Here is a 56225-nt window from a genome sequence, read left to right on the forward strand (position 1 = left end):
TCTTCATGTAGGCGTTGGTCTGCGGTGTCTGCTTCTCGGGCTTGCGAGCCGTCAGGTTCACGCAGAAGAAGGCGGCGTTGGCCACTTCCAGCTGCTCCGCATGGGCATGGATAAAGCTGAACAAGCTGGGATGGAAGTTGCCATAACGGATGGAGGCGCCAATCAGCACCTTGCCATACTTGCTGAGATTACACATAGGCAGGGTATGCAAATCGTGCATCACCACCTCGCACCCTGGCATCTCCTCCAACATGACATCCACGATTTTCCGCGTCTGACCGTCACGGGAAGAATAAAGCACCAAAATCTTGTTCATACCTACCTCAACTACGCCAGAATGCAGGAGTAAACAGTACCAGAAGCGTGAAGATTTCCAATCGTCCAAACAGCATGGCCACGATCAGTATCCACTGGGCTGTGGCCGAGATCTTGCCGAAGTTGGCCGACACCTCCCCTAGTCCCGGCCCCACGTTGGTGAATGCGGCCGCCACGGCGGAGAAGGCGGTCACCTCATTCAGCCCCGTCATCAACAGCAACAGCATGAACATGAAGAACAGGATGATGTAGGTCGCAAAGTAGCCCCACACGGCTTCGACAATCCGCTCAGGCACGGCGCGACGCCCCAGTTTCAGGGTATAGATGGCGCGCGGGTGCACCAGCCGCTTCAACTCTCGCATCCCCTGCAGGAACAGGATCATGAAGCGCATCACCTTGATGCCGCCCCCGGTGCTGCCGGCGCAACAGCCGATGAAGGCGGAAAACATCAGCAGCATGGGCAGGAAGGAGGGCCACTCCGCATAGCTGGTGGTGCTGTAGCCTGTGGTGGTGCCCAGCGACACCGCCTGGAACAGGCCATGGTTGAGCGCCTCCTGCCAGGAGGCGTAGTGGCCGTGAAACAGCAGGGAGACGAAGCAGATCAGCACCAGCACGCACTGGATGCTTAGGAATACCTTGAGCTCGGAGTCCCGCAGATAGCTGCTCAGGCGCACCGGCTTGTGGGCGAACACCATGAAGTGCAGGGCGAAGTTGACGCTGGCCAGCAGCAGGAACAGCACGGTGATCAAATTGATGGTCGGGCTGTTGAAGAAGCCGATGCTGGCATCATGGGTCGAGAAGCCTCCCACCGACAGGGTGGAGAAGGAGTGGCAGATGGCGTCGAACAGCGTCATGCCCGCCATCCAGTAAGCCAGGGCGCAGAGGGAGGTGAGCAGCAGATAGATGAACCAGAGCGCCTTGGCCGTCTCGGCGATGCGCGGGGTCACCTTGTTGTCCTTGACCGGCCCCGGGATCTCGGCGCGATAGAGCTGCATGCCCCCGATCCCGAGCAGCGGCAGCACGGCGACTGCCAGCACGATAATCCCCATGCCCCCCAGCCACTGCAGCAACTGGCGGTAGAACAGAAATGCCTTGGGCAGCTCGTCCAGCCCGGTCAGCACGGTCGCCCCCGTGGTGGTCAGGCCGGAGAACGACTCGAAAAAGGCCTCGGAGACCGACATGCTCGGCACGTCGCTGAGGATGAAGGGGACGGCCCCCACACTGCCCAGCACCACCCAGAACAGCACGACGATGAGGAAGCCTTCCTTGGACCTGAGATCTTTCTTCTGATGGCGGTTGGGGAACCAGAGCGCGGTGCCGAGCAGCAGGGCGATGAAGAAGGAGTTGACGAACTCGGCCCCCCCGCCATCTCGGTACCCAAAAGCCACCATCGCAGGCAGCAACATGGTCGAGCTGAACAGCGCGACCAGCAGACCCACGATACGGATGATGCTCAGAATCTGCATTCCGGCTCCCTCTTCAGACTAAAAGAGCGATGGATTCTAGCCATCTAGAGGACGAAGGGATACCCGACCCTGAGTTCGGTCGGTCAATTCCTGTGCGATTCTGCTCCAAACAGCGGCTTCCCACGCCACCTGCAGGGTGACGCTGGCGCCGTAATCGGCCGCCAGCAACTGACCCTGGTGTGCCTGGATCAGCGTCTCCACCGCGCCCATGTCGGTATAGTCGCACTGGATGAGGGAGGGGGTCTGCTGACGCTTGATCCGGGTCTCGAGCCGCTTGAGAGCGGCCCCCACGCCACCGCCATAGGCCTTTACCAGGCCGCCGGTGCCGAGCAGCACGCCGCCGTAATAACGCACCACCACGGCGGCAACCTCGCCGAGACCCGCCCCCATCAGCTGGGCCAGCATGGGTTTCCCTGCCGTCCCCGACGGCTCGCCGTCATCGCTGAAGCCGTAGACCTGGCTGTCCTGCGGTGACCCCGCGACAAAGGCCCAGCAGTGATGCCGGGCCCCGGGATGTTGCCGTTTGATCTCGTCGATCCAGGCCTTGGCGGCGGCAACGGTCGGTGTGTGGGCAATACAGGTGATGAACCGACTCTTCTTGATCTCTTCGCTCACTTCCAGCGGGGCGGCCGGTATGGGGTAGTCTGCCGCCATCAGAGCCCTGCTTGTCGGGTCAGGTTCTCCACCCCGTTGGCATGCAGGACCACGTTGTCCTCGATGCGGATGCCCCCATAGGGGCGCAGGGCCTCGACCCTGTTCCAGTTGACCCGCTTGCCCTGTTCACCCTGGCGCAGCGGTTCCAGCAGGCTGTCGATGAAGTAGAGGCCCGGCTCTATGGTGAATACCTGACCCACCTCCATCATCCGGGTGCAACGCAGATAGGGGAACTGCTCGGGAGCGGGCAGATGGGTACCGCGCTCGTCCTGCATGAAGCCGCCGGCGTCGTGTACCTGCAGGCCAAGGAAGTGGCCCAGGCCATGGGGGAAGAACGCATTGGTGACCCCGGTGTGGATCATCTCGTCCACCGACATGTCCACCAGCTCGGTGGCTTGCAGCAGGCGCGCCAGCCTGTGATGCATCTGCAGGTGCAGTTCGCTGTAACGACGGCCCGGCTTGATCTCCTTGATAATCTCCTGCTGCTGGGCGTCCAGCGCCGCGATGAGATCGGCAAACTCGCCCCGGCGCCAGGCCCAGGTGCGGGTGATGTCGGAGGCATAGCCGTGCACGTCCACCCCGGCATCGATCAGGAAGGAGTGGCGCTCCGCATCCGGCACCCGCTGGGTGGAGAGGTGGGTGTAGTGCAGGATGGCCGCATTGCGGTTGATGGCGACGATATTGCCGTAGGGCGCATCATTGGCCCCCTGCCCGACCGCCTTCATGTAGGCCAGGTTGATCTCGAACTCGCTCGCCCCCGCCATGAAGGAGTCCTTGGCCGCGATGTGGCCGCGCACCCCGATGCGGTTCGCATCGCGCAGGCACTCCAGTTCATAGGGCGTCTTGTAGGCACGGTGATAATGCAGATAGTTGAGCACCGCCTCCGGATTGGGTTGCCCCAGCCCCAGCAGCTCGGCCACCTCCAGGTGGCCCCCCAGATAGGCCCACTCCTGCTTGTTGGCCGGCAGGTGATCCGCCACCTGCTCAGGCCGGGTCAGGAAACGGATGTCGAAGAAGTCGATCCAGAAGGCAGTGGGCAGATCCGCCACCTTGTGCCAGAAATCCACCGGCCGGTAGAACAGCAGCACCGGCTTGCTCACCCCGTCCACCAGCAACCAGCAGTGGGGATTGTCCAGCACCGGCAACCAGGCCTTGAACTGGGGGTTCACCTTGAAGGGGTAATCTTGATCGTCGAGGAAGATGCGGTGAGTCTGGCCGGCATGGATGGCCAGTCCGCTCAGCCCCTGCTGCTGCAGTATGTCGCGGGTGCGCCGCTGAAGGGTGTCGAGATGCTGGGCAAAAAGTTGGCTGTAACTGCTCATGGCGTCCTGCTCCGGGCGAATGTGACTTCAGCATAACATCAAGCGAATCAAGGCTCGAGCCGCCAGGCTTTCGCTTCGTGAGGTAACGCATAGGTTACAGGGTTTTTGTTATTAAACGAAAACAGACAATTAACAAACAAAGAACAATTCAATACACTGCCCACAGACAGTAGATAACAGCCGTCAGGAACGACTCATGCAAAACCTTTGTCTGTGGACACCGGATCAGGACAGGATGCAGCACTCCAACCTCCATAGGTTCATGGCCGAGGTCAATCACTTCCACGGCCTGCAACTGCGCAGCTACCCCGATCTCTATCAATGGTCGGTGGAGAAGACCACCCGCTTCTGGCCGCTGGTGTGGCAGCACTGCGGCGTCAAGGGGGAGCTCGGCAACATAGTGGCGGAGAACCGCCAGGAGATGCAGCGTGCCCGCTGGTTCCCGGACAGCCGGCTCAACTTCGCCGAAAACCTGCTGCGCCGCCAGGACGAGAGCCCGGCCATCATCTCCCGCATCGAAGGGAGCCCAAGCCGCGCCCTGAGCTGGCGCGAGCTGGCGGATCAGGTGGCCCGCCTGGCCCAGTGGCTGCGCGGCCAGGGCATAGGTCGGGGCGACGTGATCGCCGCCTATCTGCCCAATATCCCGGAAACCGTGGTGGCCATGCTGGCAACCACCAGCCTGGGCGCAATCTGGACCTCCACCAGCCCCGACTTCGGCGAAGCCAGCGTGGTGGAGCGCTTCGGCCAGACCCGGCCGCGAGTGCTGTTCGCGGTGGACGGCTACCGCTACGGTGGCAAGGCCATCGACATTCAGGAGAAGGTGGCCGGCGTGGTGAGCCAGATAGACAGCATAGAGCAGACGGTGATGATCCCCCTGCTGGGCAACGCCCTGCAACTGGGTCACGACTGGCAGCAGGTGCTGGCCAGTCAGCCCAGCGCCCAGCTCGCCTTCGAGCCCATGGCCTTCAACGATCCGCTCTACATCCTCTATTCGTCCGGCACCACCGGCAAGCCCAAGTGCATCGTGCACGGCATAGGCGGCACCCTGCTGCAACATCTGAAAGAGCACCAGCTGCACTGCGACATCAAGCCGGGGGAGCGGATCTTCTACTTCACCACCTGTGGCTGGATGATGTGGAACTGGCTGGTCAGCGCCCTCGCCTCCGGCGCGACTCTGGTGCTCTACGACGGCTCTCCCTTCTACCCGGACGGCAACGTGCTCTGGGATCTCGCCCGCGACGAAGAGGTCGCCCTGTTCGGCACCTCTGCCAAGTACCTCGACGCCCTGCACAAGCAGGGCTATGCCCCCATCAAGACCCACCAGCTGCCACAACTGCGACTGATCTGCAGCACCGGCTCAGTGCTGTCGCCGGAGGGGTTCGACTACGTCTATCAGCAGATCAAGCAAGACGTGCAGCTCAGTTCCATCTCCGGTGGCACCGACATCTGCTCCTGCTTCGTCATCGGCAACCCGCTCAGCCCCGTCTACCGCGGCGAGAGCCAGGGGCGCGGCCTCGGCCTCGCGGTACAGGTGTTCAACGAAGCGGGCCAGCCGGTACAGGGGGAGAAGGGCGAGCTGGTCTGTACCAAACCCTTCCCGGCACAGCCCATCGGCTTCTGGGGGGACGAGAGCGGCGACAAGTACCACGCCGCCTACTTCGAGCGGTTCGACAACGTCTGGTGCCACGGCGACTGGATCGAGCTGACCCCGACCGGCGGCGTCCTGTTCTACGGCCGCTCCGACGCCACCCTCAACCCGGGCGGCGTGCGCATCGGCACCAGCGAAATTTACCGCTATGTCGAGCAGCTCGACGAAGTGGAGGAGAGCATCGTCATCGGCCAGCAATGGCAGCAGGACGAGCGGGTAGTGCTGTTCGTCAAGCTCAAGCCAGGTCTCATGCTGGACGAAGCGCTGCGCGAGCGCATCCGCCAGCAGGTGCGCCAGCACTGCACCGCCCGTCACGTGCCCGCCCGCATCCTGCAGGTGGATGCCATCCCCCGTACCAAGTCCGGCAAGATTGTGGAGCTGGCGGTGCGGGAAGTGGTGCACAACAGGCCCGTCAACAACACTCATGCCCTCGCCGATCCCGAGGTGCTGAACCAGTATCGCGATCGTCCCGAACTGGCCAGTTGATAACAAACTCACATCCATCCGAGGCGCCGCAAGGCGCCTCTCTCTTGTCCATTCCGTGATGGAGAGCTTTTACTCGACAACTGTTAAACAAATGTTTTAAATAGGTGTTGAAAATGTCTCCTTTTGGATCAATAGTGAGCCTCGCCCCCTGCTGGGGATAAAGGAGCACCATTCCCCACAGAGTGGGAACAAGGAGACACTCTCATGATCTACCAAGGCGAAACCCTGACGGTCAGCTACCTCGAAGACGGCATTGCCGAACTGAGGTTCGATGCCCCGGGTTCAGTCAACAAGCTGGATCGCGCCACCCTGCTCTCCCTGAGCGAAGCGATCGCCGCATTACAGCAACAAGCCGATTTGAAGGGTCTGATCCTCACCTCCGGCAAAGACGCCTTCATCGTCGGCGCCGACATCACCGAATTCCTGGAACTGTTCGATCTGCCGCAGGAAGATCTGCTCGGCTGGCTGAAAAAGGCCAACGACATCTTCAGCGCCATCGAAGATCTGCCGGTGCCGACCCTCTCCGCCATCAAGGGCCACGCCCTGGGCGGCGGCTGCGAGACCATCCTCTCCACCGACTTCCGCCTGGCCGACACCAGCGCCAAGATCGGCCTGCCCGAGACCAAACTCGGCATCATGCCGGGCTTTGGCGGCACCGTCCGCCTGCCACGGGTGATCGGTGCCGACAACGCGCTGGAGTGGATCACCACCGGCAAGGATGTCCGTGCCGATGACGCCCTCAAGGTGGGTGCCATCGACGCCGTGGTCGCGCCAGAGGCGCTGCAGAGCGCTGCGCTGCAAATGATCAAAGACGCCATCGCGGGCAAGCTGGACTGGCAGGGCCGCCGCGCCGCCAAGAAGGCCCCGCTGCGCCTCTCCAAGCTGGAAGCCATGATGAGCTTCACCACCGCCGCCGGCATGGTTGCCGCCGTGGCGGGCAAACACTATCCGGCCCCCATGGCCGCCGTGAAGACGGTGGAAGCCGCCGCCGGCATGGGTCGTGACGACGCGCTGGCCGCCGAAGCCGCCACCTTCATCAAGCTGGCCAAGACCGACGTGGCCAAGGCGCTGGTCGGTATCTTCCTGAACGATCAGCACATCAAGGCGCTGGCCAAGAAGGCTGCCAAGCAGGCAAGCAAGGCCACTGGCCACGCCGCCGTAATGGGTGCCGGCATCATGGGGGGCGGCATCGCCTACCAGTCCGCCAGCAAGGGCATCCCGGCGGTGATGAAGGACATCAACGAGAAGGCGCTGGCACTTGGTATGAATGAGGCCACCAAGCTGCTCAACGGCCAGCTCGAGAAGGGTCGCATCGACGGCATCAAGATGGGCCAGGTGCTCTCCGCCATCACCCCGACCCTCAGCTATGACAACGTCAAGCATGTGGATGTGGTGGTCGAAGCCGTGGTCGAGAACCCGAAAGTGAAGGCCGCCGTACTGGGCGAAGTGGAAGGCGTGATCGGCGAAGACGCCGTGCTCGCCAGCAACACCTCCACCATTCCCATCTCCCTGCTGGCCAAGGGGCTGAAGCGCCCGCAGAGCTTCTGCGGCATGCACTTCTTCAACCCGGTGCACCGCATGCCACTGGTGGAGATCATCCGCGGCGAGCAGACCTCCGATGAAACCATCAACCGCGTGGTGGCCTATGCCGCCGCCATGGGCAAGTCCCCGGTCGTGGTCAACGACTGTCCGGGCTTCTTCGTCAACCGGGTGCTGTTCCCCTACTTCTTCGGCTTCAACAAGCTGGTCGCCGATGGTGCCGACTTCGCCGCCGTCGACAAGGTGATGGAGAAGGAGTTCGGCTGGCCCATGGGCCCCGCCTACCTGCTGGACGTGGTCGGCATCGACACCGGCCACCACGCCGGTGACGTGATGGCGCAGGGCTTCCCGGCGCGCATGAGCAAGGATGGTCGTACCGCCATCGACGTGATGTACGAAGTGAACCGCTTCGGTCAGAAGAACGGCAAGGGCTTCTACGCCTACGAGCAGGACAAGAAGGGCAAGCCGAAGAAGGTGGCCGACGCCGCCAGCTACGAGCTGCTGGCCCCCATCGCCAAGCCGAAACAGGATTTCGACAAGGACGCCATCATCGCTCGCATGATGATCCCGATGATCAACGAGGTGGTGCTCTGTCTGGAAGAGGGCATCGTCGCCACGCCAGCCGAAGCCGACATCGCACTGGTCTACGGTCTGGGCTTCCCTCCCTTCCGCGGCGGCGTGTTCCGCTATCTGGACACCATTGGTCTGGATCGCTACGTGGCCATGGCCGACCAGTATGCCGACTTGGGCCCGCTCTACCGCGTCAGCGACCGCTTGCGCGAGATGGCCGCCCAGGGCAAAACCTTCTACTGATTGCGGAAAGGAGATCCATTCATGAAAGACGTAGTCATTGTCGACTGTATCCGGACCCCGATGGGCCGGTCCAAGGGCGGCGCCTTCCGCAACGTGCGTGCAGAAGACTTGTCCGCGCACCTGATGACATCCATCCTGCTGCGCAACCCCAACCTCGACCCGAACGAGATCGAGGATATCTACTGGGGCTGCGTGCAGCAGACCCTGGAGCAGGGCTTCAACATCGCCCGCAACGCCGCACTGCTGGCCGGTATTCCGAAGCAGGTGGGGGCGGTCACCGTCAACCGTCTGTGCGGCTCCAGCATGCAGGCGCTGCACGACGCCTCCCGCGCCATCCAGGTGGGTGATGGGGATATCTTCATCATCGGCGGCGTCGAGCACATGGGTCACGTGCCCATGAGCCACGGCGTCGACTTCCACCCCGGCATGGCGAAGTCGGTGGCGAAAGCCTCCGGCATGATGGGGTTGACCGCCGAGATGCTCGGCAAGTTGCACGGCATCAGCCGCCAGCAGCAGGACGAGTTTGCCGCCCGCTCCCACCGCCGCGCCCACGCCGCCACCGTGGAAGGGCGTTTTGCCAGGGAGATCGTCGGGCTGGAAGGCCATGACGCCAGCGGCGCCCGCTTCTTCTACGACTACGACGAAGTGATCCGCCCGGAGACCACGGTCGAGACTCTGAGCCAGCTGCGCCCGGTGTTCGACCCGGTCAACGGCACCGTCACCGCCGGCAGCTCCTCGGCGCTGTCCGATGGCGCTGCCGCCATGCTGGTGATGAGTGCGGACAGAGCCAAGGCCCTCGGCCTCACCCCGCGCGCCCGCGTGCGCGCCATGGCCATCGCCGGCTGCGACGCCGCCATCATGGGTTACGGCCCGGTGCCGGCGACCCAGAAGGCGCTCAAACGGGCCGGTCTGACCGTCGGCGACATCGACCTGTTCGAGCTGAACGAGGCGTTTGCCGCCCAGTCCCTGCCCTGCGTGAAGGATCTCGGTCTGCAGGATCTGGTGGACGAGAAGGTGAACCTGAACGGTGGCGCCATTGCGCTGGGTCACCCCCTCGGCTGCTCCGGCGCCCGCATCTCCACTACCCTCATCAATCTGATGGAGGAGAAGGATGCGACCCTGGGGGTGGCCACCATGTGCATCGGCCTGGGTCAGGGCATTTCCACCGTCTTCGAACGAGTGTAAGTAACGCCCTGGCCGGCTCGCCGGTCAGGGGGAAACAACAGACACGGGCCCGCCCCTGCATCCCGGCGCAGCGGGCCCCATCACAGGTGTTGGGGCCGCCTTTGCGACCCCGTTATCGAGTCTGTGGAGTGCGCCACACGGGGTGCACTCCTGTCGTCGGAATCTGCGTGTTGGCCGGCCCGTTTGGGTCGGCCTTTTTTATTCTTTTCCCGCGATCGGGGTCAATCCGGGGGCTATATTGCCCATAACTTCACATTAGAGGGGGGCCTTGCTTGCTTTTTGCTCCCCCGACAGGTTCAATCTGCACAAAAAAATGGGTGGATGCACATACATATGTCAACGAGCAAACAACTGCTTATCGTCGACGACGATCAGGAGATCCGCGAGCTGCTCAACGAATACCTGACCCGGGCGGGCTTTCAGGTATTGACCGCGGCAGAGGGCAACGAGATGCGCCAGCAACTCGCCCAGCACAGCCCGGACCTCATCATTCTGGACATCATGATGCCCGGCGACGACGGCTTTACCCTCTGCCAGCAGATCCGTCGCGACTCCCAGGTACCCATCATCATGCTGACCGCCGCCTCCGACGAGGCGGATAGGGTGATCGGCCTGGAGCTTGGCGCCGACGACTACATCGCCAAGCCGTTCAGCCCGCGCGAGCTGCAGGCCCGCATCAAGGCGCTGCTGCGCCGCGCCGAATTCCGCCAGCCGGAGAAGGAGAAGGAGCCGAGCCGCCGGCTGCGCTTTGCCGAGTGGACCCTGGACACCCTGAGCCACCAGCTGACCCACGACGACGGCAGCCTGCTGGACCTCTCCGGCAGCGACGCCATGCTGCTCGGCATGTTCCTGCAGCAGCCCGGCGTGGTGCTGGACAGGGATACCATCTCGGACGCCACCCGCGGTCGCGAGAGCCTGCCCATGGAGCGCGGCATCGACGTGCAGATCAGCCGGTTGCGCCAGAAGCTGGGTGACAACGGCAAGAGCCCGCGCATCATCAAGACCATACGTGGCAGCGGCTATATGCTGATCGCCGAAGTCCACGAGATCCCGTAACAGGCAGGCTGTACGGCGAGAGGCACGAGTGGCCTTGAACGGCAAAAGAGAGGCCCATGACGGGTCAACGGCAAGGCGCAGAGGTAACCACCCCATGCTGATCGACAAGAGGCGCGAAAATCCGTGAGAACGAGATGGTTCTGGCGTGCCCTGGTGCCCCGCTCCCTGCTGTCACGGATGCTGCTGCTGTTGCTGCTCGCCATCCTGCTCTCCCAGACCATACTCACCGGCATCTGGATGCAGCAGATCCAGAAGCGGGAGCTGGAGGGCATGCTCAGCACCACCCGCAACCTGGCGCTGTCGGCCGCCTCCACCGTCAACTTCTTCAAGTCCCTGCCGCTGCAGTACCGCCACATCGCGCTGGATCAGCTGCGCAACATGGGGGGCAGCCGCTTCTTCGTGTCCCTGAACGAGGAGGAGATCCACATCAGCGCCATCCCCGACAGCGAGCGCAAGACGCTGGTGCTGAAGGAGGTGCAGGAGGTGCTGACCCGCAAGCTCTCCGACGCCATGGCCATCAAGGTGGACTTCTCCCGTCCCGAGGAGCTGCACGTCTTCAACAACGACACCCTGCTGGCGGACCTCCCCTCCTCCTGGGCCCGCTACACCCTGTCACTGGAGCCCATCAATCCGCCGGTGCTGGTGACCCAGATCGAGATAGAGCCGGGGGAGTGGCTCTACTTGGCGGCCCTGCTGCCCGCCCCCTATATGACGCTGGACGACACCGTGATGCCGAGCAACCAAGTGCGCTTCATCGCCCTGATGACGGTCTTCCTCTGCTTCTTCACCTTCATGCTGGTGCGCTGGCAGACCCGCCCCCTGCGCCGGCTGGCCAAGGCGGCGGTCAACCTCGGCAAGGACATCGACCAGCCGTCGCTCAAAGAGGAGGGAGCCTCCGAGATCGTGGCCGCGACCCGCGCCTTCAACATCATGCAGCAACGCATCCGCCGCTTCATCGACGATCGGGAGCGGCTGTTCAGCTCCATCTCCCACGATCTCAAAACCCCCATCACCCGGCTGCGGCTGCGAGTCGAGCTGCTGGACGACGAGGTGCAGATCGCCAAGTTCAACAAGGATCTCGACGAGCTGGAGCTGATGGTGAAAGGGGCGCTGCAGACGGTGAAGGAGACCGACATCCACGAGAACCTCGAGCAGATCGACATCAACGCCCTGCTGGAGCAGATGGCGGAGTCCATGAACCTGCACGAGGATCTGCTCACCATAGAGGGGCACTGCAAGTGGCCCTACCGCGGCAAGCTGCTGGCTCTCAAGCGTTGCATCGGCAACCTGGTGGACAACGGCATCAAGTACGGCCAGAGGGTGCGCGTCATCATCATGGATGACGAGGAGATGCTGATCCTCTTCATCATGGACGAGGGCCCCGGCCTGCCGGAAGATCAGTTCGAACGCATCTTCGAGCCCTACTATCGCCTCAGCAACGACCCCTCCGGGACCGGGCTGGGCCTTGGCATCGCCCGCAACATCGCCCACGCCCACGGCGGCGATCTGGTGCTGGAAAATCGCCCCCAGGGCGGCCTGCAGGCCACCCTCTCCCTACCAAGGCAGTAATGTATGAAGTGGTTGTCGTTTTCTGTCATCGCCCTGCTCTCCCTGCCCGTTCGCGCCTCCCAGGTGGAGGTGTTGCACTGGTGGACCTCCGGCGGCGAGGCCAAGGCGGTGGAAGTGCTCAAGTCGGAATGGGCCGAGCAGGGCAACCAGTGGAACGACTTCGCGGTGCAGGGCGGGGGCGGCAAGAGCGCCATGACGGTGCTCAAGAGCCGGGCCCTGGCGGCCAACCCGCCGGAGGCGGCCCACCTCAAGGGGTACGAGCTGCACGAGTGGGGCAGTCTGGGCTTCCTGCGCGATCTCACCCCCATGGCCGAACACCTCGGCTGGTACCCGCAACTGCCGCCCATGGTGCGGGAGACCCTGAGCCAGAACGGCGCCCTGATGGCGGTGCCCACCGGCATCCACAGGGTCAACTGGCTGTGGCTCAACCGCAAGGCGTTCGAGCGGCTGGGGCTCAGGCCTCCCACCGACTGGGCCCAGTTCGTGGCGGTGGCGGAACAGTTCAAGGAGAAAGGCATCACCCCGCTCGCCATCGGCAACGAACCCTGGCAGCTCGCGGTGCTGTTCGAGACGGTAGCCCTCGGCGAAGGGGGCAAGATCTTCTACCGCAAGGCCTTCCTCGAACAGGACAGCGCCACCCTGACCGGCCCCGACATGGTGCGGGTGCTGACCCGCTTCCAGCAGCTGCGCGCCTATGTGCCGGAGAAATACGCCGGCCTGAAGTGGCACCAGGCCACCAACCTGCTGGAGAGCGGCGGTGCCGCCATGCAGGTGATGGGGGACTGGGTCAAGGGGGAGCTGAGCGCCGGCAACTACCGGCCCGGTGAGGATATCGAGTGCCTGCCGAGCCCCGGCAGTGCCGGGCTGTTCAGCTACAACCTCGACTCCATCGCCATGTTCAAGCAGCGGGACCCCGCCCAGCTGCAGGCCCAGGGCGAGCTGGCCAGGCTGCTGATGACGCCGAGATTCCAGGAGGAGTTCAACCGGGTGAAGGGCTCCATCCCGGCGCTCATCAAGCCGGACATGAGCAAGTTTGACCGCTGCGCCATCCGCTCCTATCAGGATTTCCTCCACGCCGAGCAGCAGGACAACCTGCTGCCCAGCATGGCGGAGGGGATGGCGGTGCCGACCAACATGCGTCAGGGGATCATGGATGTGCTGAGCAGTTTCTTCAACGATGCCAGGGCCAACCCGGAGCAGACGGCGCTGCAGCTGGAGCGCGCCATGCGCTCGACCCGATCCGGCGCGGAGCAGAAATGACAAAGGCGGAACCTGTCCGCCTTTGAATGCCGAGAGCCTGGCTCTCAGGAGGGATCGTTCTCGTCCTCATCCTCGTCGTAATAGTCGCTGAGCTCGATCCAGAGCCCCAGCCCTATCATCACCATGGAGCCGAACCAGGTACCGGTATTACCGATCGGGCTGCCCAGCACTATCATGGCGAACGACAAGAACCCCATGCCCGCGTAGGCTTGCAATCTGCCGTAGGAGACCTGCATATTCACACCTCCTTGTTGAATATGGTTCAATTTTTATATTACTCATCGAGCGGAGCCTGGGTAGAGCCGGTTCACATTTTGGTAGCATATGCTGCATAACCGCACCGTGGTTTGATTATTTTTTCGCCGTGAGTATCATTGCTGGCTGAATTGGTTGAAGGTTGATTATTGATGAGTGCTTTATTCTGCGACGCAACTCATGAGTTGGACGCAATCGGGCTTCGTTGCCCGGAACCCGTGATGATGGTTCGCAAGAAAGTGCGGCTGATGGCCGAGGGAGAGACCCTGCTGGTCAGCGCCGACGATCCCTCCACCACCCGCGACATTCCCAGCTTCTGCCGCTTCATGGACCACACCCTGGTCGCCAGCGAGACAGAGCAGGCCCCTTATCGCTATCTGATCCGCAAGGGTCAATAAGCCCAGTACCGGAGCAATCCATGACGATTACCCGAATCGGCACCACGGCCCGCTGGTCTGATGTTGTCATCCACAACGGCACCCTCTATGTGGTGGAAGTGCCCGCCACCGACGAGGCCGACATTCACCAGCAGACCCGTGAGGTGCTGGAAAGCCTGCAGCGTCTGTTGGAAGCCAGCGGCTCCGGCGTCGACAAGATACTGATGGCCAACATCTATCTCAAAGACATCGCCGATATCGGAGCCTTCAACGCCCAGTGGGACGCCTGGATCCCTGCGGGTACAGCCCCGGTTAGAGCTTGCGTACAGGCCCGCCTCGCCCACGAAGGCTACAAGGTGGAAGTGCAGCTGACCGCCGCTGTCTGAGCCGCCCGCCCAGTCTGAGATAGCAAGAGGCCCCGCCATGACTGGCGGGGCCTCTTTATTTGGCGCGAACCGGGCCGCTTAGGCGGTCGGGGTCAGGGTGATGGTCACCCGGCGGTTCTGGGCCTTGCCCTCGGCGGTGCTGTTGGTGGCCACCGGCTGATCCGGGCCCACACCGCTGATGGCGATGCGGCTGCCCGCCACGCCCTGACCGATCAGCTGGGCGGCGACGGCATCGGCGCGATCGCGGGAGAGCTTCATGTTCAGCTCGCGGGAGCCGGTGCTGTCGGTGTGACCGACCACGTTCAGCCGGGTCTTGTCGAACTCGGCCACCACCATGGCCACGCCGGACAGGGTGTTGGCACCGGCCGCCTTTAGCTGGGCGCTGGAGCTGTCGAAGGTGACGTTGTTCGGCATGTTCAGGATCAGCTCGTCACCGTTGCGGGTCACACTGACCCCGGTGCCTTGCAGCTTCTCGCGCAGCTTGGCCTCCTGCACGTCCATGTAGTAACCGATACCGCCACCCAGGGCCGCACCGGCCGCCACGCCGGTCAGGATGCCCTTCTTACGATCCCCCTTGCTGGAGGAGAGTGCCCCCACGGCGGCGCCGGTCGCCGCACCGGCCAGCGCGCCCCAGGCCCCCTTGGAGGTCTGGGATTCACCGGTATAGGGGTTGGTGGTGCAGCCAGTGATGGCGACGGTCAGGGCAAGGGCAGGAACCAGTTTCTTGAAATGCATGAAAAATCTCCGAAAAAGAACGACGCTAGCCGATGGCCGCGCATTCTAACCCAGAGAGGCGCCAGAGTGTGACGCTGAGGATCGACAAAGCGCCACAAGGAAACCGGGTCTCCTTGTGGCGCAAAGATGGCGGAACCTGCACCCTGCAGGTCGGGCATCAATATTTGATGTCGCGGGCCTGGTCTCGCCCTTCCTGCTTGTTCTCGCGGTGTTCCTGGCGGCAGTCGGCGTTGCCGACCAGCCCCTCGCGGCACTCCTGCTTGGCGTCGCGGGATTCCTGACGGGTGTCCTGACGCACATCGCGGGCCTCGCGCCGCTGCCTGGCCTGCTCGGTGGCTTGCACGGGCAGTACCGTCGACAGGGCGGTGGCCGCCAGCAGCATGAATACAAATTTCTTCATGATGACTCCTGAAAGGGATGAAACGCAGCGGATCGGCGTCTCTCAATTATACACCGAGCCCGGTGGGGCCCGGCACATCAGTACTTGACGTCGCGCGCCTCGTCGCGGGCGTCCTGCTTGCTGTCGCGATGGTCCTGGCGGCAGTCGGCATTGCCGACCAGCCCCTCGCGGCACTCCTGCTTGGCATCGCGGGACTCCTGACGGCTGTCCTGGCGGATGTCACGGGCATCCTGGCGCTGCTCGCCCTGATTGGTGGCCTGGGCCGGTACGGCGGCAAGCAGGGTGCAGGCGGTCAGCAGGGCGGCGCCCAGGCGAGAGATGGCAATGGTCATGGGAACTCCAATAAGGGTTGACGGCGGGGGAATGCTCCCGGCCTCAATACTTGATATCACGAGCCGCTTCACGGGCATCTTGCTTGTGGTGGCGATGCTCCTGACGGCAATCGGCATTGCCAAGGAACTCTTCCTGGCGGCAGTCGCGCTTCTGTTCGCGGGACTCCTGGCGGACTTCCTGGCGCAGATCCCGCGCGTCGCGGCGTTGCTGGGCTTGTTCGGTGGCCTGGGCCGGCAGGGCCACCAACAGGGTGCAACCGGCCAGCAGGGCTGACAGCAACGCGCTACGGCCAAAGCGAGGAGTTGAGGTCTTCATGTCGAGGCTCCTGTATGGATGGACGGACGTCGGGGCGGTCACGGGGATCAGTACTTGACGTCGCGGGCCTTCTCGCGCACGTCCTGCTTCACCTCACGCTTGTCCTGGCGGCACTCGTAGTTGTCCTTCTGGTCGTTCTCGCGGCAATCCTGCTTGGCGTCGCGGATCTCGGGACGCACCTCCTGGCGCACGTCGCGGGAGTCCTGGCGATCGGTCGCCTGGGCGGGCAGGGTCGCCAGCAGGGAGCAACTGGCCAGCAGCAGGCTGGCGAGGGTACGGGGGCGGAATGAATTCAGTGACATAGGGAAATCCTCGTGATGGATATCCCGATTCTGGGCAGCCACGACTGTATGCCGGCTGTACCGGCAGCGAAAATGGGCTCCCCACGGTGGCGGCTTCTGGCATGGCAGGGACCAGCCAGCCATGCTCGTTCATCTTGGCAACCACCGGCATCCCGAGGCACCGACCAGGGTGACACAGGTGGCCTTGCAAGCCCCGGCAGAGACATCCTCGAGGTGCGCGAGGCGCTGAGCCAGGTCCTTCAACCCTGCTGATTCGGGCCCAAAGAAGAAGGGAGGCCCAGGCCTCCCTTCTTCGCTCACTCCCCCATTCACTCCGGCATCGCTTGCTGGCATTCGGCGTGACAGGGGCAGGTCACCAGGTGATCGTTCACCATGCCCACCGCCTGCATAAAGGCGTAGCAGATGGTGCTGCCGACGAAGGTAAAGCCGCGTTTTTTCAAGGCTTTTGACATGGCATCCGACTCCGGCGAGGTCGCCGGAATGTCGCCATTCCCCTGGCGCCGGTTGACCATGGGGGCGCCGCCCACGAAGCCCCACAGATAATCGACAAAGTCGATGCCTTCGGCCTCCAGCGCCAGATAGGCGCGGGCATTTTTGATGATCGACTGCACCTTGAGCCGGTTGCGGATGATGCCGCTGTCCTGCATCAGCCGCTCCACATCCCGGTCGTCGAACTGGGCGATGCGCACCGGATCGAAGTCCGCATAGGCGCGATGGTAGCTCTCGGTGCGCTTGAGGATGGTGATCCACGACAGCCCCGCCTGCTGGCCATCGAGGCAGAGCTTGGCAAACAGCTCGCGCGGGTCATACACCGGCCTGCCCCACTGCTTGTCATGGTATTCGATGTATTCCGGGTCCTTGGTCACCCAGGCGCAGCGCAGTTCCATTTCCTCTCCCCTGTCATTTCATCGGCCATCCACAGGCCGCTTCCGCTGGCGACATCATAGGGCAAGCGGCAGCATAGCCCCACTAATCCCCTGTAATTTCGCCTATTATCCGACCATGCCAGACGGTATACTCCCTCGGTTCACATTCAGCAAATCTTGCTCTGATTTCATTTCGCGCGAAAAACACTATGCAAAAATTCGATGTCAAAACCTTTCAGGGCCTGATCCTGCAGTTGCAGGACTATTGGTCCCGCCAGGGCTGTACCATCATTCAGCCGCTGGATATGGAAGTGGGTGCCGGTACCTCCCACCCCATGACCTGCCTGCGCGCCCTGGGCCCGGAGCCCATCGCCTGCGCCTACGTGCAACCGTCCCGCCGTCCGACTGACGGCCGCTACGGTGAGAACCCGAACCGCCTGCAGCACTACTACCAGTTCCAGGTGATCATCAAGCCGTCCCCCGACAACATCCAGGAACTCTACCTCGGCTCCCTGAAAGAGCTGGGCATGGATCCCGAGATCCACGACATCCGCTTCGTGGAAGACAACTGGGAAAACCCGACCCTGGGCGCCTGGGGTCTGGGCTGGGAAGTGTGGCTGAACGGCATGGAAGTGACCCAGTTCACCTACTTCCAGCAGGTGGGCGGCCTCGAGTGCAAGCCGGTCACCGGCGAGATCACCTATGGTCTCGAGCGTCTGGCCATGTACATCCAGGGCGTGGACAGCGTCTACGACCTGGTCTGGTCTGACGGCCCCCTGGGCAAGACCACCTACGGTGACGTCTTCCACCAGAACGAGGTGGAGCAGTCCACCTACAACTTCGAGCACGCCGACGTGGAGTTCCTGTTCCACTGCTTCGAGCAGTACGAGAAGGAAGCCCAGTCCCTGCTGGCACTGGAGAAGCCGCTGCCGCTGCCCGCCTACGAGCGCATCCTCAAGGCCGCGCACTCCTTCAACCTGCTGGATGCCCGCAAGGCCATCTCGGTCACCGAGCGTCAGCGCTACATCCTGCGCATTCGCACCCTGACCAAGGCCGTGGCCGAGGCCTACTACGCCTCCCGCGAGGCGCTGGGCTTCCCGATGTGCCAGCGTGGCAATAACGAGCAGCAAGGTTAAGGAACGGACATGGCACAACATACATTTCTGGTAGAGATCGGCACCGCCGAGCTGCCCCCCAAGGCCCTGCGCTCCCTGGCCGAAGCCTTTGCCGACAACCTCAAGAGCGAACTGACCAAGGCCGACCTGGCCTTCGGCGACGTCGAGTGGTTCGCCTCACCGCGCCGTCTGGCGCTGAAGGTGAGCGCACTGGCCGCCGAGCAGCCGAGCAAGAGCGTCGAGAAACGCGGCCCGGCCGTGGCCCAGGCGTTCGATGCCGACGGCAAGCCGACCAAGGCCGCCGAAGGCTGGGCCCGTGGCAACGGCATCACAGTCGAGCAGGCCGAGCGTCTGATCACCGACAAGGGCGAGTGGCTGGTTCACAATGCCCGCGTCGAAGGCCGTCCGGCCCGCGAACTGCTGGGTGAGCTTGTCGCTTCATCTCTGGCCAAGCTGCCCATCCCCAAGATGATGCGCTGGGGCGACAAGACCATCCAGTTCGTGCGTCCTGTCTTCACCGTGACCCTGCTGCTGGATGGGGATCTGGTCCCCGCCCACATTCTGGGTATCGACTCCGCCCGCACCCTGCGCGGCCACCGCTTCATGGGCGAGAGCGAGATCACCATCGACAACGCCAGCCAGTACCCGCAGATCCTGCAGGAGCGCGGCAAGGTCATCGCCGACTTTATGGCGCGCAAGGCCAAGATCAAGGCTGACGTCGAGGCCGCCGCGGCCGCCTTCGGTGGCGTGGCCGATCTGGACGACGCCCTGCTGGAAGAGGTCACCGCCCTGGTCGAATGGCCCGTGGTGCTGACCGCCAACTTCGAAGAGAAGTTCCTGGCCGTTCCGGCCGAGGCCCTGGTGCACACCATGAAGGGTGACCAGAAGTACTTCCCGGTCTACGACAAAAGCGGCAAGCTGCTGCCGAAGTTCATCTTCGTCACCAACATCGAGTCCAAGGACCCGAGCCAGATCATCAGCGGCAACGAGAAGGTGGTGCGTCCCCGTCTGTCTGACGCCGAGTTCTTCTTCAAGACCGACCTCAAGCAGAAGCTGGCCGACCACCTGCCGCGCCTCGAGACCGTGCTGTTCCAGCAGCAGCTGGGGACCGTGCGTGCCAAGGCCGCCCGCATCGAGGCCATGGCCGGCTTCATCGCCGCCAAGGTCGGTGCCGACGTGGGCCAGGCCCAGCGTGCCGGTCTGCTCTCCAAGTGCGATCTGATGACCAACATGGTCGGCGAGTTCACCGACACCCAGGGTGTCATGGGGATGCACTACGCCCGTCACGACGGCGAAGCCGAAGCGGTGGCCCTGGCCCTGAACGAGCAGTACATGCCGCGCTTCGCCGGCGATGCGCTGCCGTCCGGCCTGGTCTCCTGCGCCGTGGCCCTGGCCGACAAGTTCGACACCCTGGCCGGCATCTTCGGCATCGGTATGCTGCCCAAGGGTGACAAGGATCCGTTCGCCCTGCGCCGCGCCGCCATCGGTGCCCTGCGCATCATGACCGAGAAGCAGCTGGATCTGGATCTGGTGGAGCTGGTCGAAGAGGCCGTCAGCGTCTACGGTGACAAGCTCACCAACAAGACAGTCGTCACCGACGTGGTCGACTTTATGCTGGGCCGCTTCCGCGCCGCCTATCAGGACGAAGGCATAGGTGCCGACGTGGTGCTGGCCGTGCTGGCCCGCCGCCCGACCCGTCCGCTGGACTTCGATCGCCGCGTCAAGGCCGTCAGCCACTTCCGCACCCTGGATGCCGCCCTGGCCCTGGCTGCCGCCAACAAGCGCGTCAGCAACATCCTGGCCAAGGTCGAAGGCGATCTGCCGACTGCCGTCAAAACCGAACTGTTGCAGGACGCTGCCGAGCAGGCGCTGGCCACCCAGGTTACCGCCCTGCAGGCCGAACTGGCCCCGCTGTTCGCTGCCGGTGACTATCAGGCCGCCCTCACCCGTCTGGCCGCCCTGCGCGAGCCGGTCGATACCTTCTTCAACGAGGTGATGGTGATGGCCGACGACGAGGCCCTCAAGGCCAACCGTCTGGCGCTGCTCAACAACCTGCGCAACCTGTTCCTGCAAGTGGCGGATATCTCCCTGCTGCAGTGATTCTGGTTGAGTAAGTGATATTAAAAACGGCGCCGTTAAGGCGCCGTTTTTTATAAAATATCATCCATATGCCACATTCTTACCTTTCATTCTTTAATTCTCTCACATAACTTGACTGTTCCGCCGTTGAATTTATATAAAGCGCATGGCTTACCTATATCAAATACACCTATTTCATTTTGTGAGTCTATGGCTTTAGACACGAAGTTAAGCATTTTAATTTCAACACTCTCCCTTTTTTCTAGCGCGTCGTTAAATTCTATTTGTGCATCAGCAGCATAGAGGGTTCTCATTCCAATGACAGCGATATCTCCCTTTGACACTTTGGTCTTTTTTACCAATGCCCCACGAATTTCATCCTCTATTATTTCGAACTGAAACAAGCCTAATTCATTTGTAGATGGACATCGTGCGCCAAATATAAATTCAGATTTGAATGCAGTGAAATTATCCTTCATCCCATCATGTGTCTTCGCATGATCCAATACAGCCTGTATTGAATGCTCAACTACATCAGAAAGAAAACTCAGAGTAATTAGTGGAATTACATGCTCATCAAGAAACATATTTTCTTCACAATATACATTGTTATGTAAGAGCCGTTCTTTCTCACAAGACATAGCCAGTAAGTATTCTCTATTTTCATGAATAGGATACAACTCCGACAAATGATTTCTTATTGAATTAATAATGTGTTGAGCGACTAAAGTACTACCTGCAAAAGCAATTAAACATGTCCCCTCATATTGAAAACCATAATAATTATGAAACCATCCATCATTGAATAATGGCCGCATAACTCGAATTGGCATTTCTATAACTTTTTTAAACCCTCTAACTAGAATTCTTCCACCGCTAGTAATACTAGAGTCTGACACAACGAAAATTCCATTATCGCCCACATGTAAAGCCTGTGAATTATAACCAGCAACAATAAGTGTCATATTCCCCTCAATGTTAACAATTGAAAATCACTGCAAATTTCATTTCTTAAGTGAACGCTGGGATACCTGCATTTTGGGCACCATGGAGCCCTTAACTTACTCGTAATTTCGATTCGGTGGCAAGAATCCGTAGGTTCTATTAGCCGCAGGCGTAATCGAACGTTCGCGTAAATAGATTCTCTCGCCATAATGGCCAGCCGAGTTTCCCCTCCGACTGGCCAACCCTGACTCACGGCAACAACCAGCACAACAGCCTCACGTTCGTCCAATTACGCCGCGCCAGTTTACCCCGCATGGGGTGATGGTATCTGGTGCAGACCACTGCCTGATGAAGGCTGCCGCTTATGGTTGCATTCGATGGGCCAGCAGGTAGTCGATCAGGGCGCGTACCCGGCCGGTCTGGGCGCTTTCCCGCCGGTAGTAGAGGTGCAGGCCGGGGTGGGTCACCCACCAGGACTCCAGCACAGGCATCAGGGTGCCGGCAGCGAGATGGGGGGTTGCCACCGGCTCGATCATCTTGCCGATGCCCAGCCCCTGCCTGGCGGCATCGATCATGGCGTCGGTGTCGTTGACGATAAGCGCCGTGCCCATCTCCGGGGCTGGCGTGTTGTCGTCGAGGGCCAGCCGCAGCGCTGACAGGCGGTTGGAGGTGGTGAAGCGGTAGCGGATCAGCCGATGTTCGCTGAGCTGCGCCGGCGTCATCGGCTCGCCGTGCCGGGCCAGGTAGTCGGGGGAGGCGAACAGCGCCTCGCGCAGGGGGCCGCTCAGCGGCCGCGCCACCATGCCCTCGTCGACTCTGTCGCCTGAGCGAATGCCGAGATCTATCCCCTCCCGCAGGATGTCAACCGTGGCGTCCGAGAGGTGCAGTTCCAGCTCGATCTCGGGGTATTGGCGGCAGAAACCGGCATAGAGCGGCTGCAGGAAGCTCTGGAACACGAAGCGGGGTAGGGTCACGCGCACCTTGCCGGCGGGGGCGCGGCCATGCTGCCCGACCCGCTCCAGGGCGCCATCGAGCGTCGCCATGGCGTGGCCGGTCTGATCGTGCAGCTGCTGCCCCGCCTCGGTCAGCTCCATGCTGCGGGTGGTGCGCCGAAACAGCGCCAGTCCCAGGGTCTGCTCCAGCTGCTTGAGGGCCAGGCTCACGGTCGGGGCCGACATCTCGAGCCGGCGGGCGGCGCCGCGGATCGACCCCTCCTGCACGATACAGTGGAAAATCATCAGGCAGTGGAAGGTGGATCCTTTCATGGTGGCAGCCGCCATTGTTAGTTGATGACTAACAATCATTTTGCCCAATCCCGTCTAAAAATAAACAGTTCTCCCCCTTATAGTGGCGCCAATCCATCCATCACGGCTTTCACAGGAGAACGCATCATGAGCAAGGTGCTGGTCATTTCCGGTCATCCCGACCTGTCCCACTCTTACACCAACCGGGTGATCCTCGGCGAGCTCGAGGAGGCCGTCGACCACGTCCGGGTGCGGCGCCTCGACCAGCGCTACCCCGATGGCCGCATCGACGTGGCGGCCGAGCAGCAGGCCCTGCTGGACGCGGACATCCTGGTGTTGCAGTTCCCCTTCTACTGGTACTCGGTGCCGGCGCTGCTGAAGAAGTGGATCGACGAGGTGATGACCTTCAACTTCGCCTACGGGCCTGAGGGGGACAAGCTCAAGGGCAAGCCGCTGCTGCTCTCCCTGACCGTGGGCGGGCCGCAGGAGTCCTACCGCACGCTCGGGTACAACCACTTCGCCATCCCCGAGCTGCTCAAGCCCCTGGAGCAGCTGGCCTACCTGACCGGCATGGTCTTCGAGCCGCCGATCTGGAGCCACGGCATGGTCTATATCCCGGGGATCTACAACACCCAGGAGCTGGTCGAGGCGCGCGCCCGCGACCACGCTGGCCGGCTGATTGCCACTCTCCGGACATTGCAGCAGGCGCGTTGAGGGAGAGCAGCCTCACGTCAGCAGCTTTCACGCCCCCCGGGATGGGCATGGGCGGCAGGCACTGATATGTTGGTGCCATCCATTGATCACCGACCGAGACAGCCATGCAACGCAAGACCCTGGCCCTGCTGCTGGCCAGCCATCTGCTGGTGGGGGCTGCCGGCTTCGCCGCCGGCATCTATCTGCTGCCCATCCTGATCGCGCCGCCCGCCCCCAGCGGTGAACAGGTCGCGGCCCGTCAGGCGCAGGCGACCTATCAGGGCACCTTCAAACGGGAGCGGCAGGACAGCGATCGGCTGCACTGGGGGGAAGGCAAGGTGAGCATAGGGCCGGACGCCATCAGCCTGATGGGCAGGCTGGCGCCGGGCCCCGACTACCAGCTCTATCTGTCGCCCACCTTCGTCGAGACCGAGGCGGACTTTGCCCGCCTGAAGGATCGGATGGTGCATGTCGGGCCGGTGAAGACCTTCGACAACTTTATCGTGCCGCTCCCCGCTGGCATCGACCCCGCCCGCTACGACACCGTGATCGTCTGGTGTGAAACCTTCGGACAGTTCATTACCTCGGCCCGCTATCGGGAATGAGAGCCCGCCACCCAGGCGCGTCTCGCAGACATACCGCCAGCGAGCCCCATGCAAAAGGCGCCCGACGGGCGCCTTTTGATGATCGGCCGCGACGCCGCCGACCAGCTGCACACAACGTCTTACTCCACTGGTGCCATCAGATGCTGATAGGGGGTGCCAGACCACATGATGTAGGGGGCAGAGGTATCTGGATCTGCACCCTTCGGATACATGTCGTAGAAGGCATCATCCGCCCCGACGATCATCACGTGGGGTCCGGTCTGCAACCAGTTGTTGCTGGTGGTGGGCTGGGTCGCGTAGGGGTCGGTGTTGCTGGCATCGGTGCCGCCCTTGAGCATGTACATGAAGCCGATCTTGCCCTTGGGCGGCATCTCGTGGTTGATCCAGGCATGGGCCCAGGCCATCGCCGCCGCGTCCATGCACATGGGATCCGGCCCCGGCGTGGCCGGGTTGTCTGGCATGCAGGTGAAACCATTGCCGCCCTCGCGCAGGGTGCGCATCTTGCCGTCCGCCCCCATGGCGACGACGGTGGCGCCGGCCCCGACCTTGACGGGGGCCGCCGCCATGGCGCTGGCGATCATCGCCTCGTCTGTCATGGCTGGCATGCCGGCCTTCTCTTCGGCCTGGACCGGCGTGGCCAGGGTGATGGCCGCGAGCACGCCCAGGGCCAATAGGTGTTTGCACATAACATCTCTCTCCCGGTTGGGTGAATACGATGCAAAACAGGATCACGCACGGCCTGACTACCATGGCGGCCGTGCTGCCGGGCAGCAGCTGTCTGGTGGATGGACGGGGTGATCGAAAGCTGGCAGCCCGCAGGCAGTGACTCGCAGGTGCCATCTGTCTGACTATAGCCCCTCCGGGTCCCTTCGCCGGTGGGACCAAAAGGGCCGGCTATCGGGTGGAGTTTCGCCGCGGCGCCAAGCTGCCGGAGCAGATGCTGACCAGGGTGGTCGCGCCGGGCAGGCTGTTCGACATCGCCACCGTGGAGCAGGGGATGGGCAAGCTGCTCAAGGGGCGCAGCGACCCCTATGTGGAGCAGACCCTGGTGGCCAGGCAGACCCTGGTGGCCAGGCAGGCGCTGGCGGCCCCTGATGCTGGCCACCCCTGAAAGCTTGCCCTGACGCTCATGCCCCCTCCCGGATAACCATGGGTCGCCTGTCCCTGTGCCCTCTTGCCCCTTTCGTCTCGACGCCATAGAAAACGGCGCCCGAAGGCGCCGTTGCTCGCAGCATCGCGGGCCTATCACCCCTTGTAGGCGGGCAGCAGCTCAACCATGTTGAGCAGGTGGAAGGCGGCGGTCAGCACGCCAAAACCGATCACCAGAGCGATCATCAGCACCCCGCCGGGGGCGCGGAAGCCTTCGCCCTTGTCGCCCTGAGTCGCCCGCACCTTCCAGGCCAGCAGCGGCGGTATGATGCAGGTCCAGAGGGTTGCGACGGCACCGGCGTAGCCGATGGCCACCAGGAAGCCGAACGGGAACAGCAGGGAGAGCACCAGGGGCGGCACAAAGGTCACCGCCCAGGACTTGGCGCGACCGCCCCGGCTGTTGTCGAACTTGAACAGATCCGCCAGGTAGTCGAACACCCCCAGCCCCACCCCGATGAAGGAGGAGAGGATGGCCGCCATGGAGAAGGCGTTGAGGGCGCTCGCCACCGCCCTGGATTCGATCACCGAGCCCAGCGCCTTGAGCAGGGCATCCACGTTGCCCCCCTCTGCGATCACCGGGCCGAACTCGCTGCGCGGCAGGTTGCCAAAGACGCTCACCAGCCAGACGAGGTAAAACGCGAGCGCGATCAGGGTGCCCCCCAGGATGGCGCGGCTGGCACGCTTCTCCTCGCCGTAATAGGCGCGCATGGACGACACCGAGTGGTGATAGCCGAAGGAGGTGAGCGCCACCGGCAGCATCACCAGGGCATAGGGGGCGTAGTGGGTCTCGCTGCCGACCCGATCCAGCAGCAGATCCAGGCGGACGTTCATGGACAGGCCCGAGATGCCGAAGGCGAAGCTCAGCCCCATCAGGATCACCAGCAGCACAGAGATGCGGTCCACCGCCCGGGTGGAGTGCCACACCAGCAGGGAGAAGACCAGGGTAAAGAGGATGGAGGAGAGCTGGCTGCCCATCCCCGTCATGCCGTCTATGATGAGGCCGGCCGAGGTGATGTAGGCGTAGAGCAGAATGCCGCCGACGAAGTAGACGCTGAGGTTGTTGAGGGCGTTCACCTTCTCCCCCAGCAGATCCCGGGTCACGGTATCGAAGGAGACGCGCAGGGGGTAGCCACGATAGGATTCGAGCAGCATCCAGCCGGAGACCGTCATCACCACCATGGTCAGCGCCACCGCCAGCATGGACCAGAGGCTCCAGGCCCCCGCGCCCGCACTCGGCAGGCCCAGCATGCCAGCCCCCACACAGACGCCGGCAATGATGCATGCCCCGCCCACCAACGATGGTTTATGTTCCATTTACTTCCCCAAAGACGATTGTTGATCTGGTCGCGACCGCGGACCGTTGCATCTGCTACGCCGGTTGTCATCGTAAGATCGCGATCATCTGTGCTATCGGTGCCCAGCCGTTTGCTGCTGCGTCAGCGAGGCAAGACGTGGCTGAGGCCAGCAACCGATCCCAACATGGCAGCAGCGCCGCCATGTTGGGGGTGTGACTTTACCCTGCTCACCCCCGGGTATCAAATGTTGGCGCCATTCCCCTGGAGTCACTCCCCCGTGCGCCCCCGCCTGCCGCGGGCGCGGGCGCGGGACTATACTCAAGCCGGTTTTCACGGCAAGGAGCCATCCCATGGACAGGAAGTTCGTCATCAGCGCCCTCTGCTATGCCCTGCTCGGCATGGTGCTGGGCATCCATATGGCCGCCAGCAAGGATCACGGCCAGTTCGTGACCCATGCCCACATCATGCTGGTCGGCTTCGTGGTCTCGTTCATCTATGCCCTGTGCCACCGGCTGTGGCTCGACAACCCGAGCGGGCGGCTGGTGTCCGTGCAGTTCTACCTGCACCAGCTGGGGGCGCTGGTGATGTCGGCGGGACTCTACCTGCTCTATGGCCGGCTGCTGCCACCGGAGCGGGTCGACCCCCTCCTCGCCGCCTCCTCCCTGGCGGTGCTGATCGCCATGGGGATCATGCTGGCCCTGCTGATGCGCCACCGATCCCGGCCGCAGCCATAAACAACAAAACGGCGCCCAAGGGCGCCGCTTCACCGTGATGGGGCCAGGCCCCGCTTTATGCCGTGCTGGCCGCATGCCGCCCTTGCGGATCACCCCGTATAGACGGGCAGCATGCCCGCCATGGCCATGAGATGGAAGATGGCGGTGAGCACCCCGAAGACGATGACCGCCAAGATCATGGGCTGGCCGCCGGGCGCCTTGAAGCCCGCCTCTTGTGGGGCCAGCTCCCGGGACTTCTTCGCCAGCAGGGCGGGGATGATGCAGGCCCAGACGGTCGCCGCCGCCCCGGCGTAGCCGATGGCCACCACGAAGCCGAACGGGAACAGCAGGGAGAGCACCAGGGGCGGCAGGAAGGTCACGGCCCAGGACTTGGCGCGGCCCTGGCGACTGTTGTCGAACTTGAACAGATCCGCCAGATAGTCGAACACCCCCAGCCCCACCCCGATGAAGGAGGAGAGGATGGCCGCCATGGAGAAGAGGTTGATGGCCTGGGATACCTGTCTGGACTCGATCACCGAGGCCAGCGCCCCGAGCAGCACGTCCACGTCGCCCCCCTTGGCGATGACGGGGCCGAAGGCGCTGCGGGGCAGATTGCCGAAGATGCTGAGCAGCCACAGCAGGTAGAGCGCCAGCGCGATCAGGGTGCCGCCCAGGATCGCCTGCTTCGCCTTCTGCTCCTCGCCGTAGTAGGCGCGCATCGAGGCCACCGAATGGTGGTAGCCGAAGGAGGTGAGCGCCACCGGCAGCATGGCCAGGGCATAGGGGGCCTGCCCCAACTCCTCGGCGACTGTGCTGAACAGCATGGCGGTGTCGATCTTGCTGGCCAGGCCGGAAACCCCGAACACGAAGCTCAGCACCATAAAGATGATCAGTACCACAGAGATGCGATCCACCGCCCGGGTCGAATGCCAGACGAACCAGGAGAACACCAGCACGAACAGGACGGAGGCAAGCTGGCTGCCGATGCCCAGCAGGCCGCTCAGGATCAGGCCCGAGGAGGTGATATAGGCGTACAACAGGATGCCGCCCACGAAATAGACGGTCAGGTTGTTGAAGACATTGATGTTGTGACCGAGCAGATCCTTGGTCACCGAGTTGAAGGAAGCAGTCAGCGCATAGGGTTTGAAGGCTTCCAGCAGCATCCAGCCGGAGACCGTCATGATGACCATGGTGAGAATAATGGCCAGCGATGACCAGGTGGTCCAGGCCCCGGCGCCTGCACTCGGCAACCCCAGCATGCCGGCGCCGACACAGACGCTGGCAATGATGCAGGCCCCTCCGATGACGGACGGTTTCGATGTCATGTGTTGTCACTCCCGAAAATTCACAAGGCTGTGAAAAAAAGGGCACAGAATAATCTGTGCCCCTGACTCGTTATGCTTCTACTAATTTTTCAGTTTTGGTGCAGGCCGCTTGATTGTTATTGTCGACCTCCTTCAGACGGGCGGTGAAGTGGCGCAGCACCGCCGGCTCGTAAATAAAGTCGAGCCCCTTCACGTTCCTGGCATTCTTCTTCACCTCGCCGAAGGCCTCGATGACAAAGTCCATGTGGGTCTGGGTATAGGTGGCACGCGGTATGGTGAGGCGCAGCAGCTCCGCCGGGCAGGGGTGCTGCTTGCCGGTGGCGGGGTCGCGCCCCAGCAGCAGGGAGCCTATCTCCACCGCCCGGATGCCGGCCACCTTGTAGAGCTCGCACGCCAGGGCGTGGGCCGGGAACTGATCCGCCGGAATGTGCGGCAGCAGCTTGCCCGCATCCACGAAGGCCGCGTGGCCCCCCGCCTGCTGGCACACCACGCCGATGGCTTCCAGCCCATCCACCAGGTACTGCACCTGGCCGATGCGATAGGCCAGCCAGTCCTGGCGCATGCCGTCACGCAGGCCCACCGCGAGGCGCTCCATGGCGCCCCCCTCCAGGCCACCGTAGGTCGGGAAGCCCTCCTGCACCACGCACAGGGTGCGGCACTCGGTGTAGACGTCCAGCATGCTGTCATCCTTGAAGCAGAGCAGCCCCCCCATCTGCACCATGGCGTCCTTCTTGGCGGACATGGCGAGGCCGTCTGCGTACTTGTAGGACTCCTTGGTGATCTCCTCGATGGTCCAGTTCGCGTAGCCGGGCTCCCGCTGCTGGATGAAGTAGGCGTTCTCGGCGAAGCGGGCGGAGTCCATGATGACGGGGATGTCGTACTTTCTGGCGATCTCGTACACCGCCTTCAGGTTGGCGATGGAGACCGGCTGGCCGCCGGCGGAGTTGCAGGTGATGGTGCTGACGATGTAGGGCACGTTGGCGGGGCCCGCCTCCAGGATGGCTTCCTCCAGCTTGACCAGATCGAAGTTGCCCTTGAAGTCGGCGGTGACAGAGGTGTCGAACGCATCCCTGGTGTAGACGTTCTTCGCCACGCAGCAGTTGATCTGGGTATGACCCTGGGTGGTGTCGAAGAAGTAGTTGGAGAGCGCCACCATCTTCTTGCGATCCAGCCCCTTCTCCTGCTCCCGCTTCTTGATGAGCACCGGGATGTAGATCTGCTCGGCGCCGCGCCCCTGGTGGGTGGGGATGGTGAGGGAGTAACCGAAGATCTCCTGCACCGCTTGCTGCAGCGTATAGTAGCTGCGGCTGCCGCTGTAGGCCTCGTCACCGCGCAGCATGGCGGCCTGCATGTCCTGGGTGATGGCGCCGGTGCCGCTGTCGGTCAGCAGATCGATGAAGACGTCCTCGCTGTCCAGCAGGAAGGGGTTCATGCCCGCCCGGACGATGGCCTCCTCCCGGTAGGCGCGGGTGGTGCGCTTGACCGGCTCGATGACACGAATGCGGAAGGGTTCGGGCAGATGCTTGAAGTTTTCCATAATATAAACACCCCAGAGTTAAATATTCAGAATGTGTCTCATCCCCCGCCGAAAATAGAATATCCGGCAGGCAGAAAATATTGAGAATGGGTGCACGACATCGCCTCGCAAAATAAACAAGCGAAGACAGGTGCAGACTATTTCAGATTAGGTATTCAGACGGATGCATTGCATTTCTGGAAATGCAGCGGCACCACAGGGATATTACAGCGGGAAGAAGAACGCGATTTTATGGTCCAGGGTAAACCACTTGGGATAGCTGACCTTGATATTCATGTTGTTGCTCATCTGGTTGGAATTAACAACGCCAATTAACAGGGTCCATTATGGTGAGCCCTTGCATATGATCAATTGCAACATGAGCAATTTGGGATGGCGATAACAATTTGCCGGGGGAAATTTATACAGGTCGCCGTCGCAACGGGGCGGGCACTGTCCCGCCCCGATGCACGCGGCGACTGGTGGCTCAATGGTTCAACCAGGGCAGCCGTTGCAGCAGATCATAGCGCTCCGCCAGCGGCGTCTGGCTGACCCAGAGATCCAGCAAGCCGTAGGAGAGCAGCGGCAGCACCAGCAGCAACAGGCAGAGCAGCCCCAGCAACTGGCGAGGGGCGAGCCTGCGCCCCTGCGCGCCCAAGTGCAGCGCATCGGCCCGCCTGGGGCAGGCGGCCACACAGCTCAGACAGCTGGTGCACTCGAGACTGCGCACCGCGATCAGCTGGTGTACCTGGATGCGCGACGGGCAGGCCCGGCTGCACTTGTCGCAGTCGTGGCCCGCGCTGCGCAGGCAACGGGCCGGGTCACGGCGAATGCGCAGCACCGTCAATAGACCCAGCAGGGCCAGCCAGGCGCCATAGGGGCAGAGGTAGCGACAGAACCCCTGCCGGAAGGTGGCGGTGAGCAGCAGCACCCAGCCAAGGCAGAGGCCCGAGATCGGGGTCAGGTTGAAGAAGAAGGCCCCCATCTTCATGTCCGCCGCCTGATGGTAGGGGCTGGCGAGGTAGCCGGGCAGGGCGGCGCCTGGCACCGCGATCAGCACGATAAACAGCAGGAAAGCGAGCACCAGAAACTTCTGGCCGCGCAACACCACATCGAGCCAGCTCGGCGGCGTCCACTCCCCCGCTATCCATCGGCTGCGCAGGCCGTGCAGCCACTCGCCCACCAGCCCGAGCGGGCAGAACCAGGCGCAGAACGCCCGCCCCAGCAGCAGGGCCGACAGCGAGAGCACCAGCACAGTCACGGTGGCCGCCGGATGGTGCGGATCCACCAGCCCCTGTCCGAGCCAGGCCCGCAGCCCGAGCCCGCCGGCGATGGGCAGGAAGCCGTCCACCACGTCAGGGCGCACCAGCCAGGGGCTCATCCCTTGCCCCAGCTGCCAGACATGCAGGCCGTACTGCAGCGTCACCAGCCCCCAGCAGAGCAGCAGCAGCTGGCGTGTGCGCGCCCGCAGCCACTGGCTGTCGAGCGCCTCGAGGGCGGGCAGCGGCCGCCGCTGGTGCCAGAGGGCAAGCGCGCCGGCCACCAGCCCCACGCCGAGCCAGAGCAGGCTGTCCGCCGCCAGCAACCAGAGCATGAGCAGCAGGCCGAGGGCAAGACGCCACTGCCAGCCCGATCGCGCCTGCCACGCCAGCAGCACCAGATAGGCCAGGCCGGCGGCCATGGTCACGGCTTCGATCACGCTCATGTTTCCCTCGCTGCCTCATCCACCACTGGCGGCAAGGATAACGGACATCTGAATTGACTGTTTTGATCTGCATGGGTAGAGGGGGACATTTGCGCCCAATGCCCCTCCCCATGGTTGCACCTTATGCCTTGCGGCTGTTGAACAGCGGCTGGTCGGATTCGGCCTGCTCGGCCCAGAAGTGGATGTTGAAGCGGGCATCCTCCGACAACTCGATCCTGTGCCAGTACTGGGGCGGGCTGGTGGCAAACTCCCCGGCCCGGATCACCAGGCTAATCTCGGGTTCCTCGGCCTGCTCATCGGCAAAGCCGTGATAGGTGACGGTGCCCTCCATCACGCACAGCTGGCCGAACACCCCGGCCGCGGTGTTGTGGTGGGTGAGCAGGGCCTGGGGCACGTTCTGGCTGGTGAAGAAGGGGGTGGAGCGGCGCACTACCCAGTGAGACGGAATCAGTTGCATGGCCATATCAGTTCTCCTCGAGTGGCCGGGTCACCCCGGCCGGTGCAATGAAAGGGGTTAACGGGGCAACTGACGCAGCAGCGGGAAGGCGGCGCTCATCTGGTCGCCCCCCACCACGAAGCCGCACAGCTCGCCGGCTTGGTCGCGCGCCTCGGCCACCATGCCGTGGCTGTTCCAGCGGCACTGCCAGGCGAGATCTTCACCCCGGGTACGACCCGCCAGTTGCAGCGGGTAGCGCGGCGTCTTCACCTTCACCAGCATGGGCGGCAGGGTCAGCGGGGTCGGTGTGCCGAGCAGGGTGCGCGCCAGCGCATTGGCCCCCAGCACTATGGGTTGCAGGAAGGGGAGCAGCTGGCCCCGCCACTGCACGCAGTCCCCCAGCGCGAAGATATGGGGGTCGCTGGTCTGCAGCCGATCATCGACCAGGATACCGCGCTCCACGGCCAGCCCGGCCTCGCGGGCCAGGGCCAGATTCGGCCGCAGGCCGATCGCGGCGATCACCAGATCCTGCTCGCTGACGCGCCCGTCACTCAGGGTGACGCGCCAGCCATCGCCCGGCTGGGCATCTATCCTGGCGAGACCCGTCCCGCACTGCAGGTTGACCCCCTGGCTGCGCAGCGCCTGTTGCAGCGGCTGGGTCAGGGGGGCGGGCAGCAGGGCGCTGAGCGGGCTATCGGCCAGATCCAGCAGGGTGACCTCGCGGCCATCGCTCGCCATGTCCATCGCCAGCTCGCAGCCGATGAGGCCGGCTCCCAGCACCAGGATGCGGCGGGCCTGCTGAATTGCCCCCTCGGCGGCGGCATACTCCTGCTGGCTGTTGAGGGTGACCAGATGCTCGCTGCCCGGCAGCTCGGGTCGCGCCGCGCTGGCACCGGTCGCCAGCACCAACTGGCCGTAGGGGAATTCCCCCTGGGCGGTCAGCACCAACCGCCGGGCAGGGTCGATGCCGAGCACCGGGCAGTGGGGCAGCAGCGCGATGCGCTGCTGCTCGGCAAAGTCGCTGCCGCTAAGGCGGGTCATGGCCGCGGCAGGGCAGCCCCTACTCACCACGTGGCTCAAGTCGGGCTTGTTGTACTCGTCACCGCTGTCGGCGGTGATGAGGCGGATGGGCTGCTCGGCGTCCAGCTTGCGCAGGCTCTTGACCAGCTGCTGGGCGGCGAAGCCGCTGCCGATCACCACTATCTCCCGGCTGACGCCGGCGTCACTCAGGGTTGCTGCGTTCATACACAGGCCTCCACGGCGCAGGGTTCGAACACCTCCTTGCCGATGCCGCAACCCGGGCAGAGGAAGCTCTCCGGCACCCGGGCCCAGGGGGTGTCCGGCGCCACCCCCTGATCCGGCTCCCCCTGGGCCGGGTCATAGACCCACTGGCAGACGGTGCAGAGCATGGCCTGGTCGTCGTCCCATTCGGCGGCAGCCGCTGCGGCTTTCGGCTCAGCAGCTGGCATCGCGGGGACGGGTGCCACCGCCGCCTGGGTGGTGGTGATCGGGCGGGGCGCGTCCAGCGGATGCAGCGCCCACTGACGGGCGATCCGGCGGCCGTGCTCGCGGCATTCCGCCAGCGCCGAGCCATCCGGCCGCCACTTGGCCTTGAGGGAGAGGCTGATGTCGAAGCCTGCATCCATCAGCCGGGTCTGGATCCGGTCCACCGCGCCGCCGGTCCAACCGTAGCTGCCGAAGGCCGAGGCACGCTTGTTGCGGAACCGCAGGCCGGTGATCTCCTCGAGCATGCCCGCCACCTTGGGCATCATGACGTTGTTCATGGTGGAGGAGCCCACCAGTATCCCCTTGGAGCGGAACACCTGGGTCAGGATCTCGTTCTTGTCGTGGCGGGCCACGTTGTAGATCTTCACCGCCACGCCGGGGTCCACCTCGTGGATGCCCTGGGCGATGGCGTCGGCCATCATGCGGGTGTTGTTGGACATGGAGTCGTAGAACAGGGTGATACGGTCTTCCTGATAGTGGTCGGCCCACTCCAGGTATTTCAGGATGATCTGGGTGGGATCCTCGCGCCAGACGATGCCGTGGGAGGTGGCCACCATGCTCACCGGCAGGTTGAAACCGAGCACTTCCTTGATCTTGGCGGTCACCAGCGGGCTGAAGGGGGTGAGGATGTTGGCGTAATAGCGCTGGCACTGCTCCATCAGCTCGGTCTGATCCACCTCGTCGTTGAACAGGTGCTCGTCGCAGTAGTGCTGGCCGAAGGCGTCGTTGGAGAACAGCACCGCGTCCTCGGTCATATAGGTCATCATGCTGTCGGGCCAGTGCAGCATGGGGGTCTCGATGAATACCAGCTGCTTGCCGTTGCCGATGTCCAGGCTGTCCCCTGTCTTGACCGGGTGGAAGTTCCACTCAGGGTGGTGATGGTGGCCGGTGATGGAGTCGATGGCGTTGTGGGTGCAGTAGATGGGGGTGCCGGGGATGTGGGCCATCAGCTCGGTCAGGGCACCGGCGTGATCCTCCTCGGCGTGGTTGATCACCACAAAATCGATGGAAGCGAGATCGATCTCGGCCGCCAGGTTCTGCACGAACTCCCGGCTGAACTTGTGATCCACGGTGTCGATCAGCACGTTTTTCCCTTCGCGGATCAGGTAGCTGTTGTAGCTGGTGCCCTTGTGGGTCTTGTACTCGGTGCCGTGGAAGTCGCGCACCTCCCAGTCCCGTTGGCCGACCCAGTGAATGTTGTTTTTGACGTGAATGCTCATCAGGCAGTTCCTCGAATGCAATAGTGGATGTTCGACTGAACCAGCTATTGCAGCGGACATGCCAATATGTAACCTGTTGTTTTTAATGGATACACATATCTATCATTGTCATTTAGACAATCTCCACATATAGTCAAAATCACAAACACACTGTCATTTGGACAATCATCGTGATCTCGACCGACAGCCTGGCGCGCATCGCCCTCGACCTGCAACTCGGCATCTCCCATCAGGACAGGTTCCACCGCCTGATCCAGAGCGTGCGCAGCCTGCTGAACTCGGATGCCTCGGCGCTGTTGCGCTACGAGGGGGGCCAGTTCATCCCGCTGGCCATCGACGGCCTGATGCAGGATGTGCTGGGGCGCCGCTTCGCCCTCAGGGATCACCCGCGCCTCGAGGCCATCGCCCGCGCCGGCGACGTGGTGCGCTTCCCCGCCGACAGCAGCCTGCCCGACCCCTATGACGGCCTGCTGCCGGATCACGACGACTTCAAGGTGCACGCCTGCGTCGGCCTGCCGCTGTTCTCGGAGCAGACGCTGATCGGCGCGCTGACCATAGACGGCATGAACCCGGCCCAGTTCGACGGCATCAGCGACGAGGAGCTGCGGCTGGTGGGCGCCCTGGCCGCCGCCGCCCTCGACAATGCCCTGCTGCTGGAACGCCTCGCCCGCCAGAGCAGCGAGCCCCTGATCCCCGGCACCAGACCCGGCCCTGAGCAGCCGGAGATGATAGGTCACTCCCCCGCCATGGCCCGGCTGCGCCACGAGATCGAAGTGGTGGCGAATTCGGAGCTGAACGTGCTGATCCTGGGGGAGACAGGGGTGGGCAAGGAGCTGATCGCCAAGGCGGTGCATGGCGGCTCACCCCGCGCCCATGCCCCCCTGGTCTACCTCAACTGCGCCGCCCTGCCGGAATCGGTGGCCGAAAGCGAGCTGTTCGGCCACGTGAAGGGGGCCTTTACCGGCGCCATCCACAACCGGGCGGGCAAGTTCGAGCTGGCGGACAAGGGCACATTGTTTCTCGACGAGATAGGGGAGCTGTCGCTGGCGCTGCAGGCCAAGCTGCTGCGGGTGCTGCAATACGGCGATCTGCAGCGGATCGGTGACGACACCCCGCTCAAGGTGAACGTGCGCATCCTGGCGGCTACCAACCGGGATCTGAAGCAGGCGGTGGTCGAGGGGCAGTTTCGGGCCGATCTCTACCACCGTCTGAGCGTCTTCCCGATCCAGGCCCCGGCGCTGCGCGAGCGCCCCGGCGACATCCCCCTGCTGGCCGGTTACTTTTGCGAGCGCTGCCGGCTCGGCCTGGGGCTGGAGCGGCTGCGTATCCAGCCCCAAGCGCTGCAACTGCTCGAGCGCCACGACTGGCCCGGCAACGTGCGCGAGCTGGAGCACGCCATCCACCGCGCCGCCGTGCTGGCGCGGGCCGAACAGGGCAGCCCCTCGCCGACCCTGGAACCCCACCACTTCAACCTGGGGACTACGGGCTCATCCCTGCCCGCCGACGTGGTCAGCCCACCCCCGGCCGTCACGGATCTGGGCCTGCGCGCCGCCACCGATCTGTTCCAGCGCCAGCTCATCGAGCAGACCCTGGCCGCCCATGACGGCAACTGGGCCGCCACCGCCCGGGCGCTGGATCTGGACGGCGGCAACCTGCACCGGCTCGCCAGGCGGCTCGGCCTCAAGGCCTGACGACTCCCCAGATATGAGCAGTCCAAAAACAAAAACCCCCTCGCGAGGGAGGGGGTTTTTCATGGCGTTGGCTCGCGGGCGACGCGGGGATCAGCGCAGGGACTTGACCGAGCGGCGCACGATAAGCTCCGGCTGCACCGTCATGGACTCCACTTCCAGCTCCTTGTTGCGGATCCGGCTCACCAGCTGCTGCACCGCCAGCAGGCCGAGCTCGGCCTTGGGGTGGCGGATGGTGGTGAGCGGCGGGCTGGAGAAGCGCGCCATCTCCACGTCGTCATAGCCGATCATGGAGATGTCGTCCGGCACCTTGACCCCGGCTTCCCAGGCGGCACAGATGGCGCCGATGGCCATGGGGTCGTCGAAGGCGAACACCGCGGTCGGACGCGGGGTGAGGGCCAGGATGCGCTGCATGGCATCGAAGCCGCTCTGGCTCTCGTAGTCTCCCTCGAAGATCTGCTCGTCCTTCAGGGTCAGGCCCTGCTCGGCCAGGGCATCGCGCACCCCGTCCAGCCGCTGCTGGGTAGTCGGTTTGGCGAGGTGCCCCGTGATGCAGACGATGTCGGTGTGGCCCTGCTCCAGCAGATGGCGCACGGCCAGCCGCGCACCGATGCGGGCGTTGTCGTTGATCACGTTGGCGAAGTCGCACTCGTTGCCCCAGTCCAGCACCACCTGCGGCACGTTCTTGTGGATGCGCAGCATGTCCCTGAACTGGGTATCGATGTCGGTTCCCAGCACCAGCAGGCCGTCGACCCGCTTCTCCATCAGCATGCGCAGATAGTGCTGCTGGCGGGGAGGCTGGTTCTCCGTATTGCAGAGGATCAGGCTGTAGCCCTGCTCGAAGCAGTAGGCTTCCACCCCCTGCACCACTTCCGCGAAGAAGGGGTTGGCGCTGGTCGTCACCAGCATGCCGATGGTCTTGGTTGCATTTATCTTGAGGCTGCGTGCCACCGAATTGGGCGCGTAGTTGAGTTCTGCCACCGCCTCAAGCACTTTCTGGGTCGCGTCTTCGCTGACCCGACGGGTGTGATTGAGTACATGTGAGACGGTGGAGATGGATACGCCTGCCCGTGAGGCGACATCCTTGATTGTGGCCATCTCTGTCTCCTGAAGATCAAAGGCGGAACAGTAGCAGATTTCCCGAATAAAGGCTTGGTTTTAACGAGAGCTGCCAGTGAATTGTCAATCTTGGCTAATCTAGGCGGTCATTTCTTTTTGCGCAAACGAATTTTGGTCAAAATGAGAGCGAACGCAGAATGAAATATCGTCAGTTTTTTACTCTGTTTTTCCACCACACCACCCGGTGTTGTGAATATGTTAACCAACCAAAACAGAATTTAATCCCGATACGGAAAAAATGGCAGGTTGTTTGCTCCAAAAAACGACCCTCCACCCCCACTCGGTTAGTATCTTTAACATCTTGTTATTGCACGGCGAGGAATGATAGAACCTTATCTATCGCCGGGCTGGCGGGACACAGGCTCGGAATGACGTGCATAAAATGAAACAATTCACTGATTAAGGGACGAATCAATGCATAACTTCAACAAAATAGCGGTCAGGGCAGCGGTTTCTTTGGCCCTGTTTGGCTCGGTATCCATGGCCAATGCGGCCGACACCATCAAGATCGGCATCGCCGGCCCCCTGACCGGCCCGGTCGCCCAGTACGGTGACATGCAGTTCACCGGCGGCAAGATGGCGGTCGAGCAGATCAACAAGGCGGGCGGCATCAAGGGCAAGCAGATCGAAGCCGTCATCTATGACGACGCCTGCGATCCCAAGCAGGCCGTGGCCATCGCCAACAAGGTGATCAACGACGGCGTCAAGTTCGTGGTCGGCCACCTCTGCTCCGACAACACCCTGCCCGCCTCCGACATCTATGAAGATGAAGGGGTGCTGATGGTGACGCCGGCCTCCACCAACCCCAAGATCACCGAGCGCGGCTACCAGCTGACCCTGCGCACCATCGGCCTGGACAGCGACCAGGGCCCGACCGCCGCCAAGTACATCATCGAGCAGGTCAAGCCCCAGCGCGTGGCCGTCATCCACGACAAGAAGCAGTACGGTGAAGGCATCGCCTCCAGCGTGAAGGCCGCCCTGGACAAGGCCGGCGTCAAGGTCGTGGCCTATGAGGGCATCACCGCCGGGGACAAGGACTTCTCCGCCCTGATCGCCAAGCTGCAGAAAGAGAACGTGGACTTCGTCTATTACGGCGGCTACCACCCGGAGCTGGGTCTGATCCTGCGCCAGGCTGGCGAGAAGGGTCTGAAGGCCAAGTTCATGGGTCCGGAAGGCGTGGGTAACAAGGACATCTCCGCCATCGGCGGCCCGGCTTCCGAAGGCCTGCTGGTCACCCTGCCGAACAAGTACGACCTGGTGCCGGCGAACGCCTCCATAGTGGAAGCGTTCAAGGCCAAGGGTCAGGACTCCTCCGGTCCGTTCGTGTGGACCACCTACGCGGCCATGCAGGCTCTGGCGGCCGGTATCGCCAAGGCGGGTGAGGATGACCCGGCGGCCGTCGCCGCCGCCATCAAGGCCGCACCGATCGACACCGTCATGGGTCCCCTGACCTGGGCACCGAACGGTGACCTCAAAGGCTTCGAGTTCGGTGTCTTCCAGTGGCACGCCGACGGAACCTCCACTCAAGTCAAATAATCTGCCAGTCGGGGTGACATGAGTCACCCCTCCTTTCTTTGCGGGCAAGTACAGGGAACGCGGTATGTCCGAACACCTTCTTTACCTGGTTCAGCAGTTGCTGAACGGATTGACCATAGGCAGCACCTATGCGTTGATCGCCATCGGCTACACCATGGTCTACGGCATCATCGGCATGATCAACTTCGCCCACGGCGAGGTCTACATGATCGGCTCCTACGTCGCCTTCATGGTGATGGCCGGGCTCATGATGATGGGCATCGACAGCACTGTGCTGCTGCTGGGGGGCGCCTTCCTGGTCAGCATCATCATCACCGGCAGCTATGGCTGGACCATAGAGCGGGTCGCCTATCGCCCGCTGCGGGGCGGCAACCGCCTGATCCCCCTCATCTCCGCCATCGGCATGTCGATCTTCCTGCAGAACATGATGCGGATGGCACAGGGCTCGCGCGACATCGCCATGCCCACCCTGATCTCCGGGGGCTGGTCCCTCGGCGGCGAGGACGGCTTCCAGGCCAGCCTCTCCTACATGCAGCTCATCATCTTCGTGGTGACCTTCGTCACCATGCTGGCGCTGACCCAGTTCATCGGCCGCTCCCGCATGGGCCGCGCCTGCCGCGCCTGCTCCGAAGACATCAAGATGGCGAACCTGCTGGGCATAGACACCCATGTGGTCATCTCCATCACCTTCGTGCTGGGGGCCGCCCTGGCCGCCGTCGCCGGCGTGTTGCTCGGCATGTACTACGGCGTCATCAACCCCTATCTCGGCTTTATGGCCGGTCTCAAGGCATTTACGGCAGCGGTACTGGGCGGCATCGGCAGCATCCCGGGTGCCGTGCTGGGCGGCCTGCTGCTCGGCGTGGTGGAGGCGCTCACCGCCGGCTACCTCAGCACCGAGTACAAGGATGTCATGGCCTTCGCCCTGCTCATCTTCGTGCTGCTGTTTATGCCCACCGGCATCCTGGGTCGCCCGGAGGTCGAGAAGGTATGAAAAAGCAATTCATCCATGCCTGCATCGCCAGCCTGATGCTGCTGGTGCTCTCCTTCTGGCTGCTCGGCTTCGAGCTGGAGACCGACGGCTCCCGCCTGCTGGTGGTGAGTCGCCTCGATGTGTCCCTCGCCTGGCTGCTGGGGGGCGCCACCCTCGTCTTCTGGTTCCAGATGCTGCGCGGCCAGATCGCGCGCCTGTTCCAGGCCTCCATCAGCGGCTTCTCCGTCGGCTTCACCAAGCTGGTGCTGCCAAGCCCGGAGGAGGCGCCCAAGCTCTATAACCTGACTGCCGTGCTGGTGCTGCTGTTCGCGGTGAGCTGGCCCTTCATGGCCTCCCGCGGCGCCATCGATCTGGCCACCCTGACGCTTATCTACATCATGCTGGGGCTGGGCCTGAACGTGGTGGTGGGCCTCGCCGGCCTGCTGGATCTCGGCTACGTCGGCTTCTATGCGGTCGGCGCCTACAGCTACGCCCTGCTCAACAGCTACTTCGGCCTGAGCTTCTGGGAATGTCTGCCCATCGCCGGCCTGATGGCGGCCACCTTCGGCTTCCTGCTCGGCTTCCCGGTGCTGCGGCTGCGGGGGGACTACCTGGCCATCGTCACCCTGGGCTTTGGCGAGATCATCCGCATCCTGCTCAACAACATGACCACCCTGACCGGCGGCCCGAACGGGATCTCCGGCATTCCCAAGCCGACCCTGGGGGGCCTGGAGTTCAACCGCACCGTCAAGGACGGCGGCTTCGAGACCTTCCACGAGTTCTTCGGCATCGCCTACAACGCGAACCACAAGGTGATCTTCCTCTACCTGATGGCGCTGGTGCTGGTGATCGCCACCCTGTTCGTCATCAACCGATTGCTGCGCATGCCGCTGGGCCGCGCCTGGGAGGCGCTGCGAGAGGACGAGATCGCCTGCAAATCCCTGGGGCTCAACCCCACCATCATCAAGCTGACCGCCTTCACCATAGGTGCCTGCTTCGCGGGCTTCGCCGGCAGCTTCTTCGCCTCGCGCCAGGGCTTCATCAGCCCGGAGTCCTTCGTCTTCATCGAGTCGGCCATCGTACTCGCCATCGTGGTGCTGGGGGGCATGGGTTCCCAGATCGGGGTGGTGCTGGCGGCCATCGTCATGACGGTGCTGCCGGAGCTCGCCCGCGAGTTCAACGAATATCGCATGCTGATGTTCGGTCTCTTGATGGTATTCATGATGATCTGGCGGCCGCAGGGACTGCTGCCCATGAGTCGACCCCATATGGAGCTGCGTAAATGAGCAACAATCACACATTGTTGGATGTCTCAGATCTGTCGATGCGCTTCGGCGGCCTGCTCGCGGTCAACGGCGTCAAGCTGGACGTGAACAAGGGGGAGGTGATCTCCATCATAGGCCCCAACGGCGCCGGCAAGACCACCATCTTCAACTGCCTGACCGGCTTCTATCGCCCGAGCGGCGGTGTCATCCGCTACAAGGGCGAGGAGATCCAGGGCCTGCCCGGCCACCTCATCGCCCGCAAGGGCATAGTGCGGACCTTCCAGCACGTGCGCCTGTTCAAGGAGATGACGGCGGTGGAGAACCTGCTGGTGGCCCAGCACAGGCACCTCAACACCGGCTTCCTCGCCGGCCTGTTCAAGACCCCGGCCTTCCGCCGCGCCGAGAAAGAGGGGCTGGAACAGTCCGCGTTCTGGCTGGAGAAGGTGGGGCTCAAGGATCTCGCGAACCGCGCCGCGGGGAACCTGGCCTACGGCCAGCAGCGCCGGCTCGAGATCGCCCGCTGCATGGCGACCCGGCCAGAGCTGCTGATGCTGGACGAGCCGGCCGCCGGCCTCAACCCCCACGAGACGGACGAGCTCAACGAGCTCATCTCCAACCTGAGGGACGAGTTCGGGGTGTCAGTGTTGTTGATAGAGCACGATATGAAGCTGGTGATGGAGATCTCCAGCCGCATCTTCGTGGTCAACCAGGGCACGCCCCTGGCCAACGGCAAGCCGGACGACATTCGTAGCAACCCGGCGGTGATCAAGGCCTATCTGGGCGAATCATAGGAGTCATGATGTTAGAACTTCGCAACGTATCGACCCATTACGGCAAGATTCAGGCGCTGCACGACGTCAGCGTCGAAGTAAAAGAGGGCGAGATCGTCACCCTGATCGGCGCCAATGGCGCCGGCAAGACCACATTGCTGATGACGCTCTGTGGCGAACCCAAGCCCAGCAGCGGCAGCATCTGGTTCGAGGGAGAGCAGATCAACACCCTCAGCACCGCCCGCATCATGCGCAAGGACATCGCCGTGGTGCCGGAGGGGCGCCGCATCTTCGCCCGCCTGACGGTGGAGGAGAACCTGCTGATGGGGGCCTTCTTCGTCGACAAGGCGGAGCAGCGCGGCCTGCTGGACCAGATTTTCACCCTGTTCCCCCGGCTGCACGAGCGGCTGGAGCAGCGGGCCGGCACCATGTCCGGCGGCGAGCAGCAGATGCTGGCCATCGGCCGCGCCCTGATGAGCAAGCCGCGTCTGCTGCTGCTGGATGAACCGTCGCTCGGGCTGGCCCCCATCGTCATCCAGCAGATCTTCGACACCATAGAGCAGCTGCGCCAGAAGGGGATGACCATCTTCCTGGTGGAGCAGAACGCCAACCAGGCGCTCAAGCTGGCGGATCGCGGCTATGTGCTGGAGAACGGCCGGGTGGTGCTGCAGGATACGGGGGCGGCCCTGCTGGCCAACCCCGCCGTCCGCCAGGCCTACCTCGGCGGCTAAGCGTGTATTGCCACCCCGTCTCCCCCGACCGCGGCCACCCGGCGCGGCCGGGGGACACTCCCCGTCAGAGGCTCACCCCTTGAGCCGGATGAGGGAGACGCCGGATCGCCACCACTTCTGGCACGACCCTGCGCAGCCCTTTATCGAGGCGCGGGCGGTGCAGGATGGCCGCCGCGTCTGCTACGACAAGCACAGCCATCCCCACTTCTCCATCGGCGCCATCACCGGCGGCCACAGCCACTACCTCAACCAGCGCAGCCTTCAGGAGGTCGGTCGCGGCAGCCTGGTGCTGATGAACCCGGAGGAGGTGCACGCCTGCAACCCCATCGACGACCAGCCCTGGTCCTATCTGATGTTCTACATCGACAACCTCTGGTTGCAGCGCCAACAGGAAGAGGCCGGACTCGGCAACGCGTTTCGCCCCTTCGACATGACCGCCAGCCGGGATCCCCTGCTCTATCGGGGACTGTGCCGGCTTCACCGGCAACTGGTGGATGAGCCCGATCCCCTGGCCCGGGAGGTGGCCTGCCACCTCTTCAGCCGCCAGCTGCTGGCCAGGCTCACCCCGGCACGCTGGGACGATCGCCCGCCCCAACACCTGCAACGGGCCGCCGAGCTGATGCAGGACGAGAGCGCCAGCCCCCTCAGCCTGGCCGAACTGAGCGCGGTGGCCGGACTCACCCCCTCCCACTTCGTGCGCGCCTTCAGCCGCCACTACGGCATGACCCCCCACGCGTATCTGCTGGACAGGCGCATCCGCCACGCCCGCACCCTGCTCAGGCAGGGGCAGCCCCTGGCGGAGGTGGCCCTTGCCAGCGGTTTTGCCGATCAGGCGCACTTCCAGCGCCAGTTCAAGCGCCGGGTCGCCGCCACGCCGGGCCAGTACAGGGCGCAGCTCGCCCCTCAGGACGAACGCACCAGATAGGCGGCGCTGAGCAGCAGCAAGAGCGCCATGGCCCGGTTGAACCAGCGCAACCGGCGGGGCGCGATCAGCCACCCCTGCAATCGGCTGCCCGCATAGGCCCAGCAGGCGATGGAGACGAGGCAGATCACCAGATAGAGGGCGGTGAACAGCACTATCTGCCCCACCCCGCCCGCGACCCCGTAGGCCCCCATCCCCATGCTTGCCGCCAGCCAGGCCTTGGGGTTGAGCCACTGCATCAGGGCACCGTACCAGAAGGCGGGCGGCCCGCCGTCCACCCCCTCCACCCGACCGGAGTCCACCAGCAACTGCCAGGCCAGGTAGCAGAGAAAGAGCACACCGCCCCAGTGCAGGACACCGGCCACCAGGGGCCAGCGGGACAGGGCGCCGCCGAGGCCCAGCCCCATCAGCAGCAGCAACAGGATGAAGCCCAGGGTCGCCCCCACCACGTGGCGCAGGCTGGCGGGGAAGCCGTAACGGGCGCCGGTGCCGAGGGCGACCAGGTTGACCGGACCGGGGGAGATGGACATGGCCAGGGCAAACCCGGCCATGGAGAACAACAGACTGATTTCCATGGATGATGCTCGTAAAAGGAGTGGAGTCTCCACCCTAGTCATTCGCCCCCGTCCGATATTGAAGGAAATTGCGATCCCCCGGAAATCCCCACACATTGCGGGCTTAGCGCCAGCCCCCGCTTGCGGTAAACTGCCCTTCAATCCCCCCATTTTCAGGACATCTCAATGGACCAGTTTGCCCATATCAGCGCCCAGGATGCCCACCAGAAGCTGAGCGCCGGTGAAGCCCGTCTCGTGGACATTCGCGATCCCCAATCCTTCGAGACGGCCCACGCGGTCGGCGCCTTCCACCTCACCAACGGCACCCTGGTGCGCTTTATGAACGAGGTGGACTTCGATACCCCTGTCATCGTGATGTGCTACCACGGCAACAGCAGCCAGGGGGCGGCCCAGTACCTGCTGCAACAAGGCTATGACGAGGTCTACAGCCTGGATGGCGGTTTCGAGGCCTGGCGCAGGGAGTTCCCGATCCAGGCGGGGGACGCATGACGGAGGCAGGCAACTCCTCCCCGGCCGGCATGATCCAGCTGCTGGTGCTGGGCGACGCCCGCATGGCCCAGGCGCTGGTGGATTACCTCGCCACCCTGGGCATCCCGTGCGAGCTGACCCAGTCCGAGCTCGGCGTCTCGGTCTGGCTGGCGGACGAGCGGCGCCTCGCCCAGGCCCAGCAGGAGGTGAAGCGCTTCCTGGCCGAGCCCAATCATCCCCGCTACATGGAAGCCTCCTGGCAGTCTGGCCGGGCCGACGCCCGCATCGACTACAGCAAGGGGATGACGGATCCGATTACCGACTTTCTCCATCAGGCGGGCCCCCTGACCCTGGTGGTCATCATCGCCTGCCTGGCCATCTATGCCCTGGATGCCATCGGCCTGCCCATCTTCGACGAGCTCGCCTTCCACCCCACCCTGGCCCAGTTCACCGACTGGCAGGCCTGGCGTTACGTCACCCCGGCCTTCATCCACTTCTCGGTGCTGCACCTGGTGTTCAACCTGCTGTGGTGGTGGTATCTGGGGGGCCAGATCGAGCAGCGCCTCGGCAGCGGCAAGCTGTTCATCCTGCTCATCGTCGGGGCTGCACTCCCCAACATCGCCGAATTCTTCGCGAGCGGCCCGCGCTTCGGCGGCCTCTCCGGGGTGGTCTATGCCCTGCTCGGCTACAGCTGGCTGCGCGCTAGGCTGCAACCGGATTGCGGCCTCGCCATGCCGCCGGCCCTGATGGGCTTCATGCTGGTCTGGCTGGTGCTCGGCTTCTTCGACATGCTCGGCACCCCCACGGCCAACATGGCTCACCTGGTCGGCCTGCTGGTCGGCCTGGCTCAAGGCTGGCTGGACAGGCACCACAGGCCGGTGTGAGACCTGGTTGTCGGCAACAGCTCGGCAACCATAGCACGGCCAACATGGCTCACTTGGTCGGCCTGCTGCTCAGCCTTGCTCAGGGATGGCTGGACAGGCACCACAGGCCAGCCTGAGCCGATTTGCCATAAAAAAACGCCGCCCCAAGGGGCGGTGTTTTTATTGGTCGGCCGGCTTACTGCTTGAGCAGGCTGGCGTCGGTCACCTTGACCAGAGCACCATCGCTTGCGAAGAAGCTGCCGAACTGGGTCTGCATCTCTGTGGTGACGGCGCCGGTCGGATCGAAGTCCTCGTCCGGTGCCAGCAGCGAGCTGTGCCCCCCGGCCACGAAGCGGGCCGCATGGTGGCTGGCGGCGCCGGTGGCGGTCAGCGGTTGCAGGGCCAGGACCTTGAACAGCGGCTCGGTACCACCCAGGGGGGCGGTGGCGATGCTGTTCGGGATCACCCGATCCGACAGGCTCAGGGCGCCGTCGCCGACGATTTCAGTGGCAAACAGCGGGAAGTCCGCCGCTATGCCGCGACCCAGGTTGATCGGGTCCGCGGAATCCAGCACCGACTGGGCCGCGAAGCTGTAGCTCTGCAGGGTGCTGGCGGCGCTCGCCTGGGTGGCCGCATCCTGGCTCGGCAGGAACTCGTTGACGAAGCAGGTCGGCACCGCCGTCTTGCAGTTCGGGGCGTAGGCGGTGAAGGCCGCCTTCAGGGCCGCGCTGCCGGCGGTCAGCACGCTCATCTGGATCGTCGGGCCGAAGGTCGGCGAGTTCAGCAGCAGCGGCGCTATGCCGCCACCCGGCATGGCCAGGCCACCGGTATCGAACTTGAACAGGGCATCCGCTTGAGCGTTACCGAGCTTCTGGTTAGCCACCGCCAGCAGGCTGGCCCCCGCGATGGCCCCCAGGGAGTGACCCAGGAAGTGGACCTTGAGGCTGCCCTTCTGACCGATGGCGTTCTGGCTGTTGGCCAGGCCCACCGCCAGACGCAGACCCAGCAGATCCGCCACGCTCTGTTTCAGGTTGTCTCGTGCCACCGTCAGGTAACTCAGGTTCAGGTAGGGGGTCGGGTTGTCGGAGGTGGTCACCGAGTCCATGCTGCCGGTCAGGGCGAAGCCGCGCTCGCCGTGCAGCGGATGATCGATCACCACCACGGCCACGTTCTTGCCTGCCTGCATGCCGGCATAGATCTGACCCAGGGCCAGGGCGTAGGCGTTCTCCTTCACCGAGGTGACGCCGTGCTGATAGATGATCACGTCTGTGATGGTGTTCAGGTCATCGGTTGCGGCGAAGATGCGCATCGGCACGGACTGCACCTCTTCCAGCGCCGGCAGCGGGTTGAAGCGACCGACGTTCATCTCGGGATCCAGCGCCTTGCCGCCGGAGGTGAGAGTCACCCCGATCAGCTTGCTCGCCTGTGCCAGCAGCTCGGCCTGACGGCTCGGATCGGCGATGAGTTCGCCCAGCAGGTCCGGATCCACGCCCGCCCCCACCAGACCGCCGATCACCTCGGTATCCTGAGCCTTCAAGGCGTTGGCGATGGCGTACAGGCTGGGGATGGCACCGTGCCAGGACTGGGTCCTGGCCTTGTCCCAGGAGCCGGCGGTGGCCGGGGAAGAGAGGAAGTAGGGCAGCTTGACGGTGCCGGTATAGACCTTAGTGACATTTGCGACAGGGGTTAAACCGGCGGCAGCGACTCCAGTTTTAATTGCCTCTTTTGAATCTACAGGCAGTAACAGGTCCGATACGTTATCAAGTGCATCCATGAAAAGAGGAGCACTAGCATCCCAACTAGCCATGTAAGTGCCGGGCAGGTTGGTGTTGCCCAGGGCGTCCTGCTTCCATACCTTGGCGGCATCCAGAGTGGCCGGATCGGCCTTGAGCACGGCCGCGGCCGCCCCTTTCACCGCCACCAGCACGTCGGCACCGGACTGGGTACCGAACCAGTCGGAGAAGATCACGTGGTCGCTGGTGATGCCGGTGGCCGCCTTGAACAGCCCTTCCTGCAGCGCGATCAGGCCGCTGATGGTCTGCTCCTGGGCAGTGCCGCCGGTACTGCCCTTGTAGGTGCTGTAGTCACTGCCCGGACGCAGGGGGTTGCCCGTGCTGTCTTTCAACGAGTCGGTTGCGACGATCATGTAGTAGGAAGAGGGGTTGAGCGGCTTGAGCGGCACCAGGTTCAGCTTGCCGGCCGACTCGGCGACCACGAAGTCCACACCATAGGTCAGTACCTTCTTCACGCCGCTCGGGCGCAGGGCCGCGCTGTCAAACTCCAGCTCCATCAGATAAAGCGGTGCCACAGAGGCGGCGAACTCGGCGGCGGCCGGCGCCTTGACGGTGATGCCGGAGGCAGTCACGGGCACTATCTGGATCGCCTGGGTGGTGGACCAGCCATCCAGAGTGGAGAGGGCGGAGACAGGGTTGGAGAGATCCGCCGTCTCGGTGGAGAACTTCAGGGTGCCGTCGGTGGCACGGGCGGCCAGGGCGCTGGGACGAACCGCGTTGGAACCGCTCAGCAGATAATCGAGATAGCTTGAGGTATCGCCTGTGTTGTCGTCACTGCCACCACAACCGCTCAGCAGCGCACTGATGACGGCCGCATAAATTAGCTTTTTCTTCATATCCTTATCTCTTTTATGTTGTTATCCATGATGAGCCTGACGGGGTAGGGTTCAAACCCGACCGAGCCATATTAACAGCAACGCAACAATTAATAAGCCCTCTGGTCGGTCATCTGATCTGATTTTTTTGTGTACAACGTCAAGGAATTGGAATCGAGCCCGGCGCCAGAGGGTAGCAGCATCCGGCGGATAACCAGACCCGACCAGAGCCTAATCTGGGCAGTGGCGCAAAAAGCCGCCCCGATCTCGGCAAAGGGGGCGATTTGTCGGTAGAATGGCGCCATTGCTTAAGGAGACCCCCATGATCGACCCGAAAAAACTGGAAGAGATCGCCAAACAGATTCACAACGCCCTGCCGCCCGGCATTCGCAGCATGGGTGAAGAGGTGGAGAAGAAGACCCGCCAGGTGCTGCAGGCCCAGCTGAACAAGCTGGATCTGGTCAGCCGCGAGGAGTTCGACGTGCAGACCAAGGTGCTGCTGCGCACCCGGGAGAAGCTGACCGCCCTCGAGGCCAAGCTGGCCCAGCTCGAGCAGCAGCTCGCCGCCAAGGACGAGTGATCCAGGCCCGCGCCCGCCACACATAACACAAACCCCAGCCAGGCTGGGGTTTGTCGTTTTTCACGTCCGGACAGGGTGCAGGCTCGATGGGATAAGCGAGCCAAATCTCCCCCATCCCCAGCCCTTGTCCCGCGCGGCGGACGGGTGGGCAGAGGTTGATCAGATAAACTCGTAGGCGTCGCCGAAGATGCGCTCAGGCTCGGCGCCCAGCACCTTGAACTCTTCGCGGGCAGCCCCCGCCATCTCGAAGCGACCCGCCACATAGATGTCGTAGTCATGCAGGCTGACGAAGTCGTCCATGATGGCCTTGTGCACCAGGCCGGTCTTGCCGGTCCAGTCGCCCTCCGGCTCCTGCACCACGGGGATGAAGGTCAGCGGCGCATAGTCGCGCTCCCACTGCTGCATCTGCTCCAGCTCGTAGAGCCAGTGTGCCTGGCGCACACCCCAGTAGAGGAACACAGGGCGCTTGCTGCCGGTATCGATCAGGTACTCCAGGATGGCGCGGGCATAGGAGAAGCCGGTGCCCCCCGCCATCAGGATCAGCGGACGGGGAGACTCATCGCGCAGGAACGCCTTGCCGGCGGCCAGCTCGACCTCGATCTCTCCCTGCTCGCGCATGCGGGCCAGCACCTGGCCGGCATAGGCATTTTCCGGGGTGGCGCCGATCTGCAGCTCCAGCCGACCGGGGCGGGTCGGCGAGTTGGCGATGGAGAAGGGGCGCTTGTCCGAGTCGCTCATCACCACCAGCAGGTACTGGCCTGGTTTGAAGCTCACCTCCTGCTGCGGCGCCAGCGCCACGTGCCAGATGGTGTCGACATATTCGCGCAGTTCCTCTACGCGGCACTTGATACGTTGCATTCTTGTCCTTGTGAGGGGCCTGCCCGGCCCGCTTCGCTCATGGTTTCACTGTTTTTATGGCGACCAGCTCGTGGTCAGGTCCGTCGAGCATACCCAATTCGGCACGGCAATACCGCACTTTTGCATCGCCATGGCCGCCGGCTCGGGGGATCCCTCAGTCGAGGATCTTCAGCTCGTCCCAGAGGGCATCGATCTTCTGCTTCACCGCCTCGTCCTGGACTATGGGCTGGCCCCACTCCCGGTTGCTCTCCCCCGGCCACTTGTTGGTGGCGTCCAGCCCCATTTTGGAGCCGAGTCCGGAGACCGGCGAGGCGAAGTCCAGATAGTCGATGGGAGTGTGCTCGATCAGGGTGGTGTCCCGCGCCGGGTCCATCCGGGTGGTGATGGCCCAGATCACGTCCTTCCAGTCCCGGGCGTTGATGTCATCGTCGCAGACGATCACGAACTTGGTGTACATGAACTGGCGCAGGAAGGACCAGACCCCCAGCATCACCCGCTTGGCGTGGCCGGGGTAGCGCTTCTTGATGGTGACCACCGCCATCCGGTAGGAACACCCCTCCGGCGGCAGGTAGAAGTCCACGATCTCGGGGAACTGCTTCTGCAACAGCGGCACGAACACCTCGTTGAGCGCCACCCCGAGCACCGCAGGCTCATCGGGCGGACGGCCGGTGTAGGTGCTGTGATAGATGGCATCGCGGCGCTTGGTGATATGGGTGATGGTGAACACGGGGAACTCGTCCACCTCGTTGTAGTAGCCGGTGTGATCGCCATAAGGCCCCTCGGGGGCCATCTCCCCCGGCTCCAGATAGCCTTCCAGCACGATCTCGGCGCTGGCCGGCACCTCCAGATCGCAGCTAATGGCTTTTACCACCTCGGTGCGGCTGCCCCGCAGCAGACCCGCGAAGGCGTATTCGGAGAGGGTATCCGGCACCGGCGTCACGGCGCCGAGTATGGTCGCAGGATCGGCGCCAAGCGCCACCACCACGGGGAAGCGCTCGCCCGGATGGGCCTCCTGCCACTCGCGAAAATCGATGGCGCCGCCCCGGTGATCCAGCCAGCGCATGATGAGCTTGTTCTTGCCGATCTTCTGCTGGCGATAGATGCCGAGGTTCTGGCGTTTCTTGTAGGGGCCCCGGGTGATGGTGAGGCCCCAGGTGACCAGGGGTGCCACGTCGCCGGGCCAGCAGTGCTGGATCGGGATCTGGTCCAGATCCACCGCCTCCCCCTCCAGCACCACCTGCTGACAGGGGGCGGAAGAGAGCCGCTTGGTCGGCATGTTGAGCACCTGCTTGAAGATCGGCAGCTTCTCCATCAGCTCCTTGAAGCCTTTGGGCGGCTCCGGCTCCTTCAGGTAGGAGAGCCAGGTGCCCACCTGGCGCAGGGCGCCGACGTCGGGCTGGCCCATGCCCATGGCGACCCGGTCCGGGGTACCGAACAGGTTCGTCAGCACCGGCATGGTATGACCCTTGGGATTTTCGAACAGCAGGGCCGGACCGCCCGCCCGCAGGGTGCGGTCGCTGATCTCGGTCATCTCCAGATAGGGGTCTATCTCGCGACTGATGCGCCTGAGCTGGCCTTTTTGTTCCAACTGCGCGATGAAATCACGCAAGTCCTTGTATTTCATGCAGGTACCCTAGCGGGATCAGGAGGTCCCGCATTATAACCCCGGCCGGGAATCCGGTGTACCCGTATCGGACATCATGACGGACGAGGCGTGACGCCGCTCCTGCCGGGTGAGCCTGTCCGCCAGCTGCCCCAGCAGCCTGGGCTCGTCCATCTCCAGCAGCAGTCCGGCCACCAGCCCGCCATATTGATGCTTGCCGAGCTCCGCCAGCAGATACTGCTGTGCCCCGTCCGGCAGCGGTGACAATCGGCTGAGCTGGTGCAGGGCGGGCACCATCAGGCGACCGTTGCGGCTGGCGGCGATCAGCAGATCGCTCGCCTCCTGGCCCGAGTAGAAGCGGGGAATGGTGTGCAGCGCCGCCAGGCTGTCGTGATCCACGGGTTGGCGCCACAGCTTGAGGTAGAGCGCGGTGTCCCCCGTCCGCTCGATGAAGTGCAGCAGCAGCTGGTTGTCCGGCAGGAAGAGGTTGAGGGTGGCGAGCCGCTGCGCCTCGCGCCGCAGCACGGACGGCGGCTGCCGCTCGAGCACCGTCAGCAGCGCCTGCTGCTGCTGGGCCAGATCCGGATTGCGGCTGTAGTAGATCTGCTTGAAGTCGAAGCGATCCTGCTCCAGCAGCTGGCGGTAGTTGCCCTGCCAGGCGAGCTGCTGCCAGTGATGGAGCACCAGCCTGGCCTCGGCAGCAAAGTCATAGGCGGGCAGCTGGACCAGGAAGCCGTCCACCTCCCCCTCCACCAGCCATTGCGGTGCCTTGGCGGCCTGCTCCCGCACCCAGGCGATCAGCGCCGGGCTGGGGGCCTCGGCCGACTTGAGATCGCCCAGCAACCGGAACAGCAGGTACTCCCGCTGCCCCACCGCCAGCGATGCCAGCAGCGAGTCCATGGCATCAAACTGCCCCAGCGCCAGCCGGCTGTTCAGGTAGTCGCGGTGACCCTGCAGCCCCTCGTCCGCCACCAGAGGTGCCTGCAGCCGAGGCGGCGTATCGGCGTGCGCCTGGGTGGCCAGCAGGCAACCAATCCATATGAGCAATACCAGCTTCATGACGTCCCTGTCCTTGTGACATCTAGGCTCACATACTACTAAGCCAGCCGTGAAATAGATAAACAAAAACCGCGACCTGGGCCGCGGTTTTGTCATGCCAAGAGGCAGTTACTTCTGCTGACGCTTCATGGAGTCGAAGAACTCGTCGTTGGTCTTGGTGGCAGAGAGCTTGTCGATCAGGAACTCGATGCTGTCGATCTCCCCCATGGGGTGGATGATCTTGCGCAGTATCCACATCTTCTGCAGCTCGTCCGGCGCGGTCAGCAGCTCTTCCTTGCGGGTGCCGGAACGGGTGATGTCGATGGCCGGGTAGGTGCGCTTCTCGGCGATCTTGCGCGAGAGGTGCAGCTCCATGTTGCCGGTCCCCTTGAACTCTTCGTAGATGACTTCATCCATCTTGGAGCCGGTGTCGATCAACGCGGTGGCGATGATGGTCAGGCTGCCGCCCTCCTCGACGTTGCGGGCCGCGCCGAAGAAGCGCTTGGGTCTGTGCAGGGCGTTCGCATCCACACCACCGGTCAGTACCTTGCCGGAGGACGGGATGACGGTGTTGTAGGCACGGGCCAGACGGGTGATGGAGTCCAGCAGGATCACCACGTCCTTCTTGTGCTCGACCAGGCGTTTGGCCTTCTCGATCACCATCTCGGCGACCTGGACGTGACGGGAGGCCGGCTCGTCGAAGGTGGAGGCGATCACTTCGCCCTTCACCATCCGCTGCATCTCGGTCACTTCTTCCGGACGCTCGTCGATCAGCAGGACGATCAACTCGCAGTCCGGGTGGTTGTAGGCGATGCTCTGGGCGATGTTCTGCAGCAGCATGGTCTTACCGGCCTTGGGCGGTGCGACGATCAGGCCGCGCTGGCCCTTGCCGATGGGGGACGCCAGATCCAGCACGCGAGCGGTGATGTCTTCGGTGGAGCCGTTGCCACGCTCCATGCGCAGACGCTCGTTGGCGTGCAACGGGGTCAGGTTCTCGAACAGGATCTTGTTGCGGGAGTTTTCTGGACGGTCGTAGTTGACGTCGTTGACCTTGAGCAGGGCGAAGTAGCGCTCGCCCTCTTTCGGCGGCCGGATCTTGCCGGAGATGGTGTCGCCGGTGCGCAGGTTGAAGCGGCGGATCTGGCTCGGGGAGACATAGATGTCGTCCGGGCCGGCCAGGTAGGAGCCGTCTGCGCTACGCAGGAAGCCGAAGCCATCGGTCAGGATTTCCAGCACACCGTCGCCAAAGATGTCCTCACCGCCCTTGGCGTGCGCCTTGAGGATGGCAAAGATGATGTCTTTCTTGTGCGCCCGAGCCAGATTTTCCAACCCCATGGATTCGCCAAGCTGTACCAGCTCGGACACAGGAGTGTTCTTAAGTTCAGTCAGATTCATAGTGGTGAAAGTCTGTAAGCAAGGATTGAAATGAGGAGACAGTCTGCTGGATTGATGCTGATCGGATTTGACTTGCCAGGCTTGTGAAGCAAAGAGTCAGGCAAAAAGGTTAGCAAACGAGCGATAAACTAGCACCAATCGGGATGAGCGTCTAGGTGATAAAACACAAGGAGCGCATTATTGCAATGCGCTCCTTCTTGATTATTACAGGTTACCGTCCAGGAACTCTTTCAGCTGCGTCTTGGACAGGGCGCCGACCTTGGTCGCTGCCACTTCGCCATTCTTGAACAGCAGCAGGGTCGGGATACCGCGAATGCCGTATTTGGGCGGAGTGTCGGCGTTATGATCGATGTTCAATTTCGCCACGGTCACGCGACCTTCGTATTCCTGAGCAACCTCGTTCAGGATCGGGGCAATCATCTTGCACGGACCACACCATTCAGCCCAGAAATCGACCAGAACGGGGCTGTCGGCTTTGATTACATCGGCCTCGAAGCTGGCATCGCTCAGCTGAACAATCTTGTCACTCATCTCCAACTCCAGTCAGTAATTAAGGCTTTATTGATGGTTCAACAAAGGCAATAGTTGCCCTATTTGAAATGATCCTGTTTATTATTGCAAGCCTAACCTGATAACCTACCGCCATGAGCAAAACACATCTAACGACCGAAAAATTCGCCCAAATGGGCCTCGAACCCGAAGTTCTGGCTGGTCTGGAATCAAAGGGATTTCACTATTGTACGCCCATCCAGGCGCTCTCCCTGCCGCTGCTGGTAGAAGGTCATGACCTCGCCGGTCAGGCCCAGACGGGAACCGGCAAAACCCTGGCTTTCCTGGCGGCGACCTTCAACTATCTGCTGACCCATCCGCTGACCAGGCCACGCCTCGTCAACCAGCCACGCGCCATCATCATGGCCCCGACCCGGGAGCTGGCGGTCCAGATCTATAACGACGCGGAGAGCATGTCCGCCTCTACCGGTCTCAAACTCGGCCTCGCCTACGGCGGCGAAGGCTACGACAAGCAGCTGGCCGTGCTGGAGCAGGGCGTCGACATCCTGATCGGCACCACGGGCCGCATCATCGACTACTTCAAGTCCAAGGTCATCGATCTCGGCAACATCCAGGTCGTCGTCTTGGACGAAGCGGATCGCATGTTCGATCTCGGCTTCATCAAGGACATCCGCTTCCTGTTCCGCCGCATGCCCCCCGCCACCGAGCGTCTGAGCATGCTGTTCTCCGCCACCCTCTCCCTGCGGGTGCAGGAGCTGGCCTACGAGCACATGAACCACCCGGAACACGTGCAGGTCGAGCCGGAGCAGATGACGGGCGTGCGCATCAAGGAGGAGCTCTTCTACCCCTCCAACGAAGACAAGATGTTGCTGCTGCTCTCCCTGATGGAAGAGGAGTGGCCGGAGAAGGCCATCGTCTTCGCCAACACCAAGCACGTCTGTGAAGACGTTCACGCCTGGCTGGAGAACGACGGCCACCGCGTCGGCCTGCTGACTGGCGACGTGCCCCAGAAGAAACGGATGAAGATCCTAGACGAGTTCACCAAGGGTCAGCTGGACATCCTGGTCGCCACCGACGTGGCCGCCCGCGGTCTGCACATCCCGGACGTGACCCACGTCTTCAACTACGACCTGCCCGACGACGCCGAGGACTATGTCCACCGCATCGGCCGTACCGGCCGCGCCGGCAAGAGCGGTCACTCCATCAGCCTGGCCTGTGAAGACTATGCCTTCAACCTGCCGGCCATCGAGGAGTACATCCACCACCCCATCCCGGTCAGCAAGTACGACCGCGAGGCGCTGCTGGATGACGTGACCGCCCCGAAACGGGTGTTCCGCAACCGTCAGCCGGTGAACCGCAACATGCGGGATCGCCAGGGTGGCGGCAACAGCAACAACCGCCGCCGTCCGCCCCGCAAGAACTGAGGGACTGGCCAAGTTGCACAACTCGCCTCTCTATGCCGCCATCGACCTCGGCTCCAACAGCTTTCACATGCTGGTGGTGCGCGAGGTCGCCGGCGCTCTGCGCACCGTCACCAAGGTCAAGCGCAAGGTTCGCCTCGCCGCCGGCCTGGATGCCGACTTCCGCCTCAATCGCGCCGCCATGGAGCGGGGCTGGGACTGTCTGCGCCTCTTCTCCGAGCAGTTGCAGGACATCCCGTCCGACAACATCCGGGTCGTCGGCACCGCCACCCTGCGCCTGGCCACCAACGTCGACGAGTTCCTGAGCGAAGCGGAACGGGTGCTCAACCACAGTATCGAGATCATCTCGGGCGAGGAAGAGGCCAAGACCATCTACGAGGGGGTCTCCTGGACCTCGGCCGGGGAAGGCAACCGGCTGGTGATCGACATCGGCGGCGCCAGCACCGAGCTGGTGATCGGCGAGCAGAGCGAGGCCAA

General features: G+C 63.2%; 56 protein-coding genes (2 of these 56 cut by a window edge). 26 read left to right on the forward strand and 30 right to left on the reverse strand.

From position 1 onward, the window contains the following. The 4 genes in view from hemG to pepQ are tightly spaced (at most 36 nt apart) and all read right to left on the reverse strand, a layout consistent with a single transcriptional unit that may run on beyond the window. On the reverse strand, positions 1-316 hold the 5' portion of the coding sequence (hemG, locus tag I6L39_RS06095; RefSeq protein WP_216991321.1) for a menaquinone-dependent protoporphyrinogen IX dehydrogenase. Its footprint begins 209 nt before the window's first position; 316 of the gene's 525 nt are visible here — the first part of the coding sequence; the start codon lies at positions 314-316; its stop codon lies beyond the left edge, outside the window. A gap of 7 nt (positions 317-323) precedes the next feature. Continuing rightward, on the reverse strand, positions 324-1781 hold the full coding sequence (locus tag I6L39_RS06100; protein WP_042074066.1) for a TrkH family potassium uptake protein: 1458 nt from the start codon (positions 1779-1781) through the stop codon (positions 324-326). A gap of 36 nt (positions 1782-1817) precedes the next feature. Further along, positions 1818-2435, reverse strand: coding sequence for a YigZ family protein (locus tag I6L39_RS06105; RefSeq protein WP_216991322.1), 618 nt, complete (start codon positions 2433-2435; stop codon positions 1818-1820). Continuing rightward, positions 2435-3757: a Xaa-Pro dipeptidase gene (pepQ, locus tag I6L39_RS06110; protein ID WP_216991323.1), complete on the reverse strand. Its 1323-nt coding sequence runs from the start codon at positions 3755-3757 to the stop codon at positions 2435-2437. Before pepQ ends, I6L39_RS06105 begins: the two co-directional genes overlap by 1 nt. Positions 3758-3953: 196 nt before the next feature. Between pepQ and I6L39_RS06115 the strand changes: the two genes are divergently transcribed. From I6L39_RS06115 to I6L39_RS06140, 6 genes are all read left to right on the forward strand, one after another. Next, positions 3954-5891, forward strand: coding sequence for an acetoacetate--CoA ligase (locus I6L39_RS06115; RefSeq protein WP_216991324.1), 1938 nt, complete (start codon positions 3954-3956; stop codon positions 5889-5891). A 204-nt stretch (positions 5892-6095) separates the two neighbouring features. Beyond that, on the forward strand, positions 6096-8243 hold the full coding sequence (fadB, locus tag I6L39_RS06120; protein ID WP_216991325.1) for a fatty acid oxidation complex subunit alpha FadB: 2148 nt from the start codon (positions 6096-6098) through the stop codon (positions 8241-8243). After that, positions 8244-9428 carry an acetyl-CoA C-acyltransferase FadA gene (gene fadA, locus I6L39_RS06125; RefSeq protein WP_216991326.1) on the forward strand — a complete coding sequence of 395 codons (1185 nt, stop codon included), beginning with the start codon at positions 8244-8246 and terminating at the stop codon, positions 9426-9428. It abuts the gene before it with no gap. A gap of 333 nt (positions 9429-9761) precedes the next feature. Then, complete coding sequence (locus tag I6L39_RS06130) at positions 9762-10484, forward strand: response regulator (RefSeq protein ID WP_042074053.1); 723 nt, start codon at positions 9762-9764, stop codon at positions 10482-10484. 123 nt (positions 10485-10607) lie between these two features. Next, positions 10608-12053: an ATP-binding protein gene (locus I6L39_RS06135; protein WP_042074051.1), complete on the forward strand. Its 1446-nt coding sequence runs from the start codon at positions 10608-10610 to the stop codon at positions 12051-12053. Positions 12054-12056: 3 nt separating this feature from the next. Next, entirely contained in the window at positions 12057-13313 is a 1257-nt protein-coding gene (locus tag I6L39_RS06140; protein WP_042074049.1) for an ABC transporter substrate-binding protein, read from the forward strand. A 44-nt stretch (positions 13314-13357) separates the two neighbouring features. On the opposite strand, the gene I6L39_RS06145 is transcribed toward I6L39_RS06140, so the two are convergent. Next, entirely contained in the window at positions 13358-13549 is a 192-nt protein-coding gene (locus I6L39_RS06145) for a hypothetical protein (protein WP_010672410.1), read from the reverse strand. Between the two features lie 171 nt (positions 13550-13720). Here I6L39_RS06145 and tusA point away from each other — a divergent pair, with 171 nt between their 5' ends. Further along, on the forward strand, positions 13721-13966 hold the full coding sequence (gene tusA / locus I6L39_RS06150; protein ID WP_042074048.1) for a sulfurtransferase TusA: 246 nt from the start codon (positions 13721-13723) through the stop codon (positions 13964-13966). A 20-nt stretch (positions 13967-13986) separates the two neighbouring features. Beyond that, a complete protein-coding gene (locus tag I6L39_RS06155) occupies positions 13987-14331 on the forward strand; it encodes a RidA family protein (RefSeq protein WP_042074046.1) in 345 nt (114 codons plus the stop codon). A gap of 78 nt (positions 14332-14409) precedes the next feature. Here I6L39_RS06155 and I6L39_RS06160 read toward each other — a convergent pair whose 3' ends face one another. The 6 genes from I6L39_RS06160 to I6L39_RS06185 all read right to left on the reverse strand — a co-directional run bounded on the left by I6L39_RS06160 (position 14410) and on the right by I6L39_RS06185 (position 17303). Continuing rightward, the gene (locus I6L39_RS06160; RefSeq protein ID WP_042074045.1) at positions 14410-15066 is read right to left on the reverse strand and encodes an OmpA family lipoprotein; all 657 of its coding nucleotides are present in this window, start codon (positions 15064-15066) and stop codon (positions 14410-14412) included. Between the two features lie 157 nt (positions 15067-15223). Beyond that, positions 15224-15466 carry a hypothetical protein gene (locus tag I6L39_RS06165; protein WP_042074043.1) on the reverse strand — a complete coding sequence of 81 codons (243 nt, stop codon included), beginning with the start codon at positions 15464-15466 and terminating at the stop codon, positions 15224-15226. 77 nt (positions 15467-15543) lie between these two features. Further along, entirely contained in the window at positions 15544-15798 is a 255-nt protein-coding gene (locus tag I6L39_RS06170; RefSeq protein ID WP_042074042.1) for a hypothetical protein, read from the reverse strand. Between the two features lie 43 nt (positions 15799-15841). Next, entirely contained in the window at positions 15842-16114 is a 273-nt protein-coding gene (locus I6L39_RS06175; RefSeq protein WP_084202513.1) for a hypothetical protein, read from the reverse strand. Positions 16115-16161: 47 nt separating this feature from the next. Beyond that, on the reverse strand, positions 16162-16416 hold the full coding sequence (locus I6L39_RS06180; RefSeq protein WP_042074040.1) for a hypothetical protein: 255 nt from the start codon (positions 16414-16416) through the stop codon (positions 16162-16164). Between the two features lie 308 nt (positions 16417-16724). Next, positions 16725-17303 (reverse strand): DNA-3-methyladenine glycosylase I, encoded by a 579-nt coding sequence (locus tag I6L39_RS06185; protein WP_216991327.1) that lies wholly within the window; start codon positions 17301-17303, stop codon positions 16725-16727. A 188-nt stretch (positions 17304-17491) separates the two neighbouring features. Here I6L39_RS06185 and glyQ point away from each other — a divergent pair, with 188 nt between their 5' ends. Together glyQ and glyS are read left to right on the forward strand one after the other, a co-directional pair. Continuing rightward, the gene (gene glyQ, locus I6L39_RS06190) at positions 17492-18418 is read left to right on the forward strand and encodes a glycine--tRNA ligase subunit alpha (protein ID WP_216991328.1); all 927 of its coding nucleotides are present in this window, start codon (positions 17492-17494) and stop codon (positions 18416-18418) included. Between the two features lie 9 nt (positions 18419-18427). Next, complete coding sequence (gene glyS, locus I6L39_RS06195) at positions 18428-20497, forward strand: glycine--tRNA ligase subunit beta (protein WP_216991329.1); 2070 nt, start codon at positions 18428-18430, stop codon at positions 20495-20497. 86 nt (positions 20498-20583) lie between these two features. On the opposite strand, the gene I6L39_RS06200 is transcribed toward glyS, so the two are convergent. Together I6L39_RS06200 and I6L39_RS06205 are read right to left on the reverse strand one after the other, a co-directional pair. Then, positions 20584-21441: a hypothetical protein gene (locus I6L39_RS06200; protein ID WP_216991330.1), complete on the reverse strand. Its 858-nt coding sequence runs from the start codon at positions 21439-21441 to the stop codon at positions 20584-20586. Positions 21442-21783: 342 nt separating this feature from the next. Beyond that, positions 21784-22686: a LysR family transcriptional regulator gene (locus tag I6L39_RS06205; RefSeq protein ID WP_216991331.1), complete on the reverse strand. Its 903-nt coding sequence runs from the start codon at positions 22684-22686 to the stop codon at positions 21784-21786. 126 nt (positions 22687-22812) lie between these two features. On the opposite strand from I6L39_RS06205, the gene I6L39_RS06210 reads away from it, so the two are divergent. Beyond that, positions 22813-23379, forward strand: coding sequence for an NAD(P)H-dependent oxidoreductase (locus tag I6L39_RS06210; RefSeq protein ID WP_216991332.1), 567 nt, complete (start codon positions 22813-22815; stop codon positions 23377-23379). A 104-nt stretch (positions 23380-23483) separates the two neighbouring features. Further along, on the forward strand, positions 23484-23963 hold the full coding sequence (locus tag I6L39_RS06215) for a DM13 domain-containing protein (protein ID WP_216991333.1): 480 nt from the start codon (positions 23484-23486) through the stop codon (positions 23961-23963). A gap of 119 nt (positions 23964-24082) precedes the next feature. On the opposite strand, the gene I6L39_RS06220 is transcribed toward I6L39_RS06215, so the two are convergent. Further along, on the reverse strand, positions 24083-24649 hold the full coding sequence (locus tag I6L39_RS06220; RefSeq protein ID WP_244462889.1) for a hypothetical protein: 567 nt from the start codon (positions 24647-24649) through the stop codon (positions 24083-24085). Positions 24650-24864: 215 nt separating this feature from the next. On the opposite strand from I6L39_RS06220, the gene I6L39_RS06225 reads away from it, so the two are divergent. Then, complete coding sequence (locus I6L39_RS06225) at positions 24865-25074, forward strand: hypothetical protein (protein WP_216991334.1); 210 nt, start codon at positions 24865-24867, stop codon at positions 25072-25074. A 134-nt stretch (positions 25075-25208) separates the two neighbouring features. Here the strand turns inward: I6L39_RS06225 and I6L39_RS06230 are convergent, their stop codons facing one another. Continuing rightward, positions 25209-26426 (reverse strand): aromatic amino acid transporter, encoded by a 1218-nt coding sequence (locus I6L39_RS06230; protein ID WP_216991335.1) that lies wholly within the window; start codon positions 26424-26426, stop codon positions 25209-25211. Positions 26427-26757: 331 nt separating this feature from the next. On the opposite strand from I6L39_RS06230, the gene I6L39_RS06235 reads away from it, so the two are divergent. After that, positions 26758-27141 (forward strand): TonB-dependent receptor, encoded by a 384-nt coding sequence (locus I6L39_RS06235; RefSeq protein ID WP_216991336.1) that lies wholly within the window; start codon positions 26758-26760, stop codon positions 27139-27141. Positions 27142-27230: 89 nt separating this feature from the next. On the opposite strand, the gene I6L39_RS06240 is transcribed toward I6L39_RS06235, so the two are convergent. From I6L39_RS06240 to norV, 7 genes are all read right to left on the reverse strand, one after another. After that, positions 27231-28445, reverse strand: coding sequence for an aromatic amino acid transporter (locus I6L39_RS06240; protein WP_216991337.1), 1215 nt, complete (start codon positions 28443-28445; stop codon positions 27231-27233). A 70-nt stretch (positions 28446-28515) separates the two neighbouring features. Next, the gene (gene tnaA, locus I6L39_RS06245; RefSeq protein ID WP_216991338.1) at positions 28516-29982 is read right to left on the reverse strand and encodes a tryptophanase; all 1467 of its coding nucleotides are present in this window, start codon (positions 29980-29982) and stop codon (positions 28516-28518) included. A 204-nt stretch (positions 29983-30186) separates the two neighbouring features. Further along, positions 30187-30270, reverse strand: a complete 84-nt coding sequence (tnaC, locus tag I6L39_RS20380; protein WP_069652909.1) for a tryptophanase leader peptide — start codon at positions 30268-30270, stop codon at positions 30187-30189. 178 nt (positions 30271-30448) lie between these two features. Next, positions 30449-31666, reverse strand: a complete 1218-nt coding sequence (locus tag I6L39_RS06255; RefSeq protein ID WP_216991339.1) for a 4Fe-4S binding protein — start codon at positions 31664-31666, stop codon at positions 30449-30451. A 121-nt stretch (positions 31667-31787) separates the two neighbouring features. Then, positions 31788-32129 carry a DUF1971 domain-containing protein gene (locus I6L39_RS06260; protein ID WP_216991340.1) on the reverse strand — a complete coding sequence of 114 codons (342 nt, stop codon included), beginning with the start codon at positions 32127-32129 and terminating at the stop codon, positions 31788-31790. 51 nt (positions 32130-32180) lie between these two features. After that, entirely contained in the window at positions 32181-33347 is a 1167-nt protein-coding gene (gene norW, locus I6L39_RS06265) for an NADH:flavorubredoxin reductase NorW (protein ID WP_216991341.1), read from the reverse strand. Beyond that, complete coding sequence (gene norV, locus I6L39_RS06270; protein ID WP_216991342.1) at positions 33344-34828, reverse strand: anaerobic nitric oxide reductase flavorubredoxin; 1485 nt, start codon at positions 34826-34828, stop codon at positions 33344-33346. The genes norW and norV overlap by 4 nt, the downstream gene beginning before the upstream one ends. Before the next feature lie 170 nt (positions 34829-34998). Between norV and norR the strand changes: the two genes are divergently transcribed. Then, a complete protein-coding gene (gene norR, locus I6L39_RS06275; protein ID WP_254203747.1) occupies positions 34999-36519 on the forward strand; it encodes a nitric oxide reductase transcriptional regulator NorR in 1521 nt (506 codons plus the stop codon). Positions 36520-36609: 90 nt separating this feature from the next. Here the strand turns inward: norR and I6L39_RS06280 are convergent, their stop codons facing one another. Next, positions 36610-37614 (reverse strand): substrate-binding domain-containing protein, encoded by a 1005-nt coding sequence (locus I6L39_RS06280; protein WP_042074022.1) that lies wholly within the window; start codon positions 37612-37614, stop codon positions 36610-36612. A gap of 435 nt (positions 37615-38049) precedes the next feature. On the opposite strand from I6L39_RS06280, the gene I6L39_RS06285 reads away from it, so the two are divergent. The 6 genes from I6L39_RS06285 (at position 38050) to I6L39_RS06310 (ending at position 43832) form a co-directional block, all read left to right on the forward strand. Next, positions 38050-39171, forward strand: a complete 1122-nt coding sequence (locus I6L39_RS06285; protein WP_209794964.1) for a branched-chain amino acid ABC transporter substrate-binding protein — start codon at positions 38050-38052, stop codon at positions 39169-39171. Between the two features lie 64 nt (positions 39172-39235). Further along, a complete protein-coding gene (gene livH / locus I6L39_RS06290) occupies positions 39236-40162 on the forward strand; it encodes a high-affinity branched-chain amino acid ABC transporter permease LivH (RefSeq protein WP_042074019.1) in 927 nt (308 codons plus the stop codon). Continuing rightward, positions 40159-41427: a high-affinity branched-chain amino acid ABC transporter permease LivM gene (locus I6L39_RS06295; protein WP_209794966.1), complete on the forward strand. Its 1269-nt coding sequence runs from the start codon at positions 40159-40161 to the stop codon at positions 41425-41427. Before livH ends, I6L39_RS06295 begins: the two co-directional genes overlap by 4 nt. Then, complete coding sequence (gene livG / locus I6L39_RS06300) at positions 41424-42197, forward strand: high-affinity branched-chain amino acid ABC transporter ATP-binding protein LivG (protein ID WP_042074016.1); 774 nt, start codon at positions 41424-41426, stop codon at positions 42195-42197. The genes I6L39_RS06295 and livG overlap by 4 nt, the downstream gene beginning before the upstream one ends. Positions 42198-42205: 8 nt before the next feature. Beyond that, entirely contained in the window at positions 42206-42907 is a 702-nt protein-coding gene (locus I6L39_RS06305) for an ABC transporter ATP-binding protein (RefSeq protein ID WP_042074015.1), read from the forward strand. An 88-nt stretch (positions 42908-42995) separates the two neighbouring features. Continuing rightward, on the forward strand, positions 42996-43832 hold the full coding sequence (locus I6L39_RS06310) for an AraC family transcriptional regulator (RefSeq protein ID WP_216991757.1): 837 nt from the start codon (positions 42996-42998) through the stop codon (positions 43830-43832). Here I6L39_RS06310 and I6L39_RS06315 read toward each other — a convergent pair. Beyond that, entirely contained in the window at positions 43811-44404 is a 594-nt protein-coding gene (locus tag I6L39_RS06315) for a LysE family translocator (RefSeq protein WP_254203748.1), read from the reverse strand. The two genes, I6L39_RS06310 and I6L39_RS06315, sit on opposite strands and share 22 nt — an antisense overlap. Before the next feature lie 165 nt (positions 44405-44569). Here I6L39_RS06315 and glpE point away from each other — a divergent pair, with 165 nt between their 5' ends. Then, positions 44570-44893 carry a thiosulfate sulfurtransferase GlpE gene (gene glpE, locus I6L39_RS06320; RefSeq protein ID WP_042079198.1) on the forward strand — a complete coding sequence of 108 codons (324 nt, stop codon included), beginning with the start codon at positions 44570-44572 and terminating at the stop codon, positions 44891-44893. Positions 44894-44922: 29 nt separating this feature from the next. Next, positions 44923-45756 (forward strand): rhomboid family intramembrane serine protease GlpG, encoded by an 834-nt coding sequence (gene glpG, locus I6L39_RS06325; protein WP_042079226.1) that lies wholly within the window; start codon positions 44923-44925, stop codon positions 45754-45756. Between the two features lie 175 nt (positions 45757-45931). Here glpG and I6L39_RS06330 read toward each other — a convergent pair whose 3' ends face one another. Next, positions 45932-48364, reverse strand: coding sequence for a VolA/Pla-1 family phospholipase (locus tag I6L39_RS06330; protein WP_216991343.1), 2433 nt, complete (start codon positions 48362-48364; stop codon positions 45932-45934). Between the two features lie 301 nt (positions 48365-48665). Between I6L39_RS06330 and I6L39_RS06335 the strand changes: the two genes are divergently transcribed. Further along, positions 48666-48923: an accessory factor UbiK family protein gene (locus I6L39_RS06335; protein ID WP_216991344.1), complete on the forward strand. Its 258-nt coding sequence runs from the start codon at positions 48666-48668 to the stop codon at positions 48921-48923. A gap of 159 nt (positions 48924-49082) precedes the next feature. Here I6L39_RS06335 and fre read toward each other — a convergent pair whose 3' ends face one another. The 5 genes from fre to trxA form a co-directional block, all read right to left on the reverse strand. Next, complete coding sequence (fre, locus tag I6L39_RS06340) at positions 49083-49781, reverse strand: NAD(P)H-flavin reductase (RefSeq protein WP_216991345.1); 699 nt, start codon at positions 49779-49781, stop codon at positions 49083-49085. Between the two features lie 154 nt (positions 49782-49935). Next, complete coding sequence (ubiD, locus tag I6L39_RS06345) at positions 49936-51405, reverse strand: 4-hydroxy-3-polyprenylbenzoate decarboxylase (protein WP_209794970.1); 1470 nt, start codon at positions 51403-51405, stop codon at positions 49936-49938. A 33-nt stretch (positions 51406-51438) separates the two neighbouring features. Beyond that, on the reverse strand, positions 51439-52443 hold the full coding sequence (locus I6L39_RS06350) for a hypothetical protein (protein ID WP_042079204.1): 1005 nt from the start codon (positions 52441-52443) through the stop codon (positions 51439-51441). Positions 52444-52551: 108 nt separating this feature from the next. Next, entirely contained in the window at positions 52552-53817 is a 1266-nt protein-coding gene (gene rho / locus I6L39_RS06355) for a transcription termination factor Rho (protein ID WP_042079206.1), read from the reverse strand. A 204-nt stretch (positions 53818-54021) separates the two neighbouring features. Further along, complete coding sequence (trxA, locus tag I6L39_RS06360) at positions 54022-54348, reverse strand: thioredoxin TrxA (RefSeq protein ID WP_042079207.1); 327 nt, start codon at positions 54346-54348, stop codon at positions 54022-54024. A gap of 113 nt (positions 54349-54461) precedes the next feature. Between trxA and rhlB the strand changes: the two genes are divergently transcribed. Together rhlB and gppA are read left to right on the forward strand one after the other, a co-directional pair. Next, positions 54462-55751, forward strand: a complete 1290-nt coding sequence (gene rhlB / locus I6L39_RS06365) for an ATP-dependent RNA helicase RhlB (RefSeq protein WP_042079208.1) — start codon at positions 54462-54464, stop codon at positions 55749-55751. Positions 55752-55764: 13 nt separating this feature from the next. Next, positions 55765-56225: the 5' end (the start) of a guanosine-5'-triphosphate,3'-diphosphate diphosphatase gene (gene gppA, locus I6L39_RS06370; RefSeq protein WP_042079209.1), read on the forward strand. 1030 nt of this gene lie beyond the right edge of the window; the window shows 461 of its 1491 coding nt (coding positions 1-461); the start codon lies at positions 55765-55767; the stop codon falls past the right edge of the window.

Origin of the sequence: Aeromonas sp. FDAARGOS 1409, from assembly GCF_019048705.1 — a bacterium.
Taxonomy (GTDB): Bacteria; Pseudomonadota; Gammaproteobacteria; order Enterobacterales; family Aeromonadaceae; genus Aeromonas; species Aeromonas sanarellii.

Bases quoted from the DNA above. Each gene is read 5' to 3' on its own strand.
- I6L39_RS06200 (WP_216991330.1), bottom strand. From the start codon at position 21,441: ATGACACTTATTGTTGCTGGTTATAATTCACAGGCTTTACATGTGGGC.
- I6L39_RS06130 (WP_042074053.1), top strand. From the start codon at position 9,762: ATGTCAACGAGCAAACAACTGCTTATCGTCGACGACGATCAGGAGATC.
- glyQ (WP_216991328.1), top strand. From the start codon at position 17,492: ATGCAAAAATTCGATGTCAAAACCTTTCAGGGCCTGATCCTGCAGTTG.
- I6L39_RS06220 (WP_244462889.1), bottom strand. From the start codon at position 24,649: ATGTGCAAACACCTATTGGCCCTGGGCGTGCTCGCGGCCATCACCCTG.
- I6L39_RS06170 (WP_042074042.1), bottom strand. From the start codon at position 15,798: ATGACCATTGCCATCTCTCGCCTGGGCGCCGCCCTGCTGACCGCCTGC.
- I6L39_RS06205 (WP_216991331.1), bottom strand. From the start codon at position 22,686: ATGAAAGGATCCACCTTCCACTGCCTGATGATTTTCCACTGTATCGTG.
- livG (WP_042074016.1), top strand. From the start codon at position 41,424: ATGAGCAACAATCACACATTGTTGGATGTCTCAGATCTGTCGATGCGC.
- tnaA (WP_216991338.1), bottom strand. From the start codon at position 29,982: ATGGAAAACTTCAAGCATCTGCCCGAACCCTTCCGCATTCGTGTCATC.
- I6L39_RS06230 (WP_216991335.1), bottom strand. From the start codon at position 26,426: ATGGAACATAAACCATCGTTGGTGGGCGGGGCATGCATCATTGCCGGC.
- I6L39_RS06215 (WP_216991333.1), top strand. From the start codon at position 23,484: ATGCAACGCAAGACCCTGGCCCTGCTGCTGGCCAGCCATCTGCTGGTG.
- trxA (WP_042079207.1), bottom strand. From the start codon at position 54,348: ATGAGTGACAAGATTGTTCAGCTGAGCGATGCCAGCTTCGAGGCCGAT.
- fadB (WP_216991325.1), top strand. From the start codon at position 6,096: ATGATCTACCAAGGCGAAACCCTGACGGTCAGCTACCTCGAAGACGGC.
- I6L39_RS06310 (WP_216991757.1), top strand. From the start codon at position 42,996: ATGAGGGAGACGCCGGATCGCCACCACTTCTGGCACGACCCTGCGCAG.
- ubiD (WP_209794970.1), bottom strand. From the start codon at position 51,405: ATGAAATACAAGGACTTGCGTGATTTCATCGCGCAGTTGGAACAAAAA.
- I6L39_RS06210 (WP_216991332.1), top strand. From the start codon at position 22,813: ATGAGCAAGGTGCTGGTCATTTCCGGTCATCCCGACCTGTCCCACTCT.
- rhlB (WP_042079208.1), top strand. From the start codon at position 54,462: ATGAGCAAAACACATCTAACGACCGAAAAATTCGCCCAAATGGGCCTC.
- I6L39_RS06285 (WP_209794964.1), top strand. From the start codon at position 38,050: ATGCATAACTTCAACAAAATAGCGGTCAGGGCAGCGGTTTCTTTGGCC.
- I6L39_RS06160 (WP_042074045.1), bottom strand. From the start codon at position 15,066: ATGCATTTCAAGAAACTGGTTCCTGCCCTTGCCCTGACCGTCGCCATC.
- I6L39_RS06155 (WP_042074046.1), top strand. From the start codon at position 13,987: ATGACGATTACCCGAATCGGCACCACGGCCCGCTGGTCTGATGTTGTC.
- fre (WP_216991345.1), bottom strand. From the start codon at position 49,781: ATGCAACGTATCAAGTGCCGCGTAGAGGAACTGCGCGAATATGTCGAC.
- norW (WP_216991341.1), bottom strand. From the start codon at position 33,347: ATGAACGCAGCAACCCTGAGTGACGCCGGCGTCAGCCGGGAGATAGTG.
- I6L39_RS06145 (WP_010672410.1), bottom strand. From the start codon at position 13,549: ATGCAGGTCTCCTACGGCAGATTGCAAGCCTACGCGGGCATGGGGTTC.
- I6L39_RS06315 (WP_254203748.1), bottom strand. From the start codon at position 44,404: ATGGAAATCAGTCTGTTGTTCTCCATGGCCGGGTTTGCCCTGGCCATG.
- I6L39_RS06295 (WP_209794966.1), top strand. From the start codon at position 40,159: ATGAAAAAGCAATTCATCCATGCCTGCATCGCCAGCCTGATGCTGCTG.
- I6L39_RS06100 (WP_042074066.1), bottom strand. From the start codon at position 1,781: ATGCAGATTCTGAGCATCATCCGTATCGTGGGTCTGCTGGTCGCGCTG.
- glyS (WP_216991329.1), top strand. From the start codon at position 18,428: ATGGCACAACATACATTTCTGGTAGAGATCGGCACCGCCGAGCTGCCC.
- I6L39_RS06175 (WP_084202513.1), bottom strand. From the start codon at position 16,114: ATGAAGACCTCAACTCCTCGCTTTGGCCGTAGCGCGTTGCTGTCAGCC.
- rho (WP_042079206.1), bottom strand. From the start codon at position 53,817: ATGAATCTGACTGAACTTAAGAACACTCCTGTGTCCGAGCTGGTACAG.
- I6L39_RS06105 (WP_216991322.1), bottom strand. From the start codon at position 2,435: ATGGCGGCAGACTACCCCATACCGGCCGCCCCGCTGGAAGTGAGCGAA.
- pepQ (WP_216991323.1), bottom strand. From the start codon at position 3,757: ATGAGCAGTTACAGCCAACTTTTTGCCCAGCATCTCGACACCCTTCAG.
- I6L39_RS06280 (WP_042074022.1), bottom strand. From the start codon at position 37,614: ATGGCCACAATCAAGGATGTCGCCTCACGGGCAGGCGTATCCATCTCC.
- I6L39_RS06240 (WP_216991337.1), bottom strand. From the start codon at position 28,445: ATGACATCGAAACCGTCCGTCATCGGAGGGGCCTGCATCATTGCCAGC.
- I6L39_RS06330 (WP_216991343.1), bottom strand. From the start codon at position 48,364: ATGAAGAAAAAGCTAATTTATGCGGCCGTCATCAGTGCGCTGCTGAGC.
- tnaC (WP_069652909.1), bottom strand. From the start codon at position 30,270: ATGAGCAACAACATGAATATCAAGGTCAGCTATCCCAAGTGGTTTACC.
- I6L39_RS06305 (WP_042074015.1), top strand. From the start codon at position 42,206: ATGTTAGAACTTCGCAACGTATCGACCCATTACGGCAAGATTCAGGCG.
- I6L39_RS06255 (WP_216991339.1), bottom strand. From the start codon at position 31,666: ATGAGCGTGATCGAAGCCGTGACCATGGCCGCCGGCCTGGCCTATCTG.
- I6L39_RS06165 (WP_042074043.1), bottom strand. From the start codon at position 15,466: ATGAAGAAATTTGTATTCATGCTGCTGGCGGCCACCGCCCTGTCGACG.
- I6L39_RS06260 (WP_216991340.1), bottom strand. From the start codon at position 32,129: ATGGCCATGCAACTGATTCCGTCTCACTGGGTAGTGCGCCGCTCCACC.
- I6L39_RS06185 (WP_216991327.1), bottom strand. From the start codon at position 17,303: ATGGAACTGCGCTGCGCCTGGGTGACCAAGGACCCGGAATACATCGAA.
- glpG (WP_042079226.1), top strand. From the start codon at position 44,923: ATGATCCAGCTGCTGGTGCTGGGCGACGCCCGCATGGCCCAGGCGCTG.
- I6L39_RS06235 (WP_216991336.1), top strand. From the start codon at position 26,758: ATGGACAGGAAGTTCGTCATCAGCGCCCTCTGCTATGCCCTGCTCGGC.
- I6L39_RS06115 (WP_216991324.1), top strand. From the start codon at position 3,954: ATGCAAAACCTTTGTCTGTGGACACCGGATCAGGACAGGATGCAGCAC.
- glpE (WP_042079198.1), top strand. From the start codon at position 44,570: ATGGACCAGTTTGCCCATATCAGCGCCCAGGATGCCCACCAGAAGCTG.
- tusA (WP_042074048.1), top strand. From the start codon at position 13,721: ATGAGTGCTTTATTCTGCGACGCAACTCATGAGTTGGACGCAATCGGG.
- I6L39_RS06335 (WP_216991344.1), top strand. From the start codon at position 48,666: ATGATCGACCCGAAAAAACTGGAAGAGATCGCCAAACAGATTCACAAC.
- I6L39_RS06140 (WP_042074049.1), top strand. From the start codon at position 12,057: ATGAAGTGGTTGTCGTTTTCTGTCATCGCCCTGCTCTCCCTGCCCGTT.
- I6L39_RS06180 (WP_042074040.1), bottom strand. From the start codon at position 16,416: ATGTCACTGAATTCATTCCGCCCCCGTACCCTCGCCAGCCTGCTGCTG.
- livH (WP_042074019.1), top strand. From the start codon at position 39,236: ATGTCCGAACACCTTCTTTACCTGGTTCAGCAGTTGCTGAACGGATTG.
- I6L39_RS06350 (WP_042079204.1), bottom strand. From the start codon at position 52,443: ATGAAGCTGGTATTGCTCATATGGATTGGTTGCCTGCTGGCCACCCAG.
- norV (WP_216991342.1), bottom strand. From the start codon at position 34,828: ATGAGCATTCACGTCAAAAACAACATTCACTGGGTCGGCCAACGGGAC.